The organism is Limnomicrobium aquaticum, assembly GCF_040545545.1.
GTDB classification, from domain to species: Bacteria; Pseudomonadota; Alphaproteobacteria; order Rhizobiales; family Rhizobiaceae; genus Ensifer_A; species Ensifer_A aquaticum.
Map to the genome: position 1 here is coordinate 341,420 of NZ_JBEPMB010000004.1, position 55,838 is coordinate 397,257.

The window sequence follows — 55,838 nt, forward strand, 5'->3', positions numbered from 1 at the left end:
AGATCGCCGAATAGGGATCGACTTCGTCTACGTCGGGTGGATCCGCAAAGACGAGACCGTCCCGAAGGATTGGGCCGGGCAGGCTGAGCATGATCTTGGTCTCCCTGCAAAGAACAAAGGCCGACAAAATTACCTCGCCGGTGAGGTGATCCAGCCACTCCTCACCCAGTCGCGTTTCGATCCGCGATTGCAGTGCTTGCGCGGTAAACCGCGTCGGCTCGATGTCTTCCCCTGCTATCAGGAATCCCCAGCTTGAAAGAAATGAGGGAATGGCTGCACGGTAGCTGTGGACGTCCGGGAACACCTGACGGATTGTTCGTGCTAGAGCCGCGTGCTGCTTATAGTCCAGATGCGAAAATTCCAGCCCCTGAACGGCCAATATTCCTCCGGGGCGTAAACTCTGCCTCACTGTGCGATAAAACTCTAATGTGTACAGGCTTTGGGCTGGACCGTTATCCAGCATATCGACGACATCGATAATGATCACGTCGTAGAGGCTGCTGTCGTTTTCAAGGAAATGGCGACCATCATCATAGCGCAACTTGGCTCTCGGGTCATCGAATGCGCCTCGGTGCCACCGTATCAGGTGCTCACGGCAAAGTTCGACGGCTTGAAAATCGATGTCCACCATGGTTGCCGAGCGGACCGTGTGATGGGCGAGAACTTCGCGCAGCGTGGCGCCTTCACCGCCTCCGATGATGAGCACGTCCTTTGGGTTTGGGTGCAAAAGCATGGCCGGCTGAACCAGGAATTCATGGTAGAGCGCCTCATCATCTGCGGCACTCTGTATTGCGCCGTCAACGAATAGAGCGCGACCGAAGCTTGCCGTATCGACGATTGCGACCGTCTGGAAAGGCGTGCGCTGAACGGCGCAGATATTCGTGATCCGGAAATGGTAAAAATCGAAGGGATCGGCCTTGTCCAGAAAAAAGGACTCCGGCATCTCTTCCTTTCTGAAAGCCGCCGGGGGTACGTAATAAAACCCCTTTGGTAGAATGTAATTCGCGTAATCTGGAGCTTTTTCGTCGGAATTGCTCATAGAAAACCTCAGATTTCCGCGCTTCGGACTATGAAGGAAAGCTTGATCGAGCTGGGATCGAGCGAGTTCACGATCCTGGGTATACAGTTTCGCGGATCGTTTTTCCCGCACATGAATATGTCGATGCAGGCCGTGCCGACTTCAGGCCACGTATGGATGCTGATGTGACTTTCGGCGAGTACGATGACACCGGTCACTCCCATTCCGTCGCCAAAACTGTGCATGAATTGATTTATGACAACAACGTTACAATCTCTGGCTGCTTCTGATAATAAATTTCCTATATAATTAGGATCTGTTAGATTTTCAGCGCCAAGGAGGTCAAGAATTAGATGTTTTCCAGGCAGAGAACCAGGTCTGTCATCCTTTGTTGTACCACAATGTATTTTCTCAGGGAGTGGAGGAGAATAGGATGAGCCAATTTTAATATGGGAGCTCCGAGATATATTCATTTCCATCCCCAAGTTTTCTGAAAATCGGAAATTCAATACGGCAACATTTACGGTTTCCTTAGTGGTCTAAGACTACATCCAAATCTGATTGTATTTCAACGCCAAAACCCTTCGCAAGCGTCTGTTGCCAGGCGCTTGCGAAGGGTCGTGCACCCTCCCGTGAAGATGTTAGCTCAGGCGCGCAGGCGGGCTGCAGTGTCGCGCTCTTCCAGCGCGGCTGCCTTGCTGTATTCGGCTTCCGCCTCTTCCAGCGCAAGTTCGGCGGCGTCCTGCTGAACCTTCAGTTCCTTGATGGAGCCGAGAAGGTTATCGGCGCGCTGGCGCGCGGCCTTGGCGAAGGTCGGGTAAGCGAAGTGATTCGGGTCGGTGATGCCCGACTTCTTCTCCTCGAAGGCGATTTGCGCCTCGAGATCCCGGATCATTCGCTCGAAATCCGCCATCATCGTCTGTAACTGCTTCAATTGGCGGCGCTTTTCGTTAACCTGAAAGTTTTTCAGGCGAACGAGGCTCTCTCGTGACTTCATACGCAATACTCCCGTGAAGTGAGACCTTCTGGGTTCTTAACGCCGCAACAACGCGGCAATTCCCGGCCAAAAACGAAAAATCCCCGGCAATCTTAATAAATTCCTACCCCTGGTAACCATTCGTTTACGGCCATGGTGAATGATATGCGGGATGATTTAAGGGTCAGTAAACGACAAGAGCAAAAAATGCTGGCGTCTCATTGCTGAGTCGAAAGAGTCGGTTAGAGGGATTTCTTAACGTTGATCGTTAGAATCTCTTAATCCGATTTCTTATGAAAATCAGGGGGCTGAGAAATTTCTTTAACTAATTCGATACATCTTGCCATGGTGAATCAGAATTTGTTAACCATTTCGTGGCAGCTTCAAATCAGGCAACGACTGGATCCGTATCGCGTGGGGCAGCCAACGAGGGACCTTGAGCGGCGGAAAAGGGGACAAGGGAATGCGGGTTCTACTTATTGAAGACGACAGCGCGACGGCGCAGAGCATCGAACTGATGCTTAAATCCGAGAATTTCAATGTCTACACGACCGATCTGGGCGAAGAGGGTGTCGATCTCGGCAAGCTCTACGACTACGACATCATTCTTCTCGATCTCAACCTTCCCGACATGTCCGGCTATGAAGTGCTTCGCACGCTTCGCCTGTCCAAGGTGAAGACGCCGATCCTGATCCTCTCCGGCATGGCCGGCATCGAGGACAAGGTTCGCGGTCTCGGCTTCGGCGCCGACGACTACATGACGAAGCCCTTCCACAAGGACGAACTGGTAGCCCGCATCCACGCCATCGTTCGCCGCTCCAAGGGTCACGCTCAGTCGGTCATCTCGACCGGCGACCTGATCGTGAACCTCGACGCCAAGACGGTTGAAGTCGGCGGCCAGCGCGTGCACCTCACGGGCAAGGAATACCAGATGCTGGAGCTTCTCTCGCTCCGCAAGGGCACGACGCTCACCAAGGAAATGTTCCTCAACCACCTTTATGGCGGTATGGACGAGCCGGAATTGAAGATCATCGACGTCTTCATCTGCAAGCTGCGCAAGAAGCTCGCAAACGCTGCCGGCGGCGCCAACTACATCGAAACCGTCTGGGGCCGCGGCTATGTGCTGCGCGAGCCCGATGGCAACTCGGACTATCTCGAAACCGCCTGATAGGTTTCGCATATCCCGCTCAAGTTCCAGAGGCCCGCCGGCGACGGCGGGCCTTGTTTTTTCATGCGCCATCGCATTTGAGCCTGCGATGTGCTAGACCACTCCCATGACGCGTTTGCTTGAAAAGGCCATCGATATCATTCGCAATCTGCCCGACCAGAGGCAGGACGAGTTGGCTGTGGCGCTCTTTGCCGCAGCCGGCGCGGGCGCGGTCGATCTGTCTGAGGCTGAGTTCATTGCGGTTCAGGAGGGGCTGGAGGATGTTCGAGCCGGCCGCTTTGCCGATCCTTCGGAGATCGAGGCGATCTTCGCTCGGCATCGTCGCGCATGAAGCTGCGTTATACGCAACGCGCTGTGCATGAAATCGATGAGATCAGCCGATATTTTCTCGAGCTTAATCCGAGGGCCGGCGAAGAGTTCTTTGCCGCCCTTGAGTTGCTGTTGGGGCATCTGACGATCATGCCAGCGTTGGGACGATCAACAAGCGTTGCAAATGTCCGCGTGCTTGTCGTACCTCGCTATCCCTACCGGATTTTCTATCTGGCTGAGGCGGATACTATCAGCATCCTGAGCATCTTCCACACTGCGCGCGATCCCGGCACTGCGCCAGCCGGTTAAGGTCGCTTGATACCGTAAAGCATCTCGCGCTTGCCTGCGAAGCCCGGACGCCGAAGAACCTCGAAGCCCGCGCCCTGCAGGTTGCGGCGAACGAAACCGGCGGCCGCGTATGTGGCGAAGGTGCCGTGATCGTTCGTGTGGGCATGCAGCGCCTGCATGATCTCGGGCGACCACATGTCGGGATTGCGGGATGGGGCAAATCCGTCGAGATACCACGCGTCGAACAACTGCTCGCTTGTTTCGATGTTTTCGAGGGCCGGGCCGCAGGCGACGGAGAGGCGGACTTTGTCGTCAAAGTCGAGCGTCACAAAGCCCTGCGGGCGATCGGGCCAGCGTGCTGTCAGCGCATCCCGCTCGTCATCCAGCAGCGGCCAGCGGGAGAGCGCCTTGGCAATGCTCTCGCGCTCCATTGGGTAGAGTTCGAAGGAGATGAAATGCAGCCGGGCGGAGGCGGGCCTGTCGAAGGCCTTCCATTGCCTGAGCGTTTCACAGAAGTTGAGACCCGTGCCGAAGCCGAGTTCGCCGATGACGAAATCGCCGCCGTCGGCCCAGCGATCGGGCAGACCGTTGCCGTCGAGGAAGACATAGGCACATTCGGCGCGGCCGTCCTCGCGGCAATAAAAATGGTCGCCAAAGGCGGTCGAATAAGGCATATCGCCGTCGAGCCATTCGAGCGGCTGGGGCATTCCGGCCTCGGGTTTTGCGGGAGTTTCCTTGTCCATGACCGTAGGCGATAAAGCGCCGAACCTTGCCGGTCAATGGGGCCACGCTGTCGATCTGTTGGTCGTTGGCGGCGGCGTCATGGGTCTTTGGGCAGCGCTGAAGGCGGGACGGGCGGGGCTGGATGTCCTGCTGGTCGACGAAGGCAGGCTGGGGCAGGGGGCGAGCTACGGCCATCTCGGCGCTCTGATGGCGCATATGCCGGACAAGTGGAACGCCAAGAAGCAGTTTCAGTTCGATGCGCTCTTGTCTCTGGAGACGGAAGTGCGTGTGCTGGAGACGGAGACAGGGCTTTCGGCCGGCTATGCGCGCAGCGGTCGGCTGATCCCGCTGCCGAAACCGCATCTGCGTGACATCGCCCAACGGCACGAGGCAGACGCAAAGCTGAATTGGAATGCTGTGGACGGGCGCTCGTTCGAATGGCGTGTGACGGATGTGCCGCCCGCACCCGGCTGGCCGCAGGCGGAGGGCATGGAAGGTGGCTTCGTGCTGGACACCTTTGCGGCACGCGCCAACCCGCGCGCCTTCACGGCAGTGCTGATCGCTGCGATCCGGGCCTTGCCGAATGTCACGGTGCTTGAGGGCGTTGCCCTGGACAACCTGGACGCGGCCAGTGCCGGCGCCGCGCTGTCCTCTGGCGAGACGGTTGGTTTCAGCCACGCCATCATCGCCGCAGGCTATAAAGCCTTTCCCATGCTGCAGCGCCTGTTGCCTGCCCGTGAAGAGCCGCTCGGCATGGCGGTCAAGGGGCAGTCGGCGGTAATGGCAGCGGAAATCGACCCTTCGCTGCCGCTGATCTTTCTGGACGGGCTTTATGTCGTGCCGCATGAGGGAGGGCGTGTCGCAATAGGCTCGACCAGCGAAAACACGTTTGATGAGCCCTTCACCACCGACGAACAGCTTGAGGAGCTGATTGCGCGGGCGCGGCAGCTTGTGCCTATGCTCAAGGATGCGCCGGTGATAGACCGCTGGGCGGGGCTTCGGCCCAAGGCGATGGCGCGCGACCCGCTGGTGGGGCCACTGCCAGACGCAGAGCGCATCATCGCGCTTACGGGTGGTTTCAAGGTTTCCTTCGGCATAGCGCACCGGCTGGCGGATGCAGCGTTTCAATCCGTTCTGGGGCTCGCCGATGTCGATATCCCGCCGTCATTTCGCGTGCCCCATCATCTCGGCTGAGCCTCGCGGGTTGTCCGGGATCAAGGCATTTGGCGCCCCGATGAACTATTCTGCTTTCGCTGCGTTTGGCGCCGTGACTCCCCATTGAGGCAAAACGAAGGAGCCTGTCATGTTCACGCAATTGACCGACCTGCCAGGATGCATCCTTGGCTTCGAGGCACGCGGCAAATTTACGGCGGCAGATTATGAGGCTGTGCTAATGCCAGCCATGGAGGCGGCTGTAAAGATGGGTCCGGTGAGGCTGCTCTTTGTCATGCCTGATGGTTTTCACGGCATGGAAATGGGCGCTCTGCACGACGACCTCCTGTTCGGGCTGAAGCATTTTCGCGACTTCAAGAAGTTCGCCTTCGTCACCGATGATGAAACCCTGGCTGCTCTAACCCGCAATTTCGCTTTCATGATCCCGGCGGAGACTCAGGTGTTCGCGCTTACCGAACGGGATCGGGCGGTCAGCTGGCTTGAAGCTTGAATTGACATTCGAAATCGCGAATTTGGCTCTGGACTGCCAAGGCGGTTTGCAGTTTTCTGCAACTTCAGAATTGCATAACCTCCGAAGGCAGAACAGATGATCGTCGATGTCAAAACCTCCCGTGATCTCATTGGCTACGGCCGCAATACTCCCGACCCGAAATGGCCGGGCGGCGCGCACGTCGCGGTGCAGTTCGTTGTAAATTACGAGGAGGGTGGCGAGAGTTGCATTCTGGATGGCGACCCCGCCTCCGAAAACCTCCTTTCCGAAATCGTCGGCGCGGCCGCCTGGCCGAAGCAGCGCAATCTGAACATGGAATCGATCTACGAATACGGGTCGCGCGCCGGCTTCTGGAGGCTCCACCGCATGTTCACGCAGCTGAATGTCCCGGTGACGGTTTACGGTGTGACGCTGGCCATGGCGCGCAATCCGGAGGCTGTGGCGGCCATGAACGAAGCGGGCTGGGAAATCGCCTCGCATGGCTATCGCTGGCTCGAATACAAGGACTTTCCGGAAGAGGTGGAGCGCGCCCATATCGCGGAAGCCGTGCGGCTCCACACTGAGGTGGCCGGTTCGCGGCCACTCGGCATGTATCAGGGCAAGCCGTCCGACAACACGCTGCGGCTCGTGATGGAAGAGGGCGGTTTCCTCTATTCCTCCGACAATTATTCCGACGATCTGCCCTTCTGGGTGCCGGGGCTTGACGGAAAGCCCTTCCTGATCATTCCCTATACGCTGGAAACGAACGACATGCGCTTTGCCACCCCGCAGGGCTTCAATTCAGGCGACCAGTTCTTCTCCTATCTCAAGGATGCCTTCGACACGCTCTACGAAGAGGGGAAGGAAGGCTCGCCGAAGATGATGTCGATCGGGCTGCATTGCCGCCTCGTCGGTCGCCCCGGCCGGGCTGCGGCGCTGAAACGCTTCATTGAATATGTGCTGTCGCACGAGAAGGTCTGGGTTCCGCGCCGTATCGATATTGCCCATCACTGGCATGAGCATCATCTGCCGAAGTGATCAGTGGTCAATAAATGCTGCATCGCAGCAAGTTCCTGGCAGTTTCATATCGCTGTAACAGACATGATGCATCTTCCGCCTCGCGCAGGGGCGGCAAGGCGATGGTTTTCCGGCTTGACCGGAAACGGGCGCCCTCGTGCGGCAGAGTTATAAACTACGATATTGAACGGCAATTTCAGCAGGAACGCCGTCCGGTCTTCGATCGGACGGCTTTTTTTGTTGCTCGCGCCTCCGCCCCCTTGAAAGGCATGGGCCGCGCTGGTCTATTGCGTCGGAATTTCGGGAATGGCACATCGTGACGAAAGATGAATTTGTGAGCCGCTTCGGCGGTGTGTTCGAGCACTCTCCCTGGGTGGCGGAGCGTGCCTTTGAGGCCGGCGTGACCGAAACGCTGACTGCCGGTTCCGTACATGGCGCCATGGTCGCGGCATTTCGCGCCGGGACCGAGGTCGAGCGACTTGCCGTGCTGCGGGCGCATCCTGATCTTGCCGGAAAACTCGCCATTGCCGGAGAGTTGACCGAAGACAGCCGCAAGGAGCAGGCTGGCGCGGGGCTTGACCGCCTGACCGCCGACGAACACGCAAGCTTCACCGCGCTCAACAGCGCCTATGTCGAGAAATTCGGCTTTCCTTTCATCATTGCGGTCAAGGGGCTTAACAAGGACGACATTCTCTCGGCTTTCGAGACACGGATCAACAACGATCGGAACGCGGAATTTGCAACCGCGTCCGCGCAGGTGGAGCGTATAGCGTACCTGCGGCTTACCAGCATGCTCCCGGAAGGAAACTGACATGGCAGACATCCCCGTTTTCAATCCGCCCGCCTTTGTGGCCGGGGCGGTCAATCTGGCCTCGGCGCGTCTGGGTGCGCAGGCACTCTGGACCACGGACGAGTTCTTCGCGCCGCTCTCGCGTGCGCTGAACGACGATCCGGCGAAGTGGGACGAGACTGCCTATGACGACAACGGCAAGTGGATGGACGGCTGGGAAAGCCGGCGCAAGCGCGTGCCGGGCCATGATATCGCCGTCGTGAAGCTTGCCATGCCGGGCCGCATTCGTGGCTTCGATGTCGATACCAGCTATTTTACCGGCAATTATCCGCCCCATTGCTCGATCGAGGCGGCCTATGCCGAAAGCGGTGATCCCGATCCGGCAAACGATGCGCTGTGGACGGAAATCCTGCCGAAGTCGCCGCTGGGTTCTTCGGCGCATCATTTCTTCGAAAACGCCGATAATTCCAAGGTCTGGACCCATGTGCGCCTGCATATCTATCCGGATGGCGGCGTCGCGCGTCTGCGGGTCTATGGGGACGCGCATTTCGACTGGGCCAAGGTCGGTGCGGATCAGGACATCGATCTGGCTTACATCTTCCACGGCGCCAAGGCGCTGGCCTGGTCGAACGCGCATTACGGTCTGCCGGAAAAGGTTCTGGGGCCGGGGCGCGGCATCAATATGGGCGACGGCTGGGAAACGGCACGCCGGCGCGGACCAGGGCATGACTGGGCGATCATCAAGCTTGGCCATCGCGGAACGGTGAGCCGAGCGATCATCGACACGCATTTCTTCAAGGGCAACTATCCCGACACCTGCGAAATCATCGCCGCCGACCTGCCGGATGCGCCGGAGAGTTTCTCCGAAGCCGACATCGCCGCATCGGAAAGCTGGAAGCCGCTTCTGCCGCGCACCAAGCTGCAGATGGACGAGGAACGCGAGTTCAAGGGCGATGCTCTCGCCTCGATCGGTCCGGTGACGCATGTGCGGCTCGCCATGTTCCCCGATGGCGGGATCATGCGCATGCGGCTCTTCGGCAAGAAGGCCTGATCCACGGGCAAGGATGACGCATGGCCTGATCTGCACTATATTGTGGGAAGAGGCTTTGAGGAGCAAAGGTCATGCGGCCATCCGAACTCGTGCGGGCGAAGGCAGCTGAAATTCGAGCATTGACAGCGCGGTATCCGACGCTCGTGCATCCGCGCGTCTTCGGTTCGGCGGCGCGCGGCGATGATCGGCCGGACAGCGATATCGACATTCTGGTCGATGCGCTGGATGGTACGACTTTGTTCGATCTTGGCGGATTGATGGAGGAGTTGAAGGATCTGCTGGGCGTAGACGTTGACTTGGTCACCTCCGGTCAGGTCCCCGAGTCTGCAAGGCAGCGGATTTTTTCAGAGGCGCGCGAGATTTGAGCGTTGACCCGAGGCTTGAAGGTCATCTGGAGCGGATGCTCCAAGCCACGAACCGCGCGATCGAATTTGTCGGCGGTTTGACGGAAGATCAGTTTTTGAGAGATTCCGTTCGTCAGCACGCGGTGTGCATGGCGCTGGTTGTTTGTGGCGAGAATGCAAGTCGAATTTTGGAGGCATTCAAGTCGTTTGCCACCGATCATCCCGAGATTGAGTGGCGCAAGATAAAAGGCATGCGCAATATTATTGCGCATGGTTATTTCGACCTTGAGTTCGAAATTATATACAAGACGGCTGTGAACATGCTGCCGGTCTTGAAGCTACAGCTCGAAGCGCTGCTGCACTCGACAGAAATATGACAGGACTTATGGTGACTTCCCCGTTTCTCCCCATCCAACTCCTCACCAAAACCGCCTTCGCGTCCTTCGGCGACGTGATCGAGGCGGACCCTTCCACCATGCGGCTGATCAATGGCGGCACGACGGAGCGGTTTCATGCGTTGGCAACGGCAGAGGCGCTGGGCGAGGGGGCTAGCATCATTCTCAACATCTTCCGCGGCCAGCCACGCGCCTTTCCCTATTCCGTCACCATGATGGAGCGGCATCCGTTCGGCAGCCAGTCGTTCTCGCCGCTGTCCGGCCGTCCGTTTTTGGTCGTGGTGGCAGAGGACGACGGTGGCAAGCCCGGGGTGCCGCAGGTGTTTCTGGCGGGGGCGCATCAGGGCGTCAACTATCGCGCCAATGTCTGGCATCATCCGCTGATGTCTCTCAAGGAAATCAGCGATTTTCTCGTTGTTGACCGCACCGGGCCCGGCAATAATCTCGAGGAATATTTCTATTCCGAACCCTTTATCATCGAGGAGCCAAAAGCATGACCGGCCTCACCACCCATGTTCTCGATACTGCGCTCGGCAAGCCGGCAGAGGGTCTGAAGATCGACCTGTTCAAGCTGGAGGCGCATGGCCCGGTTCGTGTCAAGTCGGTCGTGACCAATGCGGACGGGCGTGTCGATGGCGGGCCGATGCTGATCGGCGAGAGCTTCCAGAAGGGGCAGTATGAGCTTGTGTTTCATGCAGGCGCTTACTTGAAGAAGACCGGACAGGTGCTGGCCGATCCGCCGTTCCTCGATCTGGTGCCGATCCGCTTCGGCATTGCGGACACAAGCGCGCATTACCATGTGCCGCTGCTGATCTCGCCCTGGAGCTATTCGACCTATCGCGGGAGTTGAGCCATGAGCCTTGCCGTGATCGCCGATATTCACGGCAACGACCTCGCGCTTCAGGCGGTGCTGGATGACATCGCGGCGCAAGGGATCGCTGATATCGTCAATCTCGGAGATTGCTTCAGCGGCCCGCTGGAGCCGGGCAAGGTGGCCGCGCGGCTGACTGCGATGAATATCCCGACCGTGCGCGGCAATCATGACCGCTATCTGGTCGAGCAGTCGCCCGAGGCGATGTGGCCTTCGGATCGGATTGCGCATGGTGAGCTGCTACCGGCGCATTTGGATTGGATAAGAGCGCTGCCAGAAACCCATGTTCATCGTGGCGAATTCTACATGTGCCATGCGACGCCGCAGGACGATAACCGCTACTGGCTGGAAGAGGTGCTGGAGGACGGGTCGGTGCGGCGCAAGTCGCTGGCTGAGATCGAGGCGCTGGCGGAAGGCATCGAGCAACCCGTTATCCTCTTTGCGCATAGCCACCTTCCTGCGATGCTTCGTCTTTCGGACGGGCGGCTCATGGTCAATCCCGGCAGCATCGGCTGCCCCGGTTATGATGATGTCGCGCCCTATCCGCACAAGATGGAGGCCGGGCATCCGCTGGCGAGCTATGCCATCGTGGAGAAGGGGGCAGGCGGCTACGGGGTGACGTTCCGCAACGTGCCCTACGATCACATGGCGATGGCGGCGCTTGCTGCAAGCTACGGCCGACCGCAATGGGCATCGGCGCTGGCGACGGGCTGGCTGGGAAAATCGGGCATCTCAGAATAGCAAAAGCCGCGTGGCAGTACATCCGTGCTCACGCGGCCCTCTATCATTCGGCGTCAAAACACCGGATTGACTCCAGTGTGCGCTCAGATGCTTTACAAATGGTTAATGCGGTTCCGGGTTTCAAGACCCGAGATTGACGTTTATCCAGTCAAGCCAGATTTCATTGCTTTTCCAGCGACATAGGTCTCTGAAATGGCGCGATCGTCACCCATGGTCTGTAGCAGGAACAGCTCTTCCGCCAGTGTCGAGACCACTTCCGCCTTCAGCGCCATGGCAGGCGTGGCCCGCATGTCCATGACGACGAGGTCGGCGTCCATGCCGGGCGCAATGGACCCGATATGGTTCTCCAGCGACAGCGCCTCGGCATTGCCGCGTGTCATCCACCAGAAGCTTTCCAGCGGGTTCAGACGTTCGGCCTGCAATTGCTGGATCTTGTAGGCCTCGTCCATGGTGCGCAGCATGGAATAGGACGAGCCGCCGCCGATATCGGTGGCGACCGCGGTGCGCACGGGCTTTGCCCGGTTCGTCATCTTCCGGAGTGGGAAGAGGCCGGAGCCGAGGAAGAGGTTCGAGGTCGGGCAATGGACGGCGATGCCGCCAGCCTCGCTCATCGCGTCCATTTCGCGCTCCGACAGATGGATCGCGTGGCCGAAGAGCGTGTTGGGGCCGAGCAGGCCGAAGCGCGCGTAGATGTCGGTATAGTCCTTGGCTTCCGGATAGAGTTCGCAGGCGAAGCGGATCTCGTCGAGGTTTTCGGATAGATGGGTCTGCACATGCAGGTCGGGGAACTCTTTCACAAGAGCGCCTGCGGCTTCCATCTGCTCCGGCGTTGAGGTGATGGCGAAGCGCGGGGTGATGGCGACATGGTTGCGGCCCTTGCCGTTCCAGTCGGCGATTACTTGCCTGGTGTCGTCATAGCCTGCCTGCGCGGTATCGCGGAGCGCCTCCGGCGCGTTGCGGTCCATCATCACCTTGCCGGCCACCATGCGCATGTTGCGCTTCAGGCTCTCGGCGAAGAAGGCGTCGGCGGAGGTCTTGTGGACCGAGCAATAGGCGACCGCCGTCGTTGTGCCGTGGCGGACCATCTCGTCGAAGAAATGGACGGCGATGCGCGCCGCGTGATCGGCCGAGGCGAAGCGCTGTTCCTCGATGAACGTATAGGTGTTCAGCCATTCGAGCAGGTTGGCGGCATAGGAGCCGATGACCTGCATCTGCGGGAAATGCAGGTGCGTGTCGATCAAGCCGGGCAGGATGAGATGCGGGCGGTGGTCGCGCGTCTCGACGCCTGCCGGGGCCTTGGCCTTGATGTCGGAATAGGACCCGACTGCGGAGACGAGGCCGTTTTCGATCAGGATGCCGCCGTCCTCTTCATAGAGATAGGCGGCGGTGTCGGTCAGGCTTTCGGGCTTGCGATGGAAGGAGAGGACGCGTCCACGAAGAAGAAGTGCATTCATTGGGTGGCAGCCTTGGCAGTGGCGCTTTCATACCAGGCGGTCAGAACCTTGCGCTCGTCCAGCGTGATATCGGTGACGTTTCCGGGCGGCATGGCATGCGAGCGGCCTGCCTGGAGGTAGATTTCGCGGGCATGGGCGGCAATGGCCGCGTCGTTGTCAAAGGCGACGCCCTTCGGCGGGCGCGCAATACCTTCATAGGCGGGCTCGGCGGTGTGGCACATCATGCAGCGCGTGCCGATGACGTCCTTGGCTGCGTTGAAATGCGGATCGCCGGCGAAGCGCTGGAAGGCGGGCGCGATGGAACTCGTGTCGTTCTCGCCGCCACCGAGGACCTTCGGCACGGTCGAGAGCCACATGATGAGGATGAAGATGATGGCCGTCAGCGCCCAGGTCCAGGTCGGCTTGCCCTTGCGCGCATGGGTCGTGTTGAACCAGTGACGGATCGTGACGCCCATGAGGAAGACGAGGGCTGCGATGATCCAGTTGTATTTCGTGCCGAAGGCCAGCGGATAGTGGTTCGACAGCATGAAAAAGATGACGGGTAGCGTGAGATAATTGTTGTGCAGCGAGCGCTGCTTGGCAATCGCGCCGTATTTCGGGTCGGGCGTGCGCCCGGCGATGAGGTCGGCGACAACGATCTTCTGGTTCGGGATGATGATGAAGAAGACGTTGGCTGACATGATCGTCGCGGTGAAGGCGCCCAGATGCAGGAATGCGGCGCGGCCGGTGAAGACCTGCGTGTAGCCCCAGGCCATGGCGACGAGCGCCACATAGAGCAGCGCCATCAGGCCCCAGGTGTTCTTGCCGATGGGCGATTTGCAGAGCGTGTCGTAGATGATCCAGCCGACCGACAGCGAGGCGAGCGAAATCAGGATCGCCTGCCATTGCGGCACGTCGAGCACATGGCGGTCGATGAGGAAGAGGTCCGCGCCGCCGTAATAAACGACCGCCAGCATGGCAAAGCCGGACAGCCAGGTGGCGTAGCTTTCCCATTTGAACCACGTCAGATGCTCGGGCATGCTCGCCGGTGCGACCAGGTATTTGCGGATATGGTAGAAGCCGCCGCCATGGACCTGCCATTCCTCGCCATAGGCGCCGGGGGGAAGGTCGGGCGCTTTCCGGAGGCCCAGATCGAGGGCGATGAAATAGAAGGAGGAGCCGATCCAGGCAATTGCCGTCACGACGTGAAGCCACCTCACCGCAAAGGCGAGCCATTCCCAGACGATGGCGTATTCGTACATTCAGAGTCCCCGGTATTTATATTTTAGGCGATATATGACGCCCAATCGCGTCATGTTGCAATGCATGATGGGTGAGCGCGGTCATGATTTCCGCAGCCGTGAGCGCTGCAATCACGGCCGGTCTCTTGTCCTTGAGCGGGCCGCCGACGGGCAGCGTCAGGCGGGCGATATCGGCCTGCGGCGCTTCGCGCTTCAGCCAGCTTGCGAAGGTGGCGCGCTTGGTGGCCGAGCCGATCATGCCGACATAGGCGAGGTCGCTGCGTTTCAGTGCTTCGGCTGCAATCAGGAAATCCAGCGCATGGTCATGCGTCAGGATCAGCAGCGCGCTACCGGTGGGGATGGTTGCGACCACGCTTTCCGGCATGGCGGCGAGCTTCGCCGCCACATTCTCCGGCAGGCCGGCGAGTTCGTGTTCGCGCGATTCCACCATTGTGACGTTGAGCGGGAGGAGCGAGAGGGCTGCGGCGAGGGCGTGTCCCACATGGCCGGCACCAAAGACATAGACGGCGGGCTGCTTCTCGGCGTCATCGGCGAGACGCGCGGCAAGTTCCGCCTTCAGCAAGGCATCCAGCGGGCGAAAGGTAATCTCCACACGGCCCCCGCAGCATTGGCCGATCTCCGGGCCAAGCGGCACGGACAGCGCGGCCTCGCCGCCCTTGCCGGCGAGCATCCGCCTTGCATGGTCGATCGCCATATATTCGAGCTGGCCGCCGCCGATCGTGCCGGCGATGGCGTCCATCGAGACCAGCATGAAGGCGCCTTGCTCGCGCGGGGCCGAGCCCATGACCGAGGCAACCTCGACAAGGACCTTTGCCCCCTCTTTGTCCAGAAAGCGGGCGGGATTGTCTGTCATGGCTCTATGCCGTCTTCAGCCGTTCAATCGCCATCAGCACGCGCTCCGGCGTCGTCGGGGTGTCGAGGCGCGGGCATTCGCGGTAGTCAGCCACGCTGGCGACGGCCATCGAGATCGCTTCGACCACAGAGATCGGCAGGACGAGCGGCGGTTCGCCGACGGCCTTGGAGCGACCTATGGTCGGCAGCTTGTTGACCGACCATTCGGCCAGCTCGACATTGAAGATTTCCGGTTTGTCGGAGGCGAGCGGGATCTTGTAGGTCGAGGGCGCATGCGTGCGCAGCCGGCCCTTGCCGTCCCACCACAGCTCTTCCGTCGTCAGCCAGCCCATCCCCTGAATGAAGCCGCCCTCGACCTGGCCCTTGTCGAGGGCCGGGTTGAGCGAATGGCCGACATCGTGCAGCACGTCAGCGCGGTTGACGATGTATTCTCCCGTCAGCGTATCGACGGAGACTTCCGAGACGGAGGCGCCATAGGAGAAGTAATAGAAGGGCCGGCCCTGGCCGGTCGCGCGATTCCAGTGAATTTCCGGCGTCTTGTAAAAGCCGGCAGCGGATAGCTGGATGCGGGCGAAATAGGCCTGATTGATGAAATCCGGGAAGGGGATGATGTCGGTGCCGACGCGGACGCGGTTCGGCAGGAATTCCACATCGCTTTCCGAAACCTTCCACTTTTCAGCGGCAAAGGCGACGAGGCGTTCCTTGATCTGTCGAGCGGCGTCGTAGGCCGCCATGCCGTTCAGGTCGGTGCCGGACGAGGCGGCAGTGGCCGAGGTGTTCGGCACCTTGCCCGTGGTCGTAGCGGTGATCTTCACGCGGTCGAGATCGACCTGGAAGCAATCGGCAATGACCTGGGCGACCTTGGTGTAAAGGCCCTGGCCCATTTCCGTGCCGCCGTGGTTCAGGTGGATCGAACCATCCTGATATACATGGACGAGCGCGCCGGCCTGGTTGAAGGCGGTCATGGTGAAGGAGATGCCGAACTTGACCGGCGTCAGCGCGATACCCTTGCGGATGACGCGGCTCGATTTGTTGAAGGCGATGATCTCTTCGCGGCGTTTGCGATAGTCCGTCTTCTCGGCCAGCTCTGCGACAAGGCGCGGCATGACATTGTCTTCTACCGTCTGGTGGTACGGCGTCAGTACCCGGTCGGAGCCCGGTTCGCCATAGAAATTGGCCATGCGGACGTCGAGCGGGTCCTTGCCGAGGGCATAGGCGATTTCTTCCATGAAGCGCTCCGCGCCCACGCAGCCCTGCGGGCCGCCGAAGCCGCGGAAGGCGGTGTTGGAGACCGTATTGGTCTTGAGCGGCAGCGACTTCACCTCGACATGAGGATAGAAATAGGCATTGTCGACATGGAAGAGCGCGCGGTCCGTCACCGGGCCGGAAAGGTCTGCGGAGAAGCCGCAACGGGCGGCGAACTCGGCCTTCACACCGTGAATCCGGCCCTCTTCATCGAAACCAAGATCGTAGTCGATCACGAAGTCGTGGCGCTTGCCGGTCGCGGTCATGTCCTCGTCGCGGTCGAGGCGGATCTTGATGGCGCGCTTGAGCTTGCGGGCAGCGACGGCTGCAATGGCCGCGAACTGGTTGCCTTGCGTTTCCTTGCCGCCGAAACCGCCGCCCATGCGGCGCACGAAGACGGTCACGGCATTGGAGGGGACCTCAAGCACATGGGCGACCATGTGCTGGATTTCCGACGGATGCTGGGTCGAGGCCCAGATGGTCATCTCGTCGTCCTCGCCGGGAATGGCGATGGAGATATGGCCTTCGAGATAGAAGTGCTCCTGCCCGCCGATTTCCATCTGGCCCTGAAGGCGCTTGGGCGCGGAGGCAAGGGCGGCGTCGGCGTCTCCACGCCTTAGCGTCAGCGGCTCGGTGACGAGCGTGCCGACGGCGGCTTTCGCCTCGGCGACGGAGAGGATGGCGGGCAGGTCTTCGTATTCGATGCGGGCGCGGCGGGCGGCCTGACGGGCAGCGGCGCGGGTTTCGCCAATGACGACAAAGGCCGGCTGGCCGTGGAACTCGACCAGTTTTTCGGTCAGCACGGGCTCGTCGTGCTTGTGGGCGGAGCTGACGTCGTTGACCGGGAAGTCCTTCGCCGTGAGCACGGTGACGACGCCGGGCGCGGATTCGACCGCCGAGAGGTCCATGCTGGTGATGATGGCATGCGCGCGGTCGGTCATGCCTATTGCCGCATGCAGCATGCCTGCCGGTTCGGGCATGTCGTCGATATAGTCCGCAGAACCCGCGACATGCTTGTGCGCGGAATCGTGACGCCGGTCTGCGTGGAGCGGGCCGTTGATGACGGCCGGGAAGCTTGTGTCCATCTTGTTCATTCGCCTGCCTCCAGCATCGCATAACGTTCCAGCGAGGCCTTTTCACCGGATGTCTCCAGCAGGAGGCGGGTGAGCAGGTTCTGCGCGGCGAGCATGCGGTAATCCGCACTGGCGCGCCAGTCGGAGAGGGGGGTGTAGTCCTTCGCCAGTTCCGCGCGGGCGGCGTTCACGATCGCTTCGTTCCACGGCTTACCGGTGAGGAATGCTTCCGTATGGGCGGCGCGCTTGGGCGTGCCAGCCATACCGCCGAAGGCGATGCGGATCGAGGCGACATTGCCGGCCGTGTCCAGCTTCAGCTTGAAGGCACCGCAGAGTGCCGAGATATCCTCATCGCGGCGCTTCGAGATTTTATAGATCGCGTAGAACTCGTCTGTGCCAAGCTTCGGGATTTCCAGCGCCTCGACAAATTCGCCGGGCTCACGCGCCTGCTTGCCATATTCGATGAAATAGTCCTCCACGGCCAAGCTGCGCGCGCCGTCGCGTGAGCGCAAGGTGACGCTCGCTTCGAGCGCAATGAGCGCGGGCGGCGTATCGCCAATGGGCGAGCCGTTGGCGACATTGCCGCCGATCGTACCCATGTTGCGCACCTGCTGGCCGCCGATGCGGATCAGCAGCTTGCCGAGTGCGGGGAAATTCTTCGCCAGCACGTCCTGCGCCTGGGTGTAGGTGACGACCGCGCCCAGACGGACCTTGTCGGCGGTTTCCTCGATCGTCTGCAATTCGGTCAGGTGATTGATGAAGATGACCGGCGAGAGATGGCGCATCTGCTTGGTCACCCACAGGCCGACATCGGTCGCGCCGGCGACGATCACGGCATTGGGCTCCGTCGCGTAGGCGTCGGCGAGATCGGCGGTGTTGAAGGGGATGATCGAACGGCTCTGGCCGTGGAAAATGCGGATCGTCCGCTTCGGCTTCAGGTCGTTCAGCGTGGCGATGATGCGCTCGCGGGTCAGCGTCAGGCGATCCGGTGTGGCACTTGCCATGCTGGCCGCAGCCGCCTCGACGGCGCGGAAGATGGACTCATACCCGGTGCAACGACAGAGATTGCCTTGCAGGGCGACTTCGATTTCGGCGCGCGAGGGTGTCGGCTTTTCCATCAGGAGCGCATAGAGCGACATGACGATGCCGGGTGTGCAGAAGCCGCATTGCGAGCCATGCAGATCAGCCAGCGCCTGCTGGATCGGCGTCAGCACGCCGTTCGGGCCGGCCAGATGCTCGATGGTCACGACATGTGTTGCCGACAGCGACGGCACGAAGCGAATGCAGGCATTGACGCTGCGATAGACGAGACTGCCGTTAACAACTTTGCCGACGAGGACCGTGCAGGCACCGCAGTCTCCTTCGCCGCAGCCTTCCTTCGTGCCGGTCAGGCGCTTCGTCTCCCGAAGCCAGTCCAGCAATGTGGTTGTCGGGGATATGCTGTCGATGACAACGGTTTCGTCGTTCAGAACGAAGCGAATCTGTTGCATTTGGCGTTCACCACTCCGGTTTAATACCTTCTTGGCGGGGCCTTGGCGGTTCGTGCTAGGTGCTTCCGCAGCGCATTTTGCAGCGCAATAGAAAAGAAGGCTAATCCAACTCCGGCTTGTGTGGCAATTGCTTTTTGCATGTTCCCAAACGGCTTTGCGTTTTTCTTGCTTTTTATCTTCGTTTCGGTTTCATTCGGGCCATAAACAGAAAATCATCGGAGGAGGAGGCTTCCATGGCTGGGTACATTCTGGCGATCGATCAGGGCACGACGTCGAGCCGCGCCATTGTCTTCGACAAGAAGATGCGGATCGTAGGGTCCGGCCAGAAGGAGTTTCCGCAAATCTATCCCGCTTCGGGCTGGGTGGAGCACGATCCGGAAGCCATCTGGGAGAGCGTTCTCTGGTCGATCCGCAAGGCTCTCAAGGAGGCTGATCTCGAAGCGAAAGCGATCTCGGCCATCGGCATCACCAACCAGCGCGAAACGGTCGTGGTCTGGGAGCGCGAGAGCGGCAAGCCGATCCACAACGCTATTGTCTGGCAGGACCGGCGCACAGCCCCCACTTGCGCCAAGCTCAAGCGCGAAGGGTTGGAAAAGCTCTTCACCCGCAAGACCGGGCTGCTGCTCGATCCCTATTTTTCCGGCACGAAGCTTTCGTGGCTGCTCTCCAACGTCAAGGGCGCGCGGGCACGGGCGACCAAGGGCGAGCTTTGCTTCGGCACGATCGATACATTCCTGATCTGGCGGTTGACGGGCGGCAGGAGTTTCGTGACCGATGCGACGAATGCCTCGCGGACGCTGATCTACAATATTGCCGACAACGACTGGGACAAGGAGCTGCTGGAAACGCTGCGTATCCCCGCCGCCATGCTCCCGGAGGTGAAGGATTGCGCGGCCGATTTCGGCGTCACCGACAAGAGTGTTTTTGGCGCGGAAGTTCCGATCCTCGGTGTCGCCGGCGACCAGCAGGCGGCGACCATTGGGCAGGCCTGTTTCGAGCCCGGTATGATGAAGTCCACCTATGGGACAGGATGCTTCGCACTGCTGAATACCGGCGCGGACATGGTGCGCTCCAAGAACCGGCTCCTGACGACCATTGCCTATCGGCTGGACGGCGAGACCTGCTATGCGCTGGAGGGCTCGATCTTCATTGCCGGTGCGGCCGTGCAGTGGCTGCGTGATGGGCTGGGTGTCATCAAAAAGGCCTCCGAAACCGGAGAGCTGGCCGAGAAGGCCGATCCCGCGCAGGACGTCTATCTCGTGCCCGCCTTCGTCGGCCTCGGCGCGCCGCACTGGGATCCGGATGCGCGCGCGGCCGTCTATGGCATGACGCGGAATACCGGGCCGGCCGAATTTGCCCGCGCGGCGCTTGAAGCCGTCTGCTACCAGACGCGCGACCTGCTGGAGGCGATGCACAAGGATTGGAAGCGGGCCGAAGGCGATACGGTCCTGCGCGTCGACGGCGGCATGGTCGCCTCAGACTGGACGATGCAGCGTCTGGCCGACATTCTCGACGCCCCCGTCGACCGCCCGACGATCCTCGAAACAACCGCGATGGGTGCCGCCTGGCTCGCCGGTTCGCGCGCAGGCGTCTGGCCGGATCGCGCGGGTTTTGCCAAGGCCTGGGCCCGCGACCGCCGGTTTGAGCCGGCGATGGATGAGAAGACACGGGCTGCCAAGGTCAGGGGCTGGAAGGATGCGGTGCGGCGGACGCTGGGGTGAGGGGCGGGCGGTTTTTGACGTAGCATCTCTGATGTAGTAATGTTGCTACATTGATGGAGGCTGCCTTGAGCGTCATGACAAGTCGCGAGTTCAACCAGAAGACCAGCGAGGCCAAGAAGCTGGCGCGCAAGGGGCCTGTGTTTATCACTGATCGTGGGGAAATCGGCTATGTGCTGATGTCTTACGAGGACTTCAGGCGGCGTGGCGCAGATGAGCCAAGCATTATCGACCTTTTGACCATGCCTGACGCCATGGATATCGATTTTGAGCCGCCGAAGGTCACTGATGTCGGCTTTAAACCTGCCGAGTTTGATTGATGTATCTGCTGGATACGAACGTCATTTCCGAATTCCGGCGTTTGACGCTCCGAAGAGGGAACAAGTCTGTTCAGGCTTGGGCGGATACCGTGCCTTCACGGTCCCTCTATCTGTCTTCGATCAGCATTTTCGAAATCGAAGTCGGCATCCAGGCTCTTCACGCGAAAGATCCTGCGGGAGCAGACAACATCGGGCTTTGGCTTAAAAGCCACGTTCTCAAGGAATTCGAATCCCGGATATTGCCTTTTGATGTCGCTGAGGCGCTGGTTTGCGCGCGTTTGGCGGCAGGGCGGACAAGGCCGTTCCGTGATATGCAAATTGCTGCGACGGCTTTACATGCCGGTTTCTCGCTGGTGACACGGAACATCAAGGACTTCGAGGGGCTTCCGGTGCCGCTGCTCAATCCGTTCGACGTTTCGGTTTGACCAACCCTGAACACAGCGTCTTCACCTTTCTTCTTGGCCGAACCGCATTTCTCGCTTATCTCCCTCCCAGATCAACCAAGGGATGATGCGCGATGGAACTGGGCCTTTATACGTTTGCGGATGTCGATCCGAATGCGCCCGACAAGGGGGCTGCGGCGGCGAAGCGGGCGGAGGAGCTGATCGCGGAGATTGAACTCGCCGATCAGGTCGGTCTCGATGTCTTCGGTCTCGGCGAGCATCATCGGCCGGATTATATGGCCTCCAGCCCGGCGACGCTTCTGGCGGCTGCGGCGGTGAAGACGAAGAATATCCGGCTGACGAGCGCTGTGTCTGTCATCAGTTCCGACGATCCGGTGCGCATTTTCCAGCAGTTCGCGACCGTCGATCTTCTCTCCAAGGGTCGCGCAGAGATCATGGCGGGGCGCGGCTCCTTCATCGAGAGCTTCCCGCTCTTCGGCTATGACCTTGACGACTACGACAAGCTGTTCGAGGAAAAGCTCGATCTCTTGATGAAGCTGCGCGACAATGAGAAGGTCTCTTGGTCGGGCGAGACGCGTGCGCCCATCCCCGGTCTTGCCGTTTATCCGCGTCCCTTGCAAAATCCGCTGCCGCTGTGGATTGCCGTGGGTGGCACGCCGAATTCGGTAGCGCGTGCGGCCTATCATGGTCTGCCATTGGCGCTGGCCATCATCGGCGGCGAGCCGCATCGATTTGCGCCGCTGTTCGAGCTTTACCGCGAGACCGCGCGGCGCGTGGGACGTGATCCGGCAAAGCTTGCGACCTCCATCAACGTGCATGGGTTTGTCGCCGAGACGACCGAGCTTGCCGCGGAGCAGTTCTACGAGCCGCAGGCGGCGGTCATGAACCGGATTGGCCGTGAGCGGGGCTTCTCCCAGATGACGCGGGCGCATTTCAATCAGGCGATTGGTCCAAACGGCGCGATCTTCCTTGGCAGCCCGGAAGTGCTGGCGGAAAAGATCATTGCGCATCACCGCATCTTCAAGAACAGCCGCTTCCTGTTGCAGATGGCCATCGGTCTCGTCCCCCACGAGCAGTTGATGCGCGCCATCGAACTTTACGGCACGAAAGTCGCGCCGCTGGTCAGAAAAGCGTTGACGGAAAGCGCCTGATCGGTTCAACCGGCCTCTTCAAAATTATGAGAGGCCGGGCCGCGATGATCATCTCGTCCGAAGACGAACTGGAAAAGCTTAAAGGTATCGGGCGCATCTGCGGGCGCGCGGTGAAGATCATGGCTGACGCCATGGAGCCTGGCATGACGACCCGTGAGCTTGACGCCATCGGCCGCAAGTTCATCGAGGGCGAGGGTGCGCAATCGGCGCCGGAGGTCTGCTATCAGTTTCCGGGCGCGACCTGCATTTCTATCAACGAGGAAGTGGCGCATGGCATTCCGGGCGACCGGGTGATTGCGGCCGGCGACCTCGTCAATATCGACGTGTCGGCTGTCAAGGACGGCTTCTTCGGCGATACGGGTTCGTCCTTTGCGGTCGGCAAGGCGGATGCGAAGACACAGCGTCTGGTGCGCGACGGCAAGCGGGCTCTCTGGGTTGGGCTTTCGCAGGTCAAGACCGGCGCGCGGCTTGCGTCCATCGGCGAGGCCATCGGCACCTTTGCCCGCAAGAACCGCTATACGCTGATCCAGAACCTTGCCAGCCACGGCGTCGGCCGCTCGCTGCACGAGGAGCCCACCGAAATCTCCACCTGGCCCGACCCGGACGAAACGCGGATCATGGAGGAGGGGCAGGTTTTTACCATCGAGCCCTTCCTGTCGCTGGGCGCCAATTTCGCCGAGGATGGCAAGAAGGATAACTGGACGCTCTTCTCCTCGCCAAAGGCGCTCACCGTGCAGTTCGAGCACACGCTGGTGGTGACGAAGAACGGGCCGCTGATCCTCACATTGGCTGATTGAGATGCCCGGAATGCCGGAATTTCATTTCTTGGTTACAAATTGCTCATGTAACCCGCCAAGCATTGCCGCCGCCGCCCGATTGCCATAGTTTCCGTCAAAAGCATAAACCGCTATTTCGGTTCCAGACAGAAAGATTTCCCGCCGTGTTTGTCTCCTTCTTCCCGAAACCAAAGCTGCTTTTCATCTCCGCTGCAATATGGTCGCTTCTGGCGATCTTTGCCTGGTACGGGTTTGTTCAGGATCTGGGCGCCTATGTCGGGTTACCGCCGCTTAAGGCAGGCGAACAGGCCCCTATCGGCGTATCTGTCTTCTGGTCGGCGCCTTTCATCTGGTTCTACATCTACTACGCCGTCGTCAACGCGATCTTTGCCCTCTTCTGGCAAGTGTATAGTCCGCACCGGTGGCAGAACTGGTCTATCTGGGGCAGCTCGCTCATCATCTTCACGACCTATTTCGGCGTTCAGGTCAGCGTGGCGATCAATGCCTGGTACGGGCCATTCTATGACATGATCCAGAGCGCATTGTCGAAGCCGGGTTCCGTGACGGCGGCGCAGCTCTACCTCGGCATGGTGGGTTTCGCCGGCATTGCCTTCGTTGCCATCACCATTGGCGTCCTGAGCCGCTTCTTCGTCAGCCACTGGATTTTCCGCTGGCGGACCGCGATGAACGAATATTACATGGAACATTGGCCGACGCTGCGCACCATCGAAGGCGCATCGCAGCGCGTTCAGGAAGACACGATGCGGTTTTCGACGACGGTCGAAGGTCTGGGCGTCTCGCTCGTCAGCTCCGTCATGACGCTGATTGCCTTCCTGCCGGTGCTGTTCCAGCTCGGTAAGGATATTACCGAACTGCCGCTGATCGGGAATGTACCGCATGCGCTTGTCTGGGCAGCACTCTTCTGGTCGATCTTCGGGACGTTCTTCCTCGCTCTGGTCGGGGTCAAGCTTCCGGGCCTCGAGTTCCGCAACCAGCGTGTCGAAGCCTCCTATCGCAAGGAACTCGTCTATGGCGAGGACGATCCGGCTCGCGCCGATCCGATGACGATCCGCGAACTCTATGAGGATGTGCGTCGCAACTATTTCCGGCTGTATTTCCACTACATGTATTTCAACGTCGCACGCATCTTCTACCTGCAGGCCGACAACCTGTTCAGCCTGATCGTGCTGGTGCCGTCGATTATCGCCGGCAAGCTGACGCTGGGTCTGATGACGCAGATCACCAACGTTTTCGATCAGGTGCGTGGCTCGTTCCAGTATCTGGTGAGCTCGTGGACGACGATCGTCGAGTTGCTCTCGATCTACAAGCGCCTTCGTGCCTTCGAAGCTGCCATCAACGACGAACCTCTCCCGTCGATCGATCAGGAGTTTATCGCTTCGGGCGGCGTCGAGGGCTGAGGCTGATCGGCCTTAGCAGGTTGCCGGTGCCAGCTTGAGGCTGGCGTTTGCGACGCTTTGCCTGTATCTGTCGGGGAAAATGCCGGCCGCTTGAGGGCCGGTGGCAGGGAATGGGAGACACCCGTGGCATTGCTCGTCCTTTCGATCGTTCTGTTTCTTGCGCTGCATTCGATCCGCGTCTTCGCGCCGCAATGGCGGGAGCGGACGATTGCGCGCATGGGTGTCCATGCCTGGCGCGGGCTCTACTCGCTGCTGTCGATCGCCAGCCTCGTGCTTCTGATTTACGCGTTTGCCGCCTCGCGCGCGGTCACGCCGATGCTCTACACCCCGCCGAGGTTCATGTCGCATATCACGCTGACGCTGATGCTGATTGCGATGATCCTGCTGATGGCCTCGATCCTGCCGGCCGGCAAGATTGCCGTCTGGGTGAAGCATCCGATGGTCACTGGGGTGAAAGTCTGGGCGTTCGCGCATCTTCTGTCCAATGGCGAGCTGAACTCGGTCTTGCTGTTTGGCGGGTTCCTCATCTGGGGCGTGCTGGTACGCATTTCGGCGAAACGGCGCGAGCGCGCAGGCGAGAAGGTCGTGCGCGACTTCGTCTCCACACAGTATGACATTGCTTCCATCATCGGCGGCGTGGCGCTTTACGCGGTCATCCTCCTCTATCTGCACCAGATGCTGATTGGGGTTTCGCCGCTTGCAGCCGCGGGCATGTGAGCGGTTTCCAGTTTTTTGTTACAAGCGGACAAAAATCCTGTAGAAGGCCGCAACAATTCAGAGCAATTCCAGCAGATACGCCGTGACGCGTGAGCGTCGGGAGTTGCAGAAAACACTTCGATCGAGCCGGTGCCAACGAGAATGACGAACGAGAACGACAGCTTTATCCGCGAGGTCAACGAGGAACTCCGTTCTGACCAGATGAAGGCCATCTGGACGCAGTATGGCCTGATGATCGTTGCGATCGCCGTGGCTATCGTCATCGGCACGGCCGGCTATCGCGGCTATGTCTACTGGTCCGGCCTGCAGGCGTCTGCCTCGGGCGACAAGTTCCTGACGGCCATGAAGCTTGCCTCCGACAACAAGACGGATGAAGCGCTGGCGGCCTTCGCGCAGCTCGAGAAGGACGGCTACGGCGCCTATCCCGTGCTTGCCCGCATGCGGACCGCGACACTGAAGGCTGCAACGGATCCGAAAGCTGCCGTTGCCGAGCTTGATGCCGTTGCGAGTGACACGAAGGTTCCGGATGCTGTTCGCGACGTCGCGCGTCTTCGCGCGGGCTGGCTGCTGATCGACACTGCGCCTTATGCAGACGTTTCGAAGGAAGTCGAAGTGCTAACCGACGCGCAGAACCCGATGCGCCATTCGGCACGCGAGGCGCTGGGCCTTTCGGCCTTCAAGAACGGCGATTTCAAGCAGGCGACGGACTGGTTCCAGGCAATTGCCAACGATGCGACGACGCCGGTCAATGTCGGCAACCGCGCCCGCATCATGCTCGATCTCCTGACCTCCAACGCCAAGGGATAAGCGGTTCGCCGCGGGATCAGTCCATGAGCTTCACGGTCGCCATCGTCGGACGCCCCAATGTGGGCAAGAGCACGCTTTTCAACCGGCTGGTTGGCAAGAAGCTGGCGCTTGTCGATGACACGCCGGGCGTGACCCGCGACCGCCGTCCCGGCGACGCGCGGCTGGACGACCTGCGTTTCACCATCATCGATACGGCCGGCCTTGAAGAGAGCGGGCCGGAGACGCTTCAGGGTCGCATGCGCCAGCAGACGGAAGCGGCCATCGACGAGGCGGACATGACGCTTTTCGTCGTCGACGCGAAGTATGGCCTTACGCCGCATGACAAGATGTTTGCCGAGATCCTGCGCCGGCGTGGCAAGCCCGTGGTGCTCGTCGCCAACAAGGCGGAAGCGCGCGGCTCCGACGGCGGCTTCTACGACGCCTTCACGCTGGGGCTGGGCGAGCCGGTGGCGATTTCGGCCGAACATGGCCAGGGCCTGCACGATCTGCGCGACGCCATTGTCGAGGCGATCGGCGAGGATGTGGCCTTTCCGCCGGAAATCGATGAGCCGGAGACCGATATCGATCTCGAGCCCACCGATCTCCTCGAGGGCGAAGAGGACGACGAAGAGCCTGCCTATGACGACACCAAGCCGCTGCGCGTGGCGATCGTCGGCCGTCCGAATGCCGGCAAGTCGACGCTGATCAACCGCTATCTGGGCGAGGAGCGCCTGCTGACTGGTCCGGAAGCGGGCATCACGCGCGATTCCATCTCCGTCGACTGGGAATGGCGCGGCCGCACCGTGCGCCTGTTCGACACGGCCGGTATGCGCCGCAAGGCGAAGGTACAGGAGAAGCTGGAGAAGCTCTCCGTTGCCGACACGCTGCGCGCCATCAAATTCGCCGAAACGGTGGTCATCGTCTTCGATGCGACGATCCCGTTCGAGAAGCAGGATCTGCATATCGTCGATTTCGTGCTGCGCGAGGGCCGTGCCGCCGTGCTCGCCTTCAACAAGTGGGACATGATCGAGGACCGGCAGGCGTTGCTCGCCGACCTGCGCGAGAAGACCGAGCGTCTGCTGCCGCAGGCGCGCGGCATCCGCGCCGTCACGGTCTCCGGCCAGACGGGCGACGGGCTCGACCGCCTGATGCAGTCTGTCGTCGATACCGACAAGGTGTGGAACCGCCGCATCTCGACGGCCAAGCTTAACCGCTGGCTCGATGCGCAGACCATGCAGCATCCGCCACCGGCCGTGTCCGGTCGCCGCCTGAAGCTTAAATACATGACGCAGGTGAAGGCCCGCCCGCCCGGCTTCATGATTTCCTGCACGCGGCCCGAGGCTGTTCCGGAAAGCTATACGCGCTATCTGATCAACAACCTGCGCAAGGATTTCGACATGCCCGGCGTGCCGATCCGGGTGTATTATCGTGCCTCGACCAATCCGTTCGAAGGGCGCAAGAAGAAGCGGTGAGGTGGCGGTCGTCTTCTCCCCTTGGGGAGAAGGTGGCGCGTAGCGCCGGATGAGGGGTTTCCCTCAGACACAGTGCCATCCAGACCCCTCATCGCCTCGCGTTGCTCGGCATTTCTCCCCGAGGGGAGAAGAGGGCGCTCGTGGCTACCGCCTCAATTCACGCGGCCAGCCGCTCGTTTCCCGGCTGGTTCGCCAGCAACACATTCCCCCAGAACTGCTCCGTCGCAGCGCGCCAGCTATAACTCTCCGCCAATGCCCGCGCCGCTGTCGGCGAGCAGTGTAGCGCCTTGAGGCAGGCCGCGCGCAGGTCGTCGTCCAGTGCGCCCGCTGCTTCCTGTCCCTTCAGGATGTCGCCGGGGCCGGTTACCGGGTGCGCCGCCACCGGAACGCCGGATGCCATGGCTTCCAGGATCGTGTTGCCGAACGTGTCGGTCTTGGACGGGAAGACGAAGACGTCGGCCTGGGCATAGGTCTCGGCCAGCGCCTCGCCGGTGCGGAAGCCGGTGAAATGAACGTGCGGATAGCGTGCCTGAAGTTCTTCGCGCGCCGGTCCGTCGCCGACCACAACCTTGGAGCCGGGTAGGTCAAGATCGAGGAAGGCGGGCAGGTTCTTCTCGACCGCGATGCGTCCCACCGTCATGAAGATCGGACGCGGAAGATCGAAGGGCATGTCGAGCTTCGGCATGGGTCGGAAAAGACGCGCATCGATCCCGCGTGACCAGCGGCGGAGATTGTGGAAGCCCTTCTCAGTCAGCTCCTGCTCAAGGCTCTCGGTCGCGACCATGCAGACATTTCCGGCATTGTGGAAATAGCGCACATAGGCATAGGCCAGATTTTCCGGGATGGGCCAGCGAGCGGAGACATATTCGGGGAAGCGGGTGTGGTAGCTCGTCGAAAACGGTTTGCCCTGCCGCAGGCACCAGCTCCGTGCCGAAAGCCCCAACGGACCCTCTGTCGCGATATGCACGTAGGTCGGCTCTTCGCCCGCGAGCATGTGGCCGATCTGGCCGGGAACGGTCAGTGCAAGGCGGATCTCGGGGTAGGTCGGGCAGGGGATGCTGGTGAACATTTGCGGCGTGATCAGAACAACCTCGACGCCCATGCATTTCAGCTCTTCGACCGTCTGCTCAATGGAGCGGACCACGCCATTGATCTGTGGTCTCCAGGCATCGGTTACAATCGTGATCTTCTTCATGGTGCTGCCACGCCCGTTTCGTGAGTCTGCCTTATTATGCCGGCTGTATGTGATGGGCGTATTACGGGCTGCACAACCGATGCTGCCGGCGCTGTTCCGGTTGACAATGGCAGGGCGTACCCAGCATGAATTTCAGTGTTCTTTGACTTGAAGGAGTCGGCATGGCAGCCGTTCTGAAATCCCGCACGCTTCCCGCAGACTGGTGGCGCGGTGCCTCGATCTATCAGGTCTATCCGCGCTCGTTTCAGGATACGACCGCCAGCGGCGTCGGCGACCTGAAAGGTGTCACGCAGCGGCTCGGCCATATCGCCTTTCTTGGCGTCGACGCGATCTGGCTATCGCCCTTCTTCAAGTCGCCCCAGGCGGACATGGGCTATGATGTTTCGGATTATTGCGATGTTGATCCGCAATTCGGGACGCTTGCCGATTTCGACCAGATGCTCACGCAGGCGCATCGCCTGGGCCTGAAGGTGATCATCGATCAGGTCATCTCGCACACGTCCGACCGTCATCCCTGGTTTGTCGAGAGCCGTTCGAGCCGCAACAATTCCAAGGCCGACTGGTATGTCTGGGCCGATCCGAAGCCGGATGGCTCGGCGCCCAACAACTGGCTGTCGATCTTCGGCGGCCCGGCCTGGGAATGGGACGGCGTGCGCAAGCAATATTACATGCACAACTTCCTGACCTCGCAGCCCGATTTGAACTTCCACAATCCGGAAGTCCAGGACGCACTGCTTGAGACCGTGAAGTTCTGGCTCGATCGTGGTGTCGACGGGTTCCGGCTCGATACCGTGAACTACTATTTCCATGACAAACATCTGCGCAGCAATCCGCCGCATTATCCGGAAGATGGCGCAACCTCGGCGGATGCGCCGGACGTCAATCCCTACGGGATGCAGGAGCATCTCTTCGACAAGACGCGGCCGGAAAATATTGCGTTCCTGCAGCGTTTCCGTGCCCTGCTGGATCAATATTCCGGTCGAATGTCGGTCGGAGAGGTGGGCGATGGCGCGCGCTCGCTGAAGACGGTCGCGGACTATACGAGCGGTGGCGACAAGCTGCACATGTGTTACACGTTCGATCTGCTTGGCCCGGATTTCACCGCGCGCCATATCCGCAACTGCGTGACGAATTTCGAGCGTGAAGTGCGCGACGGCTGGGTCTGCTGGGCCTTCTCCAACCATGACGTGATGCGTCACGCCAGCCGCTTTGCCGCGACGGAGGAGGAGCGCGCACATGTCGCCAAGCTGGCGATCACGCTGCTGGCTACGCTGCGCGGCTCCATCTGTCTTTATCAGGGCGAAGAACTTGGCCTGCCGGAGGCGGAACTGGCGTTCGAAGACCTGCAGGACCCCTATGGCATCCGCTTCTGGCCAGCCTTCAAGGGGCGCGATGGATGCCGCACGCCGATGCCTTGGGAGGCGGATCAGGCGTTTGCCGGGTTCACCACCGCCGAGAAGCCCTGGCTGCCGGTGCCGGAACTGCACAGGGCGCTGGCTGTCGATCAGCAGGAGCGTGATCCGCAATCGGTGCTGTCGCATTACCGGCGCGTGCTGGCCTTCCGCCGCAGCCGCAAGGAACTGACGCAAGGGTCTATCGAGTTTCTGGGGGATGGCGACGACGTGCTGGCCTTCGTCCGGCGGCGGGGCGGTCGTGCGATGCTGTTCGTCTACAATCTGACGCGCGCGCCGCAGAGCTTCACGCTGCCGGGCAACATGATGGCGCTGCCGGTGCCGCAGGCACCGGGTTTTGCCGGAACCCTATCGGGTAATGTCGTGGAACTGGAACCCTTGAGCGCTTACTGCGCGGCCGTCTGACGCGGCTGTTCGGCCGGCTGGGCAAGGCCGTTGAAGACGGCGCCGAGCGTCTTGCGGTCGAAGGGCTTCATCAGGAAGTCGTTGGCGCCGGCGCGGCGGCCGGCCATCATCTTGCGCAGGTCAGCTTCGACGATGCAGTAATAGATGCGGGTGCGCTCGTTGCCGGGAACGGAACGGATGAACTGGATGAGTTCCAGCGCGCCGTCCATGGCGGCTTCGACGATGACGATCTGCGGCAGTGCCTTCATGCAGCGCGCGGTGGCGTCGGCTGCGTTGCGGGCCTCCGCGACCTCGAAATTCATGCCGGTCAGGATGCGTTTCGCGACCTTGCGAACGACGTCGGACTGATCTGCAATCAAGAGGTTCATGGGGCCATATCTCCGCGAAATATCGGGCGGTGTCTTAATATGACCAGATGGTAGGGGCTTAAGAGAAACAAACCGTTACCGGGATTGGTTAACGGTTTGTGACGCGGCATTTTTGATGGGCGAGCCTATTGCGGACCCACCTGATATGGCGCTTCAGCCTGCAAGTTCGGCGGTGAAGATGATCTCCTCGCCGGTGGCTTCCGCCTTCAGAACCATGCCGCATTCGTCGGCGAGAAGCAGCGTGTAATAGGGCTGGATGGAGTGCGCGTCGATGGCTTCCTGGGCTTCACCGGTGTGAAGTTCGGTGAACTTTGCCGGGATGCGCATCATGCGGCCCTTGGCCGTCAGCTTGAATTTGGCGTCGTATTCCGGGTTTTCCAGCACGACGTCGACCTGACCGCCGCGCGGGATCGAGCCGTAGGAGAGGAGGAAGAGGTTCATCAGCAGCTTGACGCGGTTCTTGGCGACGATGGCGCGCGGGCCCGACCACGTGACTTCCGTCTTCTTTTCGGCTGCGGCGAAATCCTTGGCGGCCTTTTCGGCCTCGCCGGTGTCGATGGAGGCACCGACCGAGCCGGAGGCGCCAAAGGCAAGACGCGCGAATTTCAGGCGAACGGAGGCATTGAGCGCGCTGGTGCGAATGAGGTCCATGGCGTCGGCATCCGCGCCGCCTTCATCCAGAAGCTCCAGCCCGTTATTGATCGCGCCGACGGGCGAAATCACGTCATGGCAGACGCGGCTGCACAGAAGCGCGGCAAGATCCGGACCCGAAAGGGTGAGGTTGGGATTTTTCGCCATCGTATTCTCCTGATTTCCGCCGGGATTGATGCTTAGGCAGGCAGCCGAGGAGGGGCGCTCGCCTTGGGCGGAGTGATTCATCTCTTCGCCATAATGACACCACGTTTGGTAAACCGATTGTTAACATGATCGGGCCAAAATGGAACAGAGTATCGGCTTCCGGCTGTTCGTGCATTGAATGTGTACGAGGCAGGAGCGGCCGATCGACAAAATCATTTCCGGAGGACGGATGATCATGGTTCGACTGTTTAATGCTGAGGCAGTTCTTCGCGTCGCTCTAAGCGCGCTGTTCCTCGCCGTTGCCACCACCTTCCCCATGAAGGAGGCCCGCGCGGATGCAAGCCAGTATAACGCCCAGGAAATTGTCGATACCGGCCACAAGTTCTTCGGTGAAACCTCCGGCGGTCTTGCCAAGGTCGTCGAAAACGCTTTCGCTCAGTATGGCCTGCCGAACGGTTACATCCTCGGCCAGGAAGGGTCAGGTGCCTTTGTTGCCGGTCTGACCTATGGCGAAGGCCAGCTCTACACCAAGAATGCAGGCCAGCATCCCGCCTTCTGGCAGGGCCCGTCGCTCGGTTTCGACTGGGGCGGGCAGGGCAGCCGCGTCATGATGCTCGTCTACAATCTGCCGTCGACGGATGCGCTCTACCAGCGCTTCGGCGGCGTCAGCGGCTCGGCCTATGTGGTTGCCGGCGTCTCGATGACCGTTGTCGAGAACCAGAATATTGTGCTGGTTCCTATCCATACGGGCATTGGCGCGCGCCTCGGTGTCAATGTCGGATATCTGAAATTTACCTCCACGCCCACCTGGAACCCCTTCTGACGAACGGCTTGCTGACTTTTCAAGCCATGCGTAATATGAGAGTAGCCGGCCACTTCCCGGAAAAGCGATTTCACAGTGATTGAATATGTTCTGCTCTTTTCGCTCGGGTTCCTGACGGCGGTCCTCGTCACCGTTCTGGTCGCGCCGGCCGTTCGCCGGCGTATCGTGTATTTCACCGAAAACCGCATTCGTGCGACCGTCCCTTTAAGTGCTGCGGAGCTGAAAGCGCAGGCCGACATGGTGCGCGCCACCTATGCGGCCGAGAATGCCAAGCTTGGCGTTGCCGTCAAACGCGAACGTGAGAAGGGGCTGGCACACGAGCTGACGGCCGACAAATTGCGCAGCGAATTGAAGGCTGCGGTGGTCGAGGCGACCGGGCTGTCTGAACAAATCACCCAGTTGCGTGGCGAACTCGAAGCCCGCGGCGCCGAGCTTGGTGAGCGCGATGGCGAACTGGAGCGCGCGCGGGCCGAAATCCAGGTGCGGGATGCGCTTTTGGCTGAAGCGGAACGGCGCGCGCAGGAGCTGGGCGTCGAGGCCGAGCACCTCGGCGGCTTTGTCGATTACGGCAAGATCGATCTCGCCGTACGCGAGACCGAGATTGAGAACCTCAAATCCACCATCAGTCAGCTCAAGGGCGAGCGGGACCATCTGCGCAACGATCTCAAGGCTGCGGAGCAACGCGCCCGCGATGCCGAGTTCAAGATGGAGGAAAGCCATAATCGGGTTTCCAGTCTCAAGCAGCGGCTCGATGAGGAAGTCACCCGAAATGCCGAGATGGACGAATCGCTCGATCGGCGTATGCGGGAACTCGAGAAGCTGAAGGAAAAGCTCGCCGGCATAGCCCGGCCCGCGATTGCCGAGGTCGTCGCGCCGCCGCTGGAACCCGAACAGATTGAGCCGGAGAACCACGACGAGCCGGAGCCAGCCGCAAACGAGGCCGAAGAGGCAACGGATGCCGGACGCGAGCCTGAAATGATCGCGATGGATCAGGCGAAATTTGCCGAAGTCATTCGCAACGACGCGCGCGACGTGGCCGACACGCTTGCCGGTCCTGCCGATCCCTCGCGCGACGGGCAGCTGCGCGAAGAAATTGCGTCCATCGCGGCGCGCATGGTGGCGCTGACGGCGACCCGCGAGGGCGAAGACTCGCCGCTGATGGGTGTGCTGGAGGCTGCCAATTCCGATCCGGGACGTGGCCGGATCAGCCTTGCCGCCCGTGCGGCGCGCGCACTGGCAGGCAAGGAAGCCTGACCAAGATTTATTCTGAAAGAAGGCCCATGCGATGGGCCATCTCATGCAGGGAGAGTGCTGCAGCTGTCGCCACGTTGAGGCTGTCGAGGCCGGGCATCTGGGCAATTCGGGCAGTATTGATGCGGGCCATCAAGTCCGACGGGAGGCCCTGGCCTTCGGTTCCGAGAAGCAGTGCTGTACGGTTGCTGGCGGGGAGATCACGCAGAGGGTGCTGCCCGGCGGGCGAGAGGCCCCAGACGGCGAAGCCGGCCCGATCCAGCTTCATCAGGATTTCATCGATGCTGCCGCCTCTGTGGAACGGCACTGTCAGCACGGAGCCGACGGAAACGCGGATCGCCTTGCGGTAAAGCGGGTCGCAGCTGGTTTCGTCGAGAATGATCAGACTTGCGCCGAAGGCTGCGCTGTTGCGGAAGATCGCGCCAGCATTGTCGTGGTTGGAAATGCCCGAAAGCACGGTCACCAGAGCCCTTTCCGGCAGCCGGGTCAGCGCTTCGTCTAGCGGGCGGGGTTCGGGTTTGCGGCCCAGCGCCAGCACGCCGCGATGAAGGTGAAAGCCCGCGATGGCGTCGATGACGGCGGCGGACGCCGTATAGACCGGAACGTCCTCCGGAAAGCGGTTGAGGGTGTCCGCTATCCCCGCGAGCCGGTTTTCCAGCACCAGGATCTTCTCGGCCCTGAACCCATTTTCCTGGCCGTGCGCGGCGGCCAGCATGTTGAGCACCACGGTGCCCTCGGCAATGAAGCGCCCTGTGCGACCGACGAGGTCGCGCTCGCGGATGTCGCGGAACTCCGCTACAGCCGGATCGTCCGCGTTCTCAACGCGGATCTGCATCGGGCGCGTCTCGCTCAAGGGGCGCTGACCGCGATCTCGGCGTCGATGCGGCCACGGCGCAGGTTGAAGACGAGCATCTTGCGCTTGCCGTCCTTGTCGGTGCCGTCGAAGAGAATGCGGTCGCCGGAAAGCTGGGTCGCGTTGACCTTGAAGCCTTCTGGCAGCGCCGCCTTGACCAGGGTCGAGCCTTCGTTCGGCACGTCCTCGGTGATTGCGGGTCCGCGTGCCGTCTGGTTTGCGTGGTTCGCCTTATAGACAATGGCGATCAGGACGGCCATAAGGGCGACAACCATGACCCCGGCCGAGACGAGCTGCAGGCGGATCATCTTGCGGCGCACTTTTTCAAGCACCGGGTCAAGCGGCTTTTCGTCCTGTTCGTCGTGATCGATCTTGCTCATGTCTGCTTCAGGCCCTTGTTCACGGGAATGTCATGACCGTCCATAAACAAGCTTCGGCGAATAGGAAAGTCCTTGAAGTCGATGAGGCCGCTTCCGGCCGCCTCGATAGCTGGCTGAGCGCAGCATTGGACGGTGAGATTTCGCGCAGCCGCGCCAAGGCGCTGATCGAGGGTGGGGCGGTTTCGATCAACGGCACGGTCATCACGGAGCCGAAGAAGAAGATCCATCCGGGCGACGAGGTCGTCATCGACATGCCCGATCCGGAGGATCCGGAACCGCAGGGAGAGGATATCCCGCTTGAGGTGCTTTACGAAGACGACGATCTGATCGTCATCTCGAAACCCGCCGGGCTTGTCGTGCATCCCGGCGCCGGCAACTGGACCGGAACGCTGGTCAACGCGCTGATCTATCATTGCGGGGAAAGCCTCTCCGGCATCGGTGGCGTCAAACGGCCGGGCATCGTGCATCGTCTCGACAAGGAGACGAGTGGCGTCATGGTGGCGGCCAAGAACGATAACGCGCATCGGCATCTGTCGGCGCAGTTTGCCGACCATGGTCGAACCGGACCGCTGGAGCGCGCCTATCTGGCACTCGTCTGGGGCCGGCCGCGCAATCTGAAGGGCACGATCGATGCGCCGCTTGGCCGCGCCGGTGACCGGACCAAGCGGGCCGTCAAGCGCGAGTCGAGCGACGATGCGCGCGAGGCGATCACGCATTACGAGGTGATGGAGCGCTATGTGGAAAAGCCGGACGCGACCGCGCAGGCCTGTCTGGTCGAGTGCCGGCTGGAGACAGGGCGCACCCATCAGATCCGCGTCCACATGGCCCATCTCGGCCACCCGCTGATCGGCGATCCGGAATATGGCGCCGCCTTCAAGACCAAGGCGAACCGTTTGCCGGAAGCGGCGCGCGCGGCCGTCAATGGTTTCCACCGCCAGGCGCTGCATGCTTATCTGTTGCAGTTCGAGCATCCCACGACGGGCGAAACCATGCATTTCGAGGCGCCGATCCCCGATGACATGCAATTCGTCATCGAGGCGCTGCAAGCGGCAGAATAGAATGGAACTCTAGGATTGGTTGCGCGTTACGAAAACGTAATTTGCTGATCCTTGAAACTGTCTCATTCCAGACTTATTTGATTTCACATCCGGAAGTGGGGCCTCGGGAGAAGGACCGTTTCCGTATGCGGCTTGCCTGATGGAAGCCGAACCTTAAAAGAGAGGGGTGCTTTATGGCCCGTACATCATTGCCGTCCATTGCCGCCGGAGAAGGCGGTCTCAATCGTTATCTCGATGAAGTTCGCAAGTTTCCCATGCTGGAACCCCAGCAGGAATACATGCTCGCCAAGCGCTATCAGGAACATGACGACCGCAAGGCCGCCCATCAGCTCGTGACGAGCCATCTGCGCCTCGTGGCGAAGATTGCCATGGGCTATCGCGGTTATGGCCTGCCGATCGGCGAAGTGATTTCCGAGGGCAATGTCGGTCTCATGCAGGCCGTGAAGAAATTCGACCCCGAAAAAGGCTTCCGTCTCGCCACCTACGCCATGTGGTGGATCAAGGCGTCGATTCAAGAGTATATCCTGCGCTCGTGGTCGCTCGTAAAGATGGGCACGACGGCCAACCAGAAGCGTCTGTTCTTCAACCTGCGCCGCCTGAAGGGCCGACTGCAGGCCATCGAAGAGGGCGATCTGAAGCCGGAGCAGGTGGCGGAAATCGCGACCAAGCTGGGCGTACCCGAAGAAGACGTGATCTCGATGAACCGTCGTCTGTCGGGTGATGCCTCGCTCAACGCGCCGATCAAGTCGGCCGATGGCGATTCCGGGCAGTGGCAGGACTGGCTTGCCGACGATCATGACAGCCAGGAAGCGGTGCTCATCGAGCAGGACGAGCTGGATGCCCGCAAGTCGATGCTGTCGCGGGCGCTGAAGGTTCTGAACGAGCGCGAACGCCGAATCTTCGAAGCGCGTCGTCTGACGGAAGATCCGGTCACGCTCGAAGAGTTGTCCTCCGAGTTCGACGTGTCGCGCGAACGTGTCCGTCAGATCGAAGTTCGGGCTTTTGAAAAGGTGCAGGACGCCGTGCGCAAGATCGCGCAGGAGCAGGCGTCCGCGCTTCGCGTCGTTGAGGCCTGATCCTTAAACTTTCCAATAGCTGGAACTGAAAAGACCGGCGGGAGCATTCTCCCGCCGGTCTTTTTCTTGTTTTGAAGTCTGCTTTTGAACGATTTACTGCGCCGGAGGCGTGGCGGCCGGCGCGGCTCCGTCACCGTTTGCCTGCCAGCTCGAAATCACCTCGTCGAACACCTTCTGGCCCTCCGGTCCCTTCTGCAGCGTCAGGAGCGCCCGACGGCCGTTGGAATAGGTCACCGGAATGTCGATCCAGTCACGCGACTTCAGAAGGTTCAGGTTGTTCTTCACGGCATCCGCGAAGGCGTTCAGCGCGACCATGTGGAAATAGTCGGTGATCTTGGCGGGAACGGCGACGAGCGCATCGCCCTGTTCCTGCTCCTTGTCCTTCATCGAGATGCGCAACACGCTCTCGATGCCGCGGCCTTCGAAATCCTTGGGCAGCGAGAAGGTCAGTTCGATGATATGGCTGGCGGGGAGCGTCGGGTCGTTGTTCTTGCGCAGCGCGAAGATCGCCGACATCTTTCGTCCGGGCACGGAAATGTCGCCCTGGATCATCTTCCCCTTGTGACCGTCCTGATCGTCGTTCTTGACCGACCATGTGACCGTGCCTTCGAGCGCGGTGGGCGATGCCTGACCCAGACGTTCCTCGTAGAGGAACATCTTCACCGGCGTTGCCTGCTGGGCGCTTGCGGTCTCAGGCTGGCTCGTTGCCGGTGTCGTGGCCGGTGTCGTGCCAGGTGTCGTTGCCGGCGTGGAAGGCGTCTGCGCGGGCGTAGGAGTCGGCTTCTCGTTCTGGTTGGCGACCGACTTACCCTCGGCCTGGGCAGCACTTGCCACCTGTTCGCCGGAGGTGCCGCTATCAACTTCCGACCCGTCTGCCATCAGGCGCTGCGTGAACTTCTGCGGTCCGGTTACTGCGGGGGCGGTGGTGGCAGCAGGCGTCGTGGTTCCAGCCGCAGGCTTCGTTGCTGATGCGGGTGGCTGTGTGGTCGTGCTGGCCGGTTGCGACTTGCTCGCGGTCTGGCTGCTTGTGGACGACGTGCCGTTGATGAAGCCGAGGATGGTATCGCTGAAACGCCAGCCGGCATAGCCGGTTCCGGCAAGAACCAGCACAGCCGCCAGGATGCCGGCGACGAGCTTGCCGCGGCCTTCGCCGCGTTCTTCCGCTACAGGGGCATTGCGCTCAGGCGTTGCCGGTGTGTCCGAGATCGACATGCCGTCGCGTCCGCGCGGCGTTGCCGCAGCAGGAATTTCTCCTGCCGGATTTGCTCCGGAACGTTCCCCGACAAAGGCCTCGAAACTGTCCCAGCTCGCATCGCGCGCGGCGCTGGGCAGTGGCGTCGGCTGTTTGGGAGCTTCATTGTCGTCCCACCAGGACTTCGCCTCAGCCGGAGGCTTCGGCTTGGTGATGCCGAGAAGGGCGTCGTGTTTGGCGAGAACATCCGGCTCGGCGCTCGGCGTGAAGATTTCGGCCGGCTCATGGAACGGATTGTCGGTGACAACCGGCGTCCAGACATCGGTCGCCGTTGCCGTCGTCGTCGCCTGTGGCTCGGCTGTCTGCGCATCAAAGCTGAAGCGGTTGTCTTTCCTGTCGAGCGGTGCCTCCCGCTCGAGTGGCGGCCATGCCGGTGCAGCCGGCGGCTCCCAGGCGCGTTCGGCCGGGCGGGACGGTTCGCGCGCACCCAGCGGCTCGTCAAACCGTTCGCGTTGCCACGGCGTTTCGGTCTCGGCAGCGGCGGGCGGCATCGTGTCGTCTTCGGCCGCGGAAGAGGTCGCTTCCGGCGGGGTAGGTACCGTTACGTCGGCTTTCGGCTGTGGCGCGGGCTCGAACTTCGGTTCCGGTGCAAATGCCGGTTCAGCCTTGGCTGCAATGGGTTCCGCAACCACGGGCGCCGGTTCGCGCATCAGAAACGGCGGAGGGGTTTGCTCTGCCGGTTCCGGCGCTGCAACCTGCGGAGCGGGCTCCGGCTTTGCCGCAGGGGTCGGCTCCGGCTCCGGTTCACGCGCAGGAGGGGCAGGTGGCGGTGCGACGTCTTTAACGATTTCCGGCGTCGGCGCAGATGGCTCGGCGGCCGGTGCTCCCGTGAACTCGCGTTCGATCGAGGCGATGGCTTCGTCCAGCTTCTCAAGCTGGCGCGTAATGACATCGTCCGCGGGGCGCGGCTTCATATTGTCGAGCTGGCGCTGTACCGCCGAGCGGGCTCTTTCGTAGACGCGGACACGCATTTCGGGCGTGTTGTCCGACAGTCCGTCCACCGCTCTGCGGATAACCGCAATGAAATCTGCCATATAAGGTTTCTCGCCTTCCTGTCAGCAAGCTGCCTGCTTAACGCTTTTCAGCGCAGGTTCCAATCCTCATGCGCCAGTCGCCGTTGTCCCGCCGCCAGTGCTGGCATGTGTGGGGTGGCCAAGGTTGCCCAGGGCCGCCCTTGTTCTCCCCCGTCTCAGTCCTCGAAAGGATCGGTGACGAGGATGGTGTCGTCGCGCTCCGGGCTGGTCGACAGGAGCGCGACCGGCGCGCCGATCAGTTCCTCGACCTGGCGCACATATTTGATCGCCTGTGCCGGGAGATCCGCCCACTTGCGGGCACCGACGGTGGAATCCTTCCAGCCTTCCAGCGTGACGTAGATCGGCTCGACGCGCGCCTGATCGCCCTGGCTTGCCGGCAGGTGCTCCAGTTCCTTGCCGTCGAGCCTGTAGCCGACGCAGATCTTGATCTCGTCGAGACCGTCGAGAACGTCGAGCTTGGTGAGCGCGATGCCCGAAATGCCGTTGGTGGCGACCGACTGGCGTACCAGCGCTGCGTCAAACCAGCCGCAGCGGCGCTTGCGGCCCGTGACGGTTCCGAATTCATGGCCGCGTTCGCCGAGGAACTGGCCGACTTCATCCGTCAGTTCGGTCGGGAAGGGGCCTTCGCCGACGCGGGTCGTGTATGCCTTGGTGATGCCGAGAATATAGCCCAGAGCGCCCGGACCCATGCCGGAACCGGCTGCAGCCTGGCCGGCGACCGTGTTGGACGAGGTCACGAAGGGATAGGTGCCGTGGTCGATGTCGAGCAGCGAGCCTTGGGCGCCTTCGAACAGGATGCGCGCGCCGCGACGGCGCTCCTTGTCGAGATAGCTCCAGACGGTGTCCATGAAGGGCAGGACGCGGTCGGCCACGTCCGTCAGTTCCTTCATGATGGTTTCATGGGTGACTTCTTCCGCGCCAAAGCCACGGCGAAGAGCATTGTGGTGGTCCAGAATGCGGCTGACCTTCGCGGCGAGCGCTTCCGTGTTGGCAAGGTCCATGACGCGGATGGCGCGGCGGCCGACCTTGTCTTCATAGGCCGGGCCGATGCCGCGGCGGGTCGTGCCGATCTTGGTGCCGGAATTGGAGGCGGCGTCTTCGCGCATGCCGTCCAACTCGCGGTGGAGCGACAGAATGAGCGTCGCGTTGTCGGCGATCTTGAGGTTTTCGGTCGTGACCTTGACGCCCTGTGCTTCCAGACGGCCGATTTCGGCGATCAGCGCATGCGGGTCGACGACGACGCCGTTGCCGATGACGGCCATCTTGCCGGGGCGCACGACGCCGGAGGGGAGAAGCGAGAGCTTGTAGCTGACGCCATCGATGACGAGCGTATGGCCGGCATTGTGCCCGCCCTGATAGCGCACGACCACATCGGCGCGCTCGGAAAGCCAGTCGACAATCTTGCCCTTGCCTTCATCGCCCCATTGCGACCCTACGACCACCACATTCGTCATCTTCACTCAATCCTATACTCACACGCGAAGCGCGGCCCGCGTCTTGCCAAACCCGCGCATCTATACTGTGTCAATCTCTTAAAATCGACCCCGAAATGATCAATCCATCAAGGCTTTTTGCGTGACAATGCGGCAAAGGCGCGGCTAAAACGCACATCTTTGGTAATCCCCGACAAACAAAGCAGGGAATCATGACAGATCTGAAGCCCGCAACGGGCAAGGCCTATCTCTTCCTGCTGACGACGGCTTTGATCTGGGGCGGCAATGCCGTGGCGGGCAAGATGGCGGTCGGGCATGCCAGCCCCTTCCTGATGACACTCTTGCGCTGGATCATCGCCTTTGCATTGATCCTCATCATATCCGGCCCGCAAATCCGCAGGGACTGGCCGGTGATCCGCAGGAATGGGCTTTACCTGTTCCTGATGGGCGCTGCCGGCTTCACCTTGTTCAATGCACTGCTTTACAGCGCGCTTCACTACACCAGCGCCATCAATGCGGTGATCGAACAGGCGGGCATGCCCTTCATCATCTTCGTGGCCAATTTCCTGATCTTCCGCATGCGGGTTACGGGCGGGCAGGTGGCCGGCTTCATGCTGACGCTTTGCGGGATTGCGCTGACAGCCTCCAATGGCGATCTTTCGACGCTGTTTGGCCTGAAGCTGAATTTCGGCGATCTGCTGATGCTCTTCGCGGTCATGGTTTATGCCGGCTATACGGTGGGTCTGCGCTTCAAGCCGGAACTTCACTGGAAAAGCATGATGGCGGCAACGGCATGCGGCGCGATGGTTGCAGCATTGCCGCTGGCGGCCTATGAGTGGATGAATGGGGCAGGGCAAATGCCCGACGCGAAGGGTTGGGCGATTGTCGCCTTCATTGCGATTTTCCCTTCGCTCTTCGCGCAGATTCTCTTCGTGCGCGGGGTGGAGATCATCGGTTCGAACCGGGCCGGGCTCTTTATTAATCTTGTGCCGATCTTCGGCGTGCTGCTGTCGATCGGCGTGATCGGCGAGCCGCTCCATCTCTACCACGTCATTTCGCTGGTTCTGGTCATGGGCGGCATCGTGATGGCCGAGCGCAATCGGCCGGCTGCCTGAAGCGGCGCAGTTCACAAGCAAAAAAACCGCCGCAACACGTTGGCGTTGCGGCGGTTTTTCTTGGTCAAGGACGGGAACGGTCAGTGACGATATTGCTGAATGCGCGTGGTGCGCAGGCCGGCCAGGCCATGATCGTTGATCGAGGCCTGCCACGACAGGAATTCTTCCACGGTCAGGGTATAGCGTTCGCAGGCTTCTTCCAGGCTCAACAGGCCGCCGCGAACGGCAGCGACGACTTCCGCCTTGCGGCGAATGACCCAGCGCCGCGTGTTGGCGGGCGGCAGGTCGGCAATCGTCAATGGGCTGCCATCGGGGCCGATGACATATTTAACCCGGGGTCGTATCAATTCGGTCATGGGACTCTCTACAAACACTACAAGACCAGATATCGCGACTTTAACGTCGGACTTTTAAAAATTGCCTAACCCCTTTGAAAGGCTTTGTTCAATTTTGGGTCAGGCCTTTGCCGGACGCGTATCTCAGGCTTAAGGTAATCCGCAGACTGTTAAAAAAGACATGATGCAGAAAGCCTTAAACGCGCCATTTCGCCTTTTTTCTTGGCAGCGGCAAAGTGCTTTCTATATAAAGCGCTGAAAGACGCCTCCCGAGGCGCAAAACTTTAAATGGATCGATGAGAAACGTGAACAGCCTTGGTTTCGACAAGCGCCCGGAAGACACTCGCGTCGTCGTTGCGATGTCGGGAGGAGTCGATTCGTCTGTCGTTGCCGGCATCCTCAAGCGTGAAGGCTATGATGTCTTCGGCATTACCTTGCAGCTCTATGATCACGGCGCCGCCGTGCACCGTGCCGGTTCATGCTGTGCAGGCCAGGACATCGAGGACGCGCGCCGCGTCTGCGAACGGTTGGGCATTGCCCATTACGTGCTGGATTACGAAGCGCGTTTCCGCGAAACGGTGATCAATCCCTTCGCCGAAAGCTATGTCGCCGGCGAAACACCGATCCCCTGCGTTGCCTGCAACCAGACCGTCAAGTTTGCCGATCTCCTGAAGACCGCGAAGGAACTCGGCGCGGATGCGCTGGCGACCGGGCATTACATCCGCTCAGATGCCAATCCGCAGGCGGGCGCGCCGCATCGCCGCGCGCTTTATCGGCCGATCGACGCCGAGCGCGACCAGAGCTATTTCCTCTTCGCGACCACGCAGGACCAGATCGACTATCTGCGCTTTCCGCTCGGCGGGATGACCAAGGCCGAAACGCGGGCGCTCGCCGCAGACATGGGCCTGATCGTCGCCGACAAGGCCGACAGCCAGGACATCTGCTTCGTGCCGCAGGGCAAATATTCCGACATTATCGCCAAGCTGAAGCCGGATGCGGCGCTCTCGGGCGATATCGTGCATCTCGACGGCCGTGTGCTCGGCACGCATGACGGCATCGTCAATTACACGATCGGCCAGCGAAAGGGTCTGGGCGTCGCCACCGGCGAACCGCTCTATGTCGTCTATCTCGACGCCCGTTCGCGTCGCGTCATCGTCGGCCCGAAGGAAGCGCTGGAAACGCACCGCATCTATCTGCGCGACGTCAACTGGCTGGGTGACGGCCCGCTGGAAGAGGCCGCGAAGGGCGGATTTGCCTGCTTTGCCAAGGTGCGCTCCACCCGCCCGCCGCGCCCGGCGATGCTGGTCGCCGACGAAAACGGCATCCGCGTCGATCTGGAAGACGGCGAAGACGGTATCGCGCCCGGCCAGGCCTGCGCGCTTTATTCCGCACCGGGCGCCGACGCTCGCGTCTATGGCGGCGGCTTCATCGCGCGCTCCGAACGCGCCGAGGCAGCCGAAGCGCGCCTGAAGGCGCTTCTCTCCGCCGCCGCGGCCTGATTTTTCCGGCGCGAAAACAAAGCCTTTTCATGCATTTGGGGCTGGAGCAGGGGATGGTTCGCACATCCCCGATTTTTTCCCGCATTCAAGCTTGACACAAAAGCCCCGCCCGCCCTATAAGCCCGACACCTGAAGGCCAGACAGCGCTTCTCACCCGGAAGCGCTTTTTTAAATGGCCTTTCCAGCCAAGGCTGGCGGAGTAGCTCAGTAGGTTAGAGCAGAGGAATCATAATCCTTGTGTCGGGGGTTCGAATCCCTCCTCCGCTACCATTCAAAAAAATCCTTTGATTTCAGAGTTTTAGCCCCGGTTGGGGTTTCAGTTTGCCGCGAGACATCTCACGTCCCTGTACGCGGAGATTTATGCTGCATGCCGTCCTACCTGACCCGCCGTGAAGGCCGTTACGTTTTACAGATCAGAAACTCTAAATTGCTCTTCCGGCTTCTCGGCACGCAACTGTTTCGCTTGTCGTTAAGGACCTCGGACTACCGTGTCGCTCGAACACGCTTGCTCGAGTGTCTACACTGGTATGATCGCATGAATAATGTCGGAAGAAATACGCAATTTGATCCCTCTGAATTTGATGCTGCGGAGGTGCTCACATTGCTCGAAACGGTGAGAACGATCACCGAGCAAGCGACAGATTACCTTGATGAGCATTGGCCCGTTTCGGAAGACAGACTGGTCGCACGAGAGAGTTTCGTCGATTACAGTACGAAGGCACTGAAAAAGGCGTCGGAGATCAGCCAGTTTTTGATTGAGGCGGAGCCAGTTCATAAGCTTCTTTCGCAGCTTCGCGAAAGGAACGCTGAACTGAAGGCTTTCCACCATACGCTGACGCTCAAGGACGAATATGCTCGCGGAAGCAAGGAAGTTCTTCAGACAATTTTCACCAACCGCGACGTGAATGCTATCGCAATTGCGTCGATCCAACAGCCAGCCCCAGCCTCCTCGAGCTCGGTGGCGGTGACGGTGTTTCCAAATTCGGCTGCGCCCAGCGAAGGCGGATCAAATTCTCCGAAGCGATTTTCGGAATGCCTTGAAGAGTATCGTGAATTCCATGTTGGCCAAGGCCTGAAAAAAGATTCGCTGGCAGTCATCGTCTTGATCGTGCAGTTCATCATCGATGAGTTCAACGATCCCCTCGTTGCCGACTTTGATGAAGCTCGCTGCCTGAAGCTTGATGAAATGCTGGTCGATATACCGGATCGACAGAACATACCCAAGAACCACGCAGCAAGCCTTTCCAAACGTTACCAGTACGCCCGAACGCATGGTTGGGAGGGGCTGAAACGTCTAACAGAAGCCAGACTTCGGAATGGATATCACAATGCCCTTTCGAAATTTTTCGGCTGGATGAAGGATAAGGGCGTTTACCCGCACGAAAAGCCGATGTTCAACCAGATATCTGAGGAGAATCTGGTCTCGCTGCCGCGCGACTCGTTTTCGGCAGATGAGGTCGTGGAAATTCTTTCGATGCCGCTCTTTACTGGCTGCGCGGGCGGCGGACGGATCTGGAAGCCGGGTGACTATCTTGTCCAAAATCACCTATACTGGGCTTACATCCTCCTGTTTTTGACAGGCCTTAGACCTGGGGAGCTTGGGCAACTTGAATGTGACGATTTCCGAGAGCGGGACGGAATATGGTACCTGCATCTTCAAAGCTTCGATCCAACAAAAGGGCGGGTCGCCATCAAGGATCTCAGGCGCTTCAAGACGAAATCATCCGAGCGTATTGTGCCATTGCATCCCTTGATACTGGATCTTGGCCTTCTTGACCGGATTGATGAGTTGCGTGCGGTCAATTGCCCGTTCGTGTTCCCCGAATGGGAGCCCTACCCGAAGCCGGACGGGGAGTTGAGATGGGGGCAACCCATCACGAAAAGCTGGCAATATTTGAAGTCGAAAACTTCAATTACACGTAAGGACGTCACCGTCTATTCCACACGGCACTGGTTTGCCGATCTTGTTGACGATACCGACCTGACACATCGCGCTCGCAAAAGGCTTATGGGCCACTCGGCGAAAGAGGAAACCTCTGTGCGGTATGGGTCGAAGACTCGTTTGACAAATCGTGACCTTAAGGAAATCACGGACATACAGTCACCCACGATCGAAGCCATGAGTGAGATATTGCTGCAAGCCAAGGAGCGCGCGGGCTGCGGTGAGTTGGAACGTCCAAAGCCTTGGACCTACCGGACGTCTTGGTCAGATTACTACAAGATGAAAATCGATGGCGTTGGTTGATTGACCAATTTCATTTTTAGTCAAGTCCGGACGAACTTTCATGAGTGACAATCCGATAGCCTTTGATGCAATCCGCAAGGCTGCTTATGCCTGGGCTAATGTCCACGGCAAGGACGAAGCGGGTTTACGGTTGGAATGCCTTTCGGCGCTGCGGCTGCTTCGGGAACGTGGCCAAGTATCATCTGCCTTTACCCAAGAGGAAGGTGAGCAAGTGGTGCAGGACGTCGTAGCCTGGACACTCCAACGGTACAATCCAGCGAAGCCCAAACCTAAGCGCGATCGTGAGGAACGGGCCTCGACATTTCTCTTGATGCCAGCTGCCTATGAAGAAGCTGCAAATCTGTACGGCAAGTCAACTCTAAGAGGGACAGCTCGCATCACGGAGCAATCGAAGAGCACCGTCGGGCGGCATATGCAGCGACAGGGGGTCGCTCCAAGGCGCAATCGAAAGATCGCAGCTCTCTCCAAATCAGCACAAAGGCTTCTCGAGTTATTGGACAGTACGTTTTACCGCCGCGATTCAGGGATTATCAAGCCGGAATGGCTGATTCATGCTCTGTGGCCGATGTCGGGGGCAAATGAACCAACGCCCCGAACGACACAGAAGAGCCGCGAGAAACGCTTGAACGCTCTGATTGAGGAGGTCTCAAAGGGAGGGGTCGGATATCATTTTTTTCGTCACGATGACATTTTTGGCGTGATGCGTGGCCGGCGGTTTTCCGGGTACAAAGATGCTGCCATCTGGATCGAGGAACAAGCACGGCTCAACAGATTTGTGAGTGTTGAAAGGCCTTCACCAAAAGCAATGGAAAGCAGTCTCTTTTGGGAAGATGCGGTTGTTCGTGATGTCTTCACGATTATGGGAATGAGCCGCACTGGGGTATTTTACCCCTTTGAACGTGTCGCGAGTCTCTTTAGATTTGAGAGGTTTCTATTGGATCCAACGCCAATTGTGCCTTGGCTTGAGCGCGCATACCGTTCAGACATGGGGCCCGATATTGGCGAAAACCTTGCTTATCTGTCTGGTAACATCACCGATGAAGCCACGGGGAAGGCTATAGGCAAACTTGGAGCGCGTCTGGACAGACTTCATAAGTTCTCGTCGCCATACGAAATCTACAGTGACACATTGGTAACCGTCGATATGGAGTTGGGTGTTCTGCAATATTGTCGCGAGAATGCTCCGTTAAGCTATGCGCGGTTGGCTTTTATCCAGGAAATTCTTGCCAACCAAGAATACAGCGAGCTTGACGTCGAGGATTGGTACGAGCAGATGATCGAAGCTGAAAAGGCGGGTGAGTGGATTGCGCCGAGCCCAGAGGTCCTGGGCCAGTACCTTCCAGCGGATGAAACGACAGAAAATCCGTGACGAAGTCGAAATTAAATTCCTTCTTTTAATTCAATAAGATAGGAATTTTTGTCCCGTTTTCGTTATATAGTATTTGTTTTTGATTGATCCTTGGGCTTTGAGTTTCTGCTTGTAGGGCCAAGATACACGGAAGATTCATTCTTCGCGGATTTACTCTACCCCTGTCGATCTTAGCTCCCACTTCGCGAGATTCCGCCATGTCCTTTGATCTTGCCGCGCTGGATATTACGCCGAAGCCGATAGAGGTGCACCATGACCAGGAAGAGCGTGACTATCTCATCGCTCAAGTACGATCTGGTGCGATGACGCCCGAAATGGCCGAGGGTGAGGCGGTTGCAAAGAAGATTGATCCAATCGCCCTGCTCCCTTCCTTTCGCTCTTTCGACCCGCTTTCCGAACCAAATTGGACGCTGGATATGGCGTTGGCGTGGGTTGCGTGGCGGTCTGCCGAAATTGTTGCGTTTCATTCGAAACCTTTCAGGGACGAGTGCCTCGGGTGGAAGCCATCGAAGCGGCTGAAATATGATGGCGCAGTTCCGCAAAACAGGCGCTCGCCTTTCAGCCTTATGCCGCCCGAAGTCGAAGAATTCGCCACCTTGGAATGGTTGCCAGGCAGGAGCCTATGGGTTGAAGACAGTGAGCAAGATTACTTCTTCTGGCAGAATGATACGCTGATTCCGGTTAGCGTCATTTTCGCGCCGGATGGGGATCCGAATGAAGCCCTCGGTAAATTGGCTGATGCGAGGAGAATTTTTCTTGCTGGTTTAAAGCAGGGCGACATCATCGCTTCAGCCATTGACATCAACACTGGTGATGCTGTCGAGATACCTGCATCAGAATGGCATTTTCTTGCCGCTTTTCGCGGCGAAGACGGCTACTCGGAATTTTCTCGCCGCGCGCCCGATGAAAACAATCCTGAGTATTGCACCCCCAAATACCGCTGGGGGACGGTCAGGAAAGTCGATCTTTCAGCCTGGCTGTCTCGGCTGACCATGCCCAATGCTGCGTTTGGGATGGACGTCGGCGGGCCAATTGATTTCGATCGCTATCTCATTTGGTGCCGATCACTCGACCTCACAACAAAGAAGGTCGCCATGATCGCTTGGCCTCTCTGGATTAGAAACGGGATTAAGCTATCTGCTCTCGATCCTGCAGAGCGAATTTCTGCGGTCGACGAATTTGTTGTTACGTCCGAAATGAGCGACAACTGTCATGACGTCACGCCAGAGGCTGTAGAGCGCTTCTTTAGGGCATTTTCCGGTTCCTTTCCCGTGGGTCAAAAGGGGGAGAACGAAGGGAGTAACGAGAGTGCCCCCGAGCAACAGCTTCATGACGGTCGGCTGGTTCCAGTAGCTGCCCAGAACGGACGCGATGATCGCTTTCCCGCAGACTTGCTGACGTTTAGACGACCGCGCTCTGCGGAGGAAAGAAGACGCTATTTCGGGTGGTGCGAAAGTCTCGGGCGACAGACGGCGCTCAGGCGTGTCGGCCAACTCTATTGGAAAATTTGTTCCGGCAAAAAGCAAACAGCTATTGAGCCCCGACCCGGCATCCTTATAAATCAGTTGCGAGCAGGGAATAATCCAGTTTCTGAATCGTCCATCAAGAAATTCCGACGGATTCTTGCCGAGGCAATAAACGACGGAAACATATAGCTTTATTAATATATTTTTTGCATTTTGCCAACGGGTCCAATTTTGTCCGAATTAAACCTTTCTAGACCGAATTCGACTTTGTTTTATTTCTCAGGATGGCATAGATAAATTTCCGTTCTCGAAACGGAGGTTTATCTTGATTTTTCAGAATCTTACTTTTCTTTCAGTTCCCGCTGAAACGCGCAATTCTCTGTGCGACGCGTTGCTCGATATGGACGCGCTTTCTCCTCACCAGCTTCGAGATCTCGAGCCGCGTGCATCTGCAGTCGAAGCGTTCTTGGATGCATTTGACCTGGAGCCGGGTTTGAAAACGAGGGGTCAATGGTCTCTGGGGCATTATGTTTGCTCGGCTCTCTGCGTCTGTGACATTCCGCACGGTTTGAGGCGGAACTAGAAATGAAAATCCTTCCATGGGAGCCGGACAACGACGTCTTCGGGGAGGCCGCGGCCATCTCTGCAGGCGAGAGATTTTTGGACCTTGTCATAACTCCAACTGCCAGCGGAGTAGTTTGGGATGTGGTCGACGGCTCCGAAATCGTTGCCACCGGGTATGCAGAGGATATGACAGCGGCAAAGCGGGCCGCGGAAGTTGCAGGCTGTCGCGCGCTTATCAGGATCGTCATTGACAACGTTTGACGCCCGCTTGGATGCCGATGACCATTTCAAATGAAGGGCGACAAAAGCGCCCACTCACCTTCAGTTCAATCACTCATGAAAGGCTCTCATTATGCAGACGCTTGAGCACCTTACACTTCTTACAGGCCATCGTCGAAATAGCCCACGACGTGAAGTTCATCCGCAAATCATTGAATATTTGAAACCTTATGTCCTCAATGGAACTGGGAAGATCGGGAAAACAGCCTGGACCCTCAAAATGGTCCAAGGCGCATGCCCTGGTTCATGCGGCTTTACGCTTCATCATGCGGGGATTTGGCTATTTTCATGCTACATGGCTTGGAAAACGACCGCCGATCTTCCGATGTGGGGCGTTGTCACGGAGCTGTCGAAGACTTCTGTCACCAAACCGAAAACTGTTCCCTGGCTCGCAGTTCACATCATGCCGCAGGTAGTTGATGCTGATTTGAATATCATGAAGGAAGCGGGTGATCTCGAGCGGTGCATTGCGTGGACAGTGATCAACACTATGGCTGGTAATTCACCTCTTGCAGCCTAATTGTTACCAATTTGCTTGAGTTCCCTGCAGAACGAGACGGTACTCGGAATAACCTCGAGGTGGGTTTGGCCGCCACCAACTCTAGGCGGAATGCGAAATCGGCGGCAGTCGGTCCCGGATGCTGCCGCACCTCCTACGGCTCCCTTCTCTCCGATTTCATCATACGCGAATTCCCGAAGTCCCGCCCGGCGGACGGCGCTATGCTGACTTCTCCGATATGCTCATCGTCTTCGTTCAAAAAGTCGTTCGAATCTCGAAGTCTTCCATTCGAAACTCGGGACATCGGATTTGCGCCGGCAGACCCGTGAGCTCATCATCCTGAAATAAACTTGGGAGAGATAGCCAGCAATGCCCTGTGCCCACATTCGTGGACCAGGCAGACTGGTCAGGGGAGTACCCCGTGAACCCCGTTTTCGCCGCAGCCACGGCGGAGGTGACGCAATGCGCAACAAGCTCATGAAAGTCCGCTTGACCCAGTCGGAGTTGGCCACAATTCTGGAGGCAGCCGAAGCTAAGGGGCTGACGGTATCTGAACTCTGCCGTCGGAGCGCGCTCGGTGTCCGCTTGCCCCGAAGGCGCTTGGATCGCCGTGATGCGGAAATACTGGCTAGGCTGCTCGCCAGTCTCGGTAAGATTGGTAGCAACCTCAATCAACTGGTTCGCGCGGTGAATATCGGGAAGGTGCCAATCGATGACAATGCTACAGTCTCGACGCTGCGTGACATTGATTACCTCCGTCAACATATCCGTGAGATCCTGCAATGATAGTTCAGTCTACACGGATCAGTCGGACGGGCGGGGTACGCTATATCGAGCGACACCTTCTCGACAAACCCGGAGACAACGACAAGATTGTGGTCCTGGTTGGGGACCGTGTAGCCCTGCATGATGCACTCGCGCTGGCCAATCTGAAAGCTTGCAAATACGCGTTGCGCCACCTTTCCATTTCCCCAGAGCGCCCGCTCGACAAGGCCGATTTGTCTGATTTCCTCAAGTCGATCGATGCGGAATTCAAAATTGGTCCGGATCGACCCCGACTACTTGTGATGCACGAAAAAAAGGGGCGGCAGCATTTTCACTTCGCGGTGGCGGAAGTTGACCCGGCAACGATGAAAGTCTTGTCTTGCCGCAACGATTTCGCACGCCTCGAGAAGCTCGCACGGCATCACGAACAAATACGTGATGAAACGGTGCAGCCTACACGGGCCGAAAGACGCAGCAAGAAGATTGAGGGCTTTTCCGATGTCGCGCGAAAGAGGGCCGAGAGGAAAGTTGAAGCCTTTGATCGGACGAAGCTGAAGATGGCATTTGAGCAAGGCGTTGCTGCCTTCTTCCGGGAGCTAAAACTGCAAGATTTGACCATAGCGCCCGGCGAGAAGGGGTTCATTTTGGTAGCTCCCGATGGCGAATTCGTGGCTGCTGCCAACCGGGCGGCAGGCGTCCGACGCGCAGTATTCACCAGCTTCATGAGGGAGACAAAAAACCATGAGAACCTCGACATCGACAAACCCCGCCCCGGCAGAGATGCTGCGGATGATAGATCAACACACAAAGCGACTGCTGCCGCTGCTGGCCTTGTTGGAGACGCCCGAGGAAGGCGACGGGACAACGGAGCTTTTCAAGCTGTTGGGCCTCATTCTCGACATGCAAGAGCAACTGATACTCGGCTTGAAAAGCATCGATGGCAAACTCGAGCGGCTATTGCGCCGATAGGATTAGATGCCAAAAGACGCGACTTTCATCTCCGCCGCAGCCTCGAAAACCTTCACAAATTCGACTTCCAAGATTTGCTGCGTCGTGCTCTGGAGATGGCGCAGATGATCAGGTCTATCTTCGAGCCCGTGCTATCCAGATATGCGCGTCAGATCGAACACCTTCAGACTTCATCGGGGAAAATTGCGCCGGCTGATGCTCCAGCGTCGAGATCGATGCGATATGATCTGAAATGGAGGACAGGACATGAAAGACCCTAGTTTACAGAAAAGGAGAACATGCCGCGACCGATTTCGCGCGCAAATGATGACCGCATCTAAGATGCGCCAGGCAAACCCGGCCGCGTCGGTCTCATCTCAGCTTGGAATACTTTTGCTCGCGGCATTCGGACGTCTTCCAATCATGATGCCCGCTCCGACATGCAGGCCGACATATGTATCTCCCCCACTTTCCCATGGCATGGCCGAGAACATCTCTGTCGCAGAACGTCTTGGCGTTGCCGTTCGCTATGTTCCAATCGTTTTGAAATTCGGCCATGTCCCGAAATGGCGTCTCATTGATGACATCAAATTCGGTGGTCCGCTTCGTCACGACGCCATCCAGGAGCTCCGAAGGAATGCGCCTTTTCAAAGTCTTCCTTGGCTTGATCACGTGGCTAAAAACGGACGTTGGAACGATCTTCTTCTCGCGCTTTCGAGCGCCAATACGTCCGAAGAAATTGACGCCGAATTGCTAAAGTCGACTCTGATCTGGATGCGTCACCTAAAACATGACGATGAACTGAAAGGGAGCGCAGCAACTGACGATTCGACGATGAAGGTCTAATGCTTCTGTGCAACCCAATGATGCCGCCTCCTAGTTCGTTCCCTCGTCTCATTTAAATTTGTTCGAATTTTTCGAACGAAATTTATAGGTATCGAAGTGATCTATTCTAGCCACCATAATTGATGCAGTTGAGGAGTGGGTAACATGCCCGAAAAACTGTCTGGATCTCTGCGTTTCACTGACCTTACTTTGACCGTTGATCTCCTCGTTGAGGCCTTGGAGAACAAGGATGGCGCGCGTGATCGGATCGCGAAGCGACATGGTATTCAAAAGTCCGTCATCACTGACCGCGTCAGACGGATTGAAGCTTTCTTCGACGCGGAGCTGTTCGGTGGTCCTCAACGAAAAGATCTCACCGAGGCTGGGAAGTTCGCGGCTAAATATGGCCCCCGTCTCATTTCGGAAATTGAAGAGTTTGCTGCAATGATCCAGGATGCTGCGGCGGAAAATTAGCGATTTCTGGAAATATCTCAAAAGTTGTGTTGGGGACTCGATAGGAGGCAAGCGGGGCTTGTGCTCCTGTGTCTGGTTTGGTCTTATCCGTCAGGGATTCGGGACTGGTATACATGGCAGGCTATACGCAATATCACAGCAAATTTTTCGCCAATCGCATCATGTTGGAAGGCAGAGGTGACGAGGCCTTTGCAAAGTCCTTGTCGACTGCCCGCGTTGACATGAAACCTCATCAGGTGGAGGCCGCCCGCTTCGCGTTGCATTCGCCTCTTTCCAAAGGTGTTATCCTTGCCGACGAAGTGGGATTGGGAAAGACTATTGAGGCCTGCTTGGTTATCGCCCAGAAATGGGCAGAGAGACGTCGCAATGTGCTCCTGATTGCCCCAGCGTCGCTTCGGACGCAGTGGCAGCAGGAGTTGCAGGAGAAATTTTCGCTCCCAAGCGCGATCCTTGATTCAAAGACGTATCGCGACGCCGTGAAGAGTGGGAAGCCAAGCCCCTTCGACGACACTTCAGCCATCGTGATCACGTCGTATCAATATGCAGCCGCCAACGCCGATAAAATTCATCGCATCGGATGGGATCTTGTTGTGATCGACGAAGCGCACCGTTTGCGCAACGTTTACAAGAAGAATGCGTCCGCCCAGGCGAAGCGTTTGAAGGAAGCGTTGTCATCACGCTTCAAGGTGCTACTGACGGCAACGCCGCTCCAGAACTCCTTGATGGAGCTGTATGGGCTCGTTTCCATGGTCGATGATCATTTCTTCGGTGACGAACAGTCCTTTCGGGTGATGTACGGTCGAGGAACGGACAAGCAGTCATTAATTTCCCTTCGTCGGCGCATGGCACCACTTTACAAGCGCCATCTTCGGCGCGACGTCCAGGCGGCGGGTCACGTCAATTACACCCAGCGACTGGCCGTCACCTTCGATTTTGAACCTCACAGTCTCGAAGAGAAACTTTACGAGGGCGTTTCTGGATATCTCCAAAATCCTGATTCAATTGCCTTCGGTTCGAAGCCCAATCAGCTCGTTTTGATAGGTGCGCGGAAGACGCTTGGTTCGTCGATTGCCGCTATCGCTCAATTCCTGGAAAACGTCATCGCACGGCTTAAGCGCAATCAAGCCGCGAACGAGGCGGTGGTCGACGACATTGACGACACCGCCGAGGTGAAGGAAGAGATTGCCGACGCCGCCGTTCTCACCAGCAATGACGAGGCACAGGAGCAGGAGGACAGCGACAACCGCGTGGTTGACGTCGATCCCCAAAAGCTTGCTGCGGAAATCGCCGAGCTCGAAGGATACCTAGCGTTGGCGAGGTCAATCGGCACGAATTCCAAGGGCGAGAAGCTGATAGGCCGTCTCCCGGAAGTGCTTGATGAGGTTGTTGCACGCGGGGGCAAGCGTAAGGCTGTCATCTTCACCGAATCCGTGCGGACGCAGAAATACCTGTTCGAAATCCTCTCACAGAACGGTTATGCCGGACAGATCGTCCTGATGAACGGTTCGAACTCTGATCCGGACAGCCAGCAAATCTACAAGGCATGGCTGAAGGAGAAACAGGGAACAGACGCCGTCTCCGGGTCGAAGTCTGCCGACATGAAGAGCGCGATCGTCAGTGCATTTAAGTCGGATGAGAAGGCGATCCTGATTGCGACGGAATCTGGCGCGGAAGGCATCAACTTGCAATTCTGCTCGCTCCTGATCAATTTCGATCTGCCGTGGAACCCGCAGCGGGTCGAGCAGCGAATTGGTCGTTGCCATCGATACGGTCAGAAGATTGACGTCACCGTCGTGAACATGCTGAACCGTAAGAACCATGCGGAAAAGCGCATTTACGAACTTCTGAGCAAAAAGTTCATGTTGTTCGACGGGTTGTTCGGGGCGAGCGATCAAGTCCTCGGGGTGATTGAATCCGGCATCGACTTCGAAAAGAAGGTCCTTGCCGTGGTCCAGGCATGCCGGACCGAGGCCGAGGTGAATGAAGCGTTCCAGAAGCTTGAGGCTGAACTGGAAGATCAGATCAAGGCAGACATGGCAGAAACACGTCAGCAGCTTTTTAACCTGTTTGATGCCTCCATTGTTGACATGCTGCGCCAGCGTGGCGGCGAAATTGAAAGGACCATGTCGGACTTCGAACGACGTCTTTGGCTTCTTGCGCGCGCGGAGCTGCCTGACGCGACGTTCCGGAACGATAGCATCCCGCATTTCGAATATGACGGCAAGACTTGGTCCAGTATCTGGCCCGAGGCCGATGATCGGGGATGGCAGTTCTATCGTCTTGGTGACGGCACTCTAGCTGACCGCTTGGTTCGAGAAAGTCAGGATCGGGTTCTTCCCAACTCGAAATTGTCTTTTGATTATCAGAGCTACCGCGAAGAGGGGCAGCCGAGGCTTTCAGACCTGGAGGGTTATCTCGGAAAAAGCGGGTGGCTGCGCGTGTCCTTGTTGAAGGCCGAAACGGCGATGGGTTCGCGCGACAGTCTGGTCCTTGCGGCGGTGACTGATGACGGCTTCGTTGTCCCGACCGAGACTGCCGAGCGAATGTTTCAGTTGCCTGCGACGTCCGCGTCGGTGGATGCATCCTATCCCGAAGACAGGATGGCGAAGATTGACCGAGAGGCGCTTGCCGACGCGCAGCAGTCCTCCGAGGATGAAAACCGTAGGT

The 55,838-nt window shown here is 59.2% G+C and carries 56 protein-coding genes and 1 tRNA gene (2 of these 57 running past the window's edge); 40 read left to right on the forward strand and 17 right to left on the reverse strand.

The window, feature by feature from the left end; translation table 11 throughout:
- The 3 genes from ABID16_RS15190 to ABID16_RS15200 form a co-directional block, all read right to left on the reverse strand.
- Positions 1–1,039, reverse strand: partial view of a fused MFS/spermidine synthase gene (locus ABID16_RS15190; RefSeq protein WP_354557180.1) — the 5' portion only. 20 nt of this gene lie to the left of the window's left edge; the window shows 1,039 of its 1,059 coding nt (coding positions 1–1,039); it begins with the start codon at positions 1,037–1,039; its stop codon lies off the left edge, out of view.
- Between the two features lie 8 nt (positions 1,040–1,047).
- Positions 1,048–1,497, reverse strand: a complete 450-nt coding sequence (gene speD, locus ABID16_RS15195; RefSeq protein WP_354557181.1) for an adenosylmethionine decarboxylase — start codon at positions 1,495–1,497, stop codon at positions 1,048–1,050.
- A 167-nt stretch (positions 1,498–1,664) separates the two neighbouring features.
- Complete coding sequence (locus ABID16_RS15200) at positions 1,665–2,015, reverse strand: flagellar export protein FliJ (RefSeq protein WP_354557182.1); 351 nt, start codon at positions 2,013–2,015, stop codon at positions 1,665–1,667.
- A gap of 442 nt (positions 2,016–2,457) precedes the next feature.
- On the opposite strand from ABID16_RS15200, the gene ctrA reads away from it, so the two are divergent.
- From ctrA to ABID16_RS15215, 3 genes are all read left to right on the forward strand, one after another.
- Positions 2,458–3,162: a response regulator transcription factor CtrA gene (ctrA, locus tag ABID16_RS15205; RefSeq protein ID WP_354557183.1), complete on the forward strand. Its 705-nt coding sequence runs from the start codon at positions 2,458–2,460 to the stop codon at positions 3,160–3,162.
- A gap of 106 nt (positions 3,163–3,268) precedes the next feature.
- Positions 3,269–3,493: a hypothetical protein gene (locus ABID16_RS15210; protein ID WP_354557184.1), complete on the forward strand. Its 225-nt coding sequence runs from the start codon at positions 3,269–3,271 to the stop codon at positions 3,491–3,493.
- Positions 3,490–3,780, forward strand: a complete 291-nt coding sequence (locus tag ABID16_RS15215) for a type II toxin-antitoxin system RelE/ParE family toxin (protein WP_354557185.1) — start codon at positions 3,490–3,492, stop codon at positions 3,778–3,780. Before ABID16_RS15210 ends, ABID16_RS15215 begins: the two co-directional genes overlap by 4 nt.
- On the opposite strand, the gene mnmC2 is transcribed toward ABID16_RS15215, so the two are convergent.
- Positions 3,777–4,502, reverse strand: coding sequence for a tRNA (5-methylaminomethyl-2-thiouridine)(34)-methyltransferase MnmC2 (gene mnmC2 / locus ABID16_RS15220; protein WP_435532425.1), 726 nt, complete (start codon positions 4,500–4,502; stop codon positions 3,777–3,779). The two genes, ABID16_RS15215 and mnmC2, sit on opposite strands and share 4 nt — an antisense overlap.
- On the opposite strand from mnmC2, the gene ABID16_RS15225 reads away from it, so the two are divergent.
- The 10 genes from ABID16_RS15225 to ABID16_RS15270 all read left to right on the forward strand — a co-directional run bounded on the left by ABID16_RS15225 (position 4,501) and on the right by ABID16_RS15270 (position 11,333).
- Complete coding sequence (locus ABID16_RS15225; protein ID WP_354557187.1) at positions 4,501–5,676, forward strand: NAD(P)/FAD-dependent oxidoreductase; 1,176 nt, start codon at positions 4,501–4,503, stop codon at positions 5,674–5,676. The genes mnmC2 and ABID16_RS15225 overlap by 2 nt on opposite strands.
- A 109-nt stretch (positions 5,677–5,785) precedes the next feature.
- The gene (locus tag ABID16_RS15230) at positions 5,786–6,145 is read left to right on the forward strand and encodes a SpoIIAA family protein (protein WP_354557188.1); all 360 of its coding nucleotides are present in this window, start codon (positions 5,786–5,788) and stop codon (positions 6,143–6,145) included.
- Between the two features lie 96 nt (positions 6,146–6,241).
- Positions 6,242–7,162, forward strand: a complete 921-nt coding sequence (puuE, locus tag ABID16_RS15235) for an allantoinase PuuE (RefSeq protein ID WP_354557189.1) — start codon at positions 6,242–6,244, stop codon at positions 7,160–7,162.
- 292 nt (positions 7,163–7,454) lie between these two features.
- Entirely contained in the window at positions 7,455–7,952 is a 498-nt protein-coding gene (gene uraD, locus ABID16_RS15240) for a 2-oxo-4-hydroxy-4-carboxy-5-ureidoimidazoline decarboxylase (protein WP_354557256.1), read from the forward strand.
- Between the two features lies 1 nt (position 7,953).
- Entirely contained in the window at positions 7,954–8,982 is a 1,029-nt protein-coding gene (gene alc, locus ABID16_RS15245) for an allantoicase (RefSeq protein ID WP_354557190.1), read from the forward strand.
- Positions 8,983–9,053: 71 nt separating this feature from the next.
- Positions 9,054–9,347 (forward strand): nucleotidyltransferase family protein, encoded by a 294-nt coding sequence (locus tag ABID16_RS15250; RefSeq protein WP_354557191.1) that lies wholly within the window; start codon positions 9,054–9,056, stop codon positions 9,345–9,347.
- Complete coding sequence (locus ABID16_RS15255) at positions 9,344–9,703, forward strand: HepT-like ribonuclease domain-containing protein (RefSeq protein WP_354557192.1); 360 nt, start codon at positions 9,344–9,346, stop codon at positions 9,701–9,703. The genes ABID16_RS15250 and ABID16_RS15255 overlap by 4 nt, the downstream gene beginning before the upstream one ends.
- Entirely contained in the window at positions 9,700–10,218 is a 519-nt protein-coding gene (locus tag ABID16_RS15260) for an ureidoglycolate lyase (RefSeq protein WP_354557193.1), read from the forward strand. The genes ABID16_RS15255 and ABID16_RS15260 overlap by 4 nt, the downstream gene beginning before the upstream one ends.
- Positions 10,215–10,571, forward strand: coding sequence for a hydroxyisourate hydrolase (gene uraH / locus ABID16_RS15265; protein WP_354557194.1), 357 nt, complete (start codon positions 10,215–10,217; stop codon positions 10,569–10,571). The genes ABID16_RS15260 and uraH overlap by 4 nt, the downstream gene beginning before the upstream one ends.
- Before the next feature lie 3 nt (positions 10,572–10,574).
- Entirely contained in the window at positions 10,575–11,333 is a 759-nt protein-coding gene (locus ABID16_RS15270) for a metallophosphoesterase family protein (protein WP_354557195.1), read from the forward strand.
- A gap of 140 nt (positions 11,334–11,473) precedes the next feature.
- Here the strand turns inward: ABID16_RS15270 and guaD are convergent, their stop codons facing one another.
- Genes guaD through xdhA form a run of 5 tightly spaced genes read right to left on the reverse strand, consistent with a single transcriptional unit; the run spans position 11,474 to position 18,688 of the window.
- Positions 11,474–12,787: a guanine deaminase gene (guaD, locus tag ABID16_RS15275; RefSeq protein WP_354557196.1), complete on the reverse strand. Its 1,314-nt coding sequence runs from the start codon at positions 12,785–12,787 to the stop codon at positions 11,474–11,476.
- A complete protein-coding gene (gene puuD, locus ABID16_RS15280) occupies positions 12,784–14,028 on the reverse strand; it encodes a urate hydroxylase PuuD (protein WP_354557197.1) in 1,245 nt (414 codons plus the stop codon). Before puuD ends, guaD begins: the two co-directional genes overlap by 4 nt.
- Positions 14,029–14,044: 16 nt before the next feature.
- On the reverse strand, positions 14,045–14,881 hold the full coding sequence (gene xdhC, locus ABID16_RS15285; RefSeq protein ID WP_354557198.1) for a xanthine dehydrogenase accessory protein XdhC: 837 nt from the start codon (positions 14,879–14,881) through the stop codon (positions 14,045–14,047).
- Positions 14,882–14,885: 4 nt separating this feature from the next.
- Complete coding sequence (gene xdhB, locus ABID16_RS15290) at positions 14,886–17,219, reverse strand: xanthine dehydrogenase molybdopterin binding subunit (protein ID WP_354557199.1); 2,334 nt, start codon at positions 17,217–17,219, stop codon at positions 14,886–14,888.
- Positions 17,216–18,688, reverse strand: a complete 1,473-nt coding sequence (gene xdhA / locus ABID16_RS15295) for a xanthine dehydrogenase small subunit (protein WP_354557200.1) — start codon at positions 18,686–18,688, stop codon at positions 17,216–17,218. The genes xdhB and xdhA overlap by 4 nt, the downstream gene beginning before the upstream one ends.
- 233 nt (positions 18,689–18,921) lie before the next feature.
- Here xdhA and glpK point away from each other — a divergent pair, with 233 nt between their 5' ends.
- From glpK to der, 9 genes are all read left to right on the forward strand, one after another.
- The gene (gene glpK, locus ABID16_RS15300; RefSeq protein ID WP_354557201.1) at positions 18,922–20,409 is read left to right on the forward strand and encodes a glycerol kinase GlpK; all 1,488 of its coding nucleotides are present in this window, start codon (positions 18,922–18,924) and stop codon (positions 20,407–20,409) included.
- Positions 20,410–20,483: 74 nt separating this feature from the next.
- Positions 20,484–20,726 (forward strand): type II toxin-antitoxin system Phd/YefM family antitoxin, encoded by a 243-nt coding sequence (locus ABID16_RS15305; protein ID WP_354557257.1) that lies wholly within the window; start codon positions 20,484–20,486, stop codon positions 20,724–20,726.
- Positions 20,726–21,151, forward strand: coding sequence for a type II toxin-antitoxin system VapC family toxin (locus tag ABID16_RS15310; RefSeq protein WP_354557202.1), 426 nt, complete (start codon positions 20,726–20,728; stop codon positions 21,149–21,151). The genes ABID16_RS15305 and ABID16_RS15310 overlap by 1 nt, the downstream gene beginning before the upstream one ends.
- Before the next feature lie 92 nt (positions 21,152–21,243).
- Positions 21,244–22,281 carry an LLM class flavin-dependent oxidoreductase gene (locus ABID16_RS15315; RefSeq protein WP_354557203.1) on the forward strand — a complete coding sequence of 346 codons (1,038 nt, stop codon included), beginning with the start codon at positions 21,244–21,246 and terminating at the stop codon, positions 22,279–22,281.
- A gap of 44 nt (positions 22,282–22,325) precedes the next feature.
- Positions 22,326–23,078: a type I methionyl aminopeptidase gene (gene map, locus ABID16_RS15320; protein ID WP_354557204.1), complete on the forward strand. Its 753-nt coding sequence runs from the start codon at positions 22,326–22,328 to the stop codon at positions 23,076–23,078.
- Between the two features lie 143 nt (positions 23,079–23,221).
- Positions 23,222–24,475, forward strand: coding sequence for a peptide antibiotic transporter SbmA (gene sbmA, locus ABID16_RS15325; RefSeq protein ID WP_354557205.1), 1,254 nt, complete (start codon positions 23,222–23,224; stop codon positions 24,473–24,475).
- Between the two features lie 123 nt (positions 24,476–24,598).
- Positions 24,599–25,192: an NnrU family protein gene (locus ABID16_RS15330; protein ID WP_354557206.1), complete on the forward strand. Its 594-nt coding sequence runs from the start codon at positions 24,599–24,601 to the stop codon at positions 25,190–25,192.
- A 141-nt stretch (positions 25,193–25,333) separates the two neighbouring features.
- A complete protein-coding gene (locus tag ABID16_RS15335) occupies positions 25,334–25,999 on the forward strand; it encodes a tetratricopeptide repeat protein (RefSeq protein ID WP_354557207.1) in 666 nt (221 codons plus the stop codon).
- Between the two features lie 23 nt (positions 26,000–26,022).
- Positions 26,023–27,450, forward strand: coding sequence for a ribosome biogenesis GTPase Der (gene der, locus ABID16_RS15340; protein WP_354557208.1), 1,428 nt, complete (start codon positions 26,023–26,025; stop codon positions 27,448–27,450).
- A gap of 157 nt (positions 27,451–27,607) precedes the next feature.
- Here the strand turns inward: der and ABID16_RS15345 are convergent, their stop codons facing one another.
- A complete protein-coding gene (locus ABID16_RS15345; protein WP_354557209.1) occupies positions 27,608–28,645 on the reverse strand; it encodes a glycosyltransferase family 4 protein in 1,038 nt (345 codons plus the stop codon).
- Positions 28,646–28,806: 161 nt separating this feature from the next.
- Between ABID16_RS15345 and bglA the strand changes: the two genes are divergently transcribed.
- Entirely contained in the window at positions 28,807–30,462 is a 1,656-nt protein-coding gene (gene bglA, locus ABID16_RS15350) for a beta-galactosidase BglA (protein WP_354557210.1), read from the forward strand.
- On the opposite strand, the gene ABID16_RS15355 is transcribed toward bglA, so the two are convergent.
- Together ABID16_RS15355 and chpT are read right to left on the reverse strand one after the other, a co-directional pair.
- Positions 30,444–30,830, reverse strand: a complete 387-nt coding sequence (locus ABID16_RS15355; protein WP_354557211.1) for a response regulator — start codon at positions 30,828–30,830, stop codon at positions 30,444–30,446. The two genes, bglA and ABID16_RS15355, sit on opposite strands and share 19 nt — an antisense overlap.
- Before the next feature lie 153 nt (positions 30,831–30,983).
- Positions 30,984–31,628, reverse strand: a complete 645-nt coding sequence (gene chpT, locus ABID16_RS15360; protein WP_354557212.1) for a histidine phosphotransferase ChpT — start codon at positions 31,626–31,628, stop codon at positions 30,984–30,986.
- A gap of 235 nt (positions 31,629–31,863) precedes the next feature.
- Here chpT and ABID16_RS15365 point away from each other — a divergent pair, with 235 nt between their 5' ends.
- Positions 31,864–32,451: a DUF1134 domain-containing protein gene (locus tag ABID16_RS15365; protein WP_354557213.1), complete on the forward strand. Its 588-nt coding sequence runs from the start codon at positions 31,864–31,866 to the stop codon at positions 32,449–32,451.
- 75 nt (positions 32,452–32,526) lie between these two features.
- On the forward strand, positions 32,527–33,705 hold the full coding sequence (locus tag ABID16_RS15370; RefSeq protein ID WP_354557214.1) for a hypothetical protein: 1,179 nt from the start codon (positions 32,527–32,529) through the stop codon (positions 33,703–33,705).
- Positions 33,706–33,712: 7 nt separating this feature from the next.
- On the opposite strand, the gene ABID16_RS15375 is transcribed toward ABID16_RS15370, so the two are convergent.
- The gene (locus ABID16_RS15375) at positions 33,713–34,537 is read right to left on the reverse strand and encodes a TrmH family RNA methyltransferase (RefSeq protein WP_354557258.1); all 825 of its coding nucleotides are present in this window, start codon (positions 34,535–34,537) and stop codon (positions 33,713–33,715) included.
- Positions 34,538–34,551: 14 nt separating this feature from the next.
- On the reverse strand, positions 34,552–34,935 hold the full coding sequence (locus tag ABID16_RS15380; protein ID WP_354557215.1) for a hypothetical protein: 384 nt from the start codon (positions 34,933–34,935) through the stop codon (positions 34,552–34,554).
- Between the two features lie 32 nt (positions 34,936–34,967).
- Here ABID16_RS15380 and ABID16_RS15385 point away from each other — a divergent pair, with 32 nt between their 5' ends.
- A complete protein-coding gene (locus ABID16_RS15385) occupies positions 34,968–35,993 on the forward strand; it encodes an RluA family pseudouridine synthase (RefSeq protein ID WP_354557216.1) in 1,026 nt (341 codons plus the stop codon).
- 173 nt (positions 35,994–36,166) lie between these two features.
- The gene (gene rpoH, locus ABID16_RS15390) at positions 36,167–37,069 is read left to right on the forward strand and encodes an RNA polymerase sigma factor RpoH (RefSeq protein WP_354557217.1); all 903 of its coding nucleotides are present in this window, start codon (positions 36,167–36,169) and stop codon (positions 37,067–37,069) included.
- Positions 37,070–37,162: 93 nt separating this feature from the next.
- Here the strand turns inward: rpoH and ABID16_RS15395 are convergent, their stop codons facing one another.
- Positions 37,163–39,355, reverse strand: a complete 2,193-nt coding sequence (locus ABID16_RS15395) for a hypothetical protein (protein ID WP_354557218.1) — start codon at positions 39,353–39,355, stop codon at positions 37,163–37,165.
- 155 nt (positions 39,356–39,510) lie between these two features.
- Complete coding sequence (locus ABID16_RS15400) at positions 39,511–40,809, reverse strand: adenylosuccinate synthase (protein WP_354557219.1); 1,299 nt, start codon at positions 40,807–40,809, stop codon at positions 39,511–39,513.
- A 191-nt stretch (positions 40,810–41,000) separates the two neighbouring features.
- On the opposite strand from ABID16_RS15400, the gene ABID16_RS15405 reads away from it, so the two are divergent.
- The gene (locus ABID16_RS15405) at positions 41,001–41,903 is read left to right on the forward strand and encodes a DMT family transporter (RefSeq protein WP_354557220.1); all 903 of its coding nucleotides are present in this window, start codon (positions 41,001–41,003) and stop codon (positions 41,901–41,903) included.
- An 80-nt stretch (positions 41,904–41,983) separates the two neighbouring features.
- Here ABID16_RS15405 and sciP read toward each other — a convergent pair whose 3' ends face one another.
- Positions 41,984–42,259, reverse strand: a complete 276-nt coding sequence (sciP, locus tag ABID16_RS15410) for a CtrA inhibitor SciP (RefSeq protein ID WP_354557221.1) — start codon at positions 42,257–42,259, stop codon at positions 41,984–41,986.
- A 284-nt stretch (positions 42,260–42,543) separates the two neighbouring features.
- Between sciP and mnmA the strand changes: the two genes are divergently transcribed.
- The 12 genes from mnmA to ABID16_RS15470 form a co-directional block, all read left to right on the forward strand.
- Positions 42,544–43,737 carry a tRNA 2-thiouridine(34) synthase MnmA gene (gene mnmA, locus ABID16_RS15415; RefSeq protein WP_354557222.1) on the forward strand — a complete coding sequence of 398 codons (1,194 nt, stop codon included), beginning with the start codon at positions 42,544–42,546 and terminating at the stop codon, positions 43,735–43,737.
- A 193-nt stretch (positions 43,738–43,930) separates the two neighbouring features.
- Positions 43,931–44,007 (forward strand) — tRNA-Met (locus tag ABID16_RS15420).
- 97 nt (positions 44,008–44,104) lie between these two features.
- Positions 44,105–45,982: a hypothetical protein gene (locus ABID16_RS15425; RefSeq protein ID WP_354557223.1), complete on the forward strand. Its 1,878-nt coding sequence runs from the start codon at positions 44,105–44,107 to the stop codon at positions 45,980–45,982.
- Positions 45,983–46,022: 40 nt separating this feature from the next.
- Positions 46,023–47,351, forward strand: coding sequence for a hypothetical protein (locus ABID16_RS15430; protein WP_354557224.1), 1,329 nt, complete (start codon positions 46,023–46,025; stop codon positions 47,349–47,351).
- A gap of 197 nt (positions 47,352–47,548) precedes the next feature.
- A complete protein-coding gene (locus ABID16_RS15435; RefSeq protein WP_354557225.1) occupies positions 47,549–49,006 on the forward strand; it encodes a hypothetical protein in 1,458 nt (485 codons plus the stop codon).
- A gap of 396 nt (positions 49,007–49,402) precedes the next feature.
- Positions 49,403–49,642, forward strand: a complete 240-nt coding sequence (locus ABID16_RS15440; protein WP_354557226.1) for a hypothetical protein — start codon at positions 49,403–49,405, stop codon at positions 49,640–49,642.
- Between the two features lie 91 nt (positions 49,643–49,733).
- Positions 49,734–50,180, forward strand: coding sequence for a hypothetical protein (locus ABID16_RS15445; protein WP_354557227.1), 447 nt, complete (start codon positions 49,734–49,736; stop codon positions 50,178–50,180).
- A gap of 441 nt (positions 50,181–50,621) precedes the next feature.
- The gene (locus tag ABID16_RS15450) at positions 50,622–50,945 is read left to right on the forward strand and encodes a plasmid mobilization protein (protein ID WP_354557228.1); all 324 of its coding nucleotides are present in this window, start codon (positions 50,622–50,624) and stop codon (positions 50,943–50,945) included.
- Positions 50,942–52,153 carry a relaxase/mobilization nuclease domain-containing protein gene (locus tag ABID16_RS15455; RefSeq protein WP_354557229.1) on the forward strand — a complete coding sequence of 404 codons (1,212 nt, stop codon included), beginning with the start codon at positions 50,942–50,944 and terminating at the stop codon, positions 52,151–52,153. The genes ABID16_RS15450 and ABID16_RS15455 overlap by 4 nt, the downstream gene beginning before the upstream one ends.
- On the forward strand, positions 52,140–52,718 hold the full coding sequence (locus ABID16_RS15460) for a hypothetical protein (protein WP_354557230.1): 579 nt from the start codon (positions 52,140–52,142) through the stop codon (positions 52,716–52,718). Before ABID16_RS15455 ends, ABID16_RS15460 begins: the two co-directional genes overlap by 14 nt.
- A 144-nt stretch (positions 52,719–52,862) precedes the next feature.
- Positions 52,863–53,171, forward strand: coding sequence for a LysR family transcriptional regulator (locus ABID16_RS15465; protein ID WP_354557231.1), 309 nt, complete (start codon positions 52,863–52,865; stop codon positions 53,169–53,171).
- Between the two features lie 113 nt (positions 53,172–53,284).
- Positions 53,285–55,838, forward strand: the 5' portion of a protein-coding gene (locus ABID16_RS15470) for an SNF2-related protein (RefSeq protein ID WP_354557232.1). It continues 332 nt past the right edge of the window; the window shows 2,554 of its 2,886 coding nt (coding positions 1–2,554); its start codon is at positions 53,285–53,287; its stop codon lies beyond the right edge, outside the window.

Excerpts from the sequence above, each read along its gene's own strand:
- speD (WP_354557181.1), bottom strand. The coding sequence starts at position 1,497 with ATGGAAATGAATATATCTCGGAGCTCCCATATTAAAATTGGCTCATCC.
- ABID16_RS15200 (WP_354557182.1), bottom strand. The coding sequence starts at position 2,015 with ATGAAGTCACGAGAGAGCCTCGTTCGCCTGAAAAACTTTCAGGTTAAC.
- ctrA (WP_354557183.1), top strand. The coding sequence starts at position 2,458 with ATGCGGGTTCTACTTATTGAAGACGACAGCGCGACGGCGCAGAGCATC.
- ABID16_RS15210 (WP_354557184.1), top strand. The coding sequence starts at position 3,269 with ATGACGCGTTTGCTTGAAAAGGCCATCGATATCATTCGCAATCTGCCC.
- ABID16_RS15215 (WP_354557185.1), top strand. The coding sequence starts at position 3,490 with ATGAAGCTGCGTTATACGCAACGCGCTGTGCATGAAATCGATGAGATC.
- ABID16_RS15225 (WP_354557187.1), top strand. The coding sequence starts at position 4,501 with ATGACCGTAGGCGATAAAGCGCCGAACCTTGCCGGTCAATGGGGCCAC.
- mnmC2 (WP_435532425.1), bottom strand. The coding sequence starts at position 4,502 with ATGGACAAGGAAACTCCCGCAAAACCCGAGGCCGGAATGCCCCAGCCG.
- ABID16_RS15230 (WP_354557188.1), top strand. The coding sequence starts at position 5,786 with ATGTTCACGCAATTGACCGACCTGCCAGGATGCATCCTTGGCTTCGAG.
- puuE (WP_354557189.1), top strand. The coding sequence starts at position 6,242 with ATGATCGTCGATGTCAAAACCTCCCGTGATCTCATTGGCTACGGCCGC.
- alc (WP_354557190.1), top strand. The coding sequence starts at position 7,954 with ATGGCAGACATCCCCGTTTTCAATCCGCCCGCCTTTGTGGCCGGGGCG.
- ABID16_RS15250 (WP_354557191.1), top strand. The coding sequence starts at position 9,054 with ATGCGGCCATCCGAACTCGTGCGGGCGAAGGCAGCTGAAATTCGAGCA.
- ABID16_RS15260 (WP_354557193.1), top strand. The coding sequence starts at position 9,700 with ATGACAGGACTTATGGTGACTTCCCCGTTTCTCCCCATCCAACTCCTC.
- uraH (WP_354557194.1), top strand. The coding sequence starts at position 10,215 with ATGACCGGCCTCACCACCCATGTTCTCGATACTGCGCTCGGCAAGCCG.
- ABID16_RS15270 (WP_354557195.1), top strand. The coding sequence starts at position 10,575 with ATGAGCCTTGCCGTGATCGCCGATATTCACGGCAACGACCTCGCGCTT.
- guaD (WP_354557196.1), bottom strand. The coding sequence starts at position 12,787 with ATGAATGCACTTCTTCTTCGTGGACGCGTCCTCTCCTTCCATCGCAAG.
- puuD (WP_354557197.1), bottom strand. The coding sequence starts at position 14,028 with ATGTACGAATACGCCATCGTCTGGGAATGGCTCGCCTTTGCGGTGAGG.
- xdhC (WP_354557198.1), bottom strand. The coding sequence starts at position 14,881 with ATGACAGACAATCCCGCCCGCTTTCTGGACAAAGAGGGGGCAAAGGTC.
- xdhB (WP_354557199.1), bottom strand. The coding sequence starts at position 17,219 with ATGAACAAGATGGACACAAGCTTCCCGGCCGTCATCAACGGCCCGCTC.
- xdhA (WP_354557200.1), bottom strand. The coding sequence starts at position 18,688 with ATGCAACAGATTCGCTTCGTTCTGAACGACGAAACCGTTGTCATCGAC.
- glpK (WP_354557201.1), top strand. The coding sequence starts at position 18,922 with ATGGCTGGGTACATTCTGGCGATCGATCAGGGCACGACGTCGAGCCGC.
- ABID16_RS15305 (WP_354557257.1), top strand. The coding sequence starts at position 20,484 with ATGACAAGTCGCGAGTTCAACCAGAAGACCAGCGAGGCCAAGAAGCTG.
- ABID16_RS15310 (WP_354557202.1), top strand. The coding sequence starts at position 20,726 with ATGTATCTGCTGGATACGAACGTCATTTCCGAATTCCGGCGTTTGACG.
- ABID16_RS15315 (WP_354557203.1), top strand. The coding sequence starts at position 21,244 with ATGGAACTGGGCCTTTATACGTTTGCGGATGTCGATCCGAATGCGCCC.
- map (WP_354557204.1), top strand. The coding sequence starts at position 22,326 with ATGATCATCTCGTCCGAAGACGAACTGGAAAAGCTTAAAGGTATCGGG.
- ABID16_RS15335 (WP_354557207.1), top strand. The coding sequence starts at position 25,334 with ATGACGAACGAGAACGACAGCTTTATCCGCGAGGTCAACGAGGAACTC.
- der (WP_354557208.1), top strand. The coding sequence starts at position 26,023 with ATGAGCTTCACGGTCGCCATCGTCGGACGCCCCAATGTGGGCAAGAGC.
- ABID16_RS15345 (WP_354557209.1), bottom strand. The coding sequence starts at position 28,645 with ATGAAGAAGATCACGATTGTAACCGATGCCTGGAGACCACAGATCAAT.
- bglA (WP_354557210.1), top strand. The coding sequence starts at position 28,807 with ATGGCAGCCGTTCTGAAATCCCGCACGCTTCCCGCAGACTGGTGGCGC.
- ABID16_RS15355 (WP_354557211.1), bottom strand. The coding sequence starts at position 30,830 with ATGAACCTCTTGATTGCAGATCAGTCCGACGTCGTTCGCAAGGTCGCG.
- chpT (WP_354557212.1), bottom strand. The coding sequence starts at position 31,628 with ATGGCGAAAAATCCCAACCTCACCCTTTCGGGTCCGGATCTTGCCGCG.
- ABID16_RS15365 (WP_354557213.1), top strand. The coding sequence starts at position 31,864 with ATGGTTCGACTGTTTAATGCTGAGGCAGTTCTTCGCGTCGCTCTAAGC.
- ABID16_RS15375 (WP_354557258.1), bottom strand. The coding sequence starts at position 34,537 with ATGCAGATCCGCGTTGAGAACGCGGACGATCCGGCTGTAGCGGAGTTC.
- ABID16_RS15380 (WP_354557215.1), bottom strand. The coding sequence starts at position 34,935 with ATGAGCAAGATCGATCACGACGAACAGGACGAAAAGCCGCTTGACCCG.
- ABID16_RS15385 (WP_354557216.1), top strand. The coding sequence starts at position 34,968 with ATGACCGTCCATAAACAAGCTTCGGCGAATAGGAAAGTCCTTGAAGTC.
- rpoH (WP_354557217.1), top strand. The coding sequence starts at position 36,167 with ATGGCCCGTACATCATTGCCGTCCATTGCCGCCGGAGAAGGCGGTCTC.
- ABID16_RS15395 (WP_354557218.1), bottom strand. The coding sequence starts at position 39,355 with ATGGCAGATTTCATTGCGGTTATCCGCAGAGCGGTGGACGGACTGTCG.
- ABID16_RS15400 (WP_354557219.1), bottom strand. The coding sequence starts at position 40,809 with ATGACGAATGTGGTGGTCGTAGGGTCGCAATGGGGCGATGAAGGCAAG.
- ABID16_RS15405 (WP_354557220.1), top strand. The coding sequence starts at position 41,001 with ATGACAGATCTGAAGCCCGCAACGGGCAAGGCCTATCTCTTCCTGCTG.
- sciP (WP_354557221.1), bottom strand. The coding sequence starts at position 42,259 with ATGACCGAATTGATACGACCCCGGGTTAAATATGTCATCGGCCCCGAT.
- ABID16_RS15425 (WP_354557223.1), top strand. The coding sequence starts at position 44,105 with ATGCCGTCCTACCTGACCCGCCGTGAAGGCCGTTACGTTTTACAGATC.
- ABID16_RS15430 (WP_354557224.1), top strand. The coding sequence starts at position 46,023 with ATGAGTGACAATCCGATAGCCTTTGATGCAATCCGCAAGGCTGCTTAT.
- ABID16_RS15435 (WP_354557225.1), top strand. The coding sequence starts at position 47,549 with ATGTCCTTTGATCTTGCCGCGCTGGATATTACGCCGAAGCCGATAGAG.
- ABID16_RS15440 (WP_354557226.1), top strand. The coding sequence starts at position 49,403 with ATGAAAATCCTTCCATGGGAGCCGGACAACGACGTCTTCGGGGAGGCC.
- ABID16_RS15445 (WP_354557227.1), top strand. The coding sequence starts at position 49,734 with ATGCAGACGCTTGAGCACCTTACACTTCTTACAGGCCATCGTCGAAAT.
- ABID16_RS15450 (WP_354557228.1), top strand. The coding sequence starts at position 50,622 with ATGCGCAACAAGCTCATGAAAGTCCGCTTGACCCAGTCGGAGTTGGCC.
- ABID16_RS15455 (WP_354557229.1), top strand. The coding sequence starts at position 50,942 with ATGATAGTTCAGTCTACACGGATCAGTCGGACGGGCGGGGTACGCTAT.
- ABID16_RS15460 (WP_354557230.1), top strand. The coding sequence starts at position 52,140 with ATGAAAGACCCTAGTTTACAGAAAAGGAGAACATGCCGCGACCGATTT.
- ABID16_RS15465 (WP_354557231.1), top strand. The coding sequence starts at position 52,863 with ATGCCCGAAAAACTGTCTGGATCTCTGCGTTTCACTGACCTTACTTTG.